This is a genomic window from Roseateles sp. AC306, from assembly GCF_979253795.1.
Map to the genome: position 1 here is coordinate 225,446 of NZ_CEEDEB010000006.1, position 56,526 is coordinate 281,971.

At 68.4% G+C, this 56,526-nt stretch carries 45 protein-coding genes (2 of these 45 only partly in view); 26 read left to right on the top strand and 19 right to left on the bottom strand.

Going from position 1 to position 56,526, the window contains the following annotated elements:
* Window positions 1–1,003, bottom strand: partial view of a M48 family metallopeptidase gene (locus tag AC0IZJ_RS14800; protein ID WP_471851035.1) — the 5' portion only. It extends 269 nt beyond the left edge of the window; 1,003 of the gene's 1,272 nt are visible here — the first part of the coding sequence; the start codon lies at window positions 1,001–1,003; the stop codon falls past the left edge of the window.
* A 52-nt stretch (window positions 1,004–1,055) separates the two neighbouring features.
* Between AC0IZJ_RS14800 and orn the strand changes: the two genes are divergently transcribed.
* The 3 genes from orn to AC0IZJ_RS14815 all read left to right on the top strand — a co-directional run bounded on the left by orn (window position 1,056) and on the right by AC0IZJ_RS14815 (window position 5,323).
* The gene (gene orn, locus AC0IZJ_RS14805) at window positions 1,056–1,616 is read left to right on the top strand and encodes an oligoribonuclease (RefSeq protein ID WP_471851037.1); all 561 of its coding nucleotides are present in this window, start codon (window positions 1,056–1,058) and stop codon (window positions 1,614–1,616) included.
* Window positions 1,617–1,632: 16 nt separating this feature from the next.
* A complete protein-coding gene (locus AC0IZJ_RS14810; RefSeq protein WP_471851040.1) occupies window positions 1,633–3,396 on the top strand; it encodes a chorismate-binding protein in 1,764 nt (587 codons plus the stop codon).
* A gap of 316 nt (window positions 3,397–3,712) precedes the next feature.
* A complete protein-coding gene (locus AC0IZJ_RS14815; RefSeq protein WP_471851042.1) occupies window positions 3,713–5,323 on the top strand; it encodes a DEAD/DEAH box helicase in 1,611 nt (536 codons plus the stop codon).
* Window positions 5,324–5,364: 41 nt separating this feature from the next.
* Here AC0IZJ_RS14815 and AC0IZJ_RS14820 read toward each other — a convergent pair whose 3' ends face one another.
* From AC0IZJ_RS14820 to AC0IZJ_RS14830, 3 genes are read right to left on the bottom strand one after another with little or no spacing between them, the layout of a single operon-like run.
* The gene (locus tag AC0IZJ_RS14820) at window positions 5,365–6,366 is read right to left on the bottom strand and encodes a glycoside hydrolase family 5 protein (protein ID WP_471851045.1); all 1,002 of its coding nucleotides are present in this window, start codon (window positions 6,364–6,366) and stop codon (window positions 5,365–5,367) included.
* Window positions 6,363–7,580, bottom strand: a complete 1,218-nt coding sequence (locus AC0IZJ_RS14825) for an AGE family epimerase/isomerase (RefSeq protein WP_471851047.1) — start codon at window positions 7,578–7,580, stop codon at window positions 6,363–6,365. The genes AC0IZJ_RS14820 and AC0IZJ_RS14825 overlap by 4 nt, the downstream gene beginning before the upstream one ends.
* Window positions 7,577–9,712, bottom strand: a complete 2,136-nt coding sequence (locus AC0IZJ_RS14830) for a GDSL-type esterase/lipase family protein (RefSeq protein ID WP_471851049.1) — start codon at window positions 9,710–9,712, stop codon at window positions 7,577–7,579. The genes AC0IZJ_RS14825 and AC0IZJ_RS14830 overlap by 4 nt, the downstream gene beginning before the upstream one ends.
* A 514-nt stretch (window positions 9,713–10,226) precedes the next feature.
* On the opposite strand from AC0IZJ_RS14830, the gene AC0IZJ_RS14835 reads away from it, so the two are divergent.
* The 4 genes from AC0IZJ_RS14835 to AC0IZJ_RS14850 all read left to right on the top strand — a co-directional run bounded on the left by AC0IZJ_RS14835 (window position 10,227) and on the right by AC0IZJ_RS14850 (window position 19,225).
* Window positions 10,227–12,752: a glycoside hydrolase family 2 protein gene (locus AC0IZJ_RS14835; protein WP_471851052.1), complete on the top strand. Its 2,526-nt coding sequence runs from the start codon at window positions 10,227–10,229 to the stop codon at window positions 12,750–12,752.
* A 140-nt stretch (window positions 12,753–12,892) separates the two neighbouring features.
* A complete protein-coding gene (locus AC0IZJ_RS14840) occupies window positions 12,893–16,042 on the top strand; it encodes a TonB-dependent receptor (RefSeq protein WP_471851054.1) in 3,150 nt (1,049 codons plus the stop codon).
* A gap of 112 nt (window positions 16,043–16,154) precedes the next feature.
* On the top strand, window positions 16,155–17,696 hold the full coding sequence (locus AC0IZJ_RS14845; protein ID WP_471851057.1) for a tryptophan halogenase family protein: 1,542 nt from the start codon (window positions 16,155–16,157) through the stop codon (window positions 17,694–17,696).
* A complete protein-coding gene (locus AC0IZJ_RS14850) occupies window positions 17,693–19,225 on the top strand; it encodes a tryptophan halogenase family protein (RefSeq protein ID WP_471851059.1) in 1,533 nt (510 codons plus the stop codon). The genes AC0IZJ_RS14845 and AC0IZJ_RS14850 overlap by 4 nt, the downstream gene beginning before the upstream one ends.
* A gap of 127 nt (window positions 19,226–19,352) precedes the next feature.
* Here AC0IZJ_RS14850 and AC0IZJ_RS14855 read toward each other — a convergent pair whose 3' ends face one another.
* Window positions 19,353–20,741: a GH1 family beta-glucosidase gene (locus AC0IZJ_RS14855; RefSeq protein WP_471851061.1), complete on the bottom strand. Its 1,389-nt coding sequence runs from the start codon at window positions 20,739–20,741 to the stop codon at window positions 19,353–19,355.
* 16 nt (window positions 20,742–20,757) lie between these two features.
* Window positions 20,758–21,681 carry a PfkB family carbohydrate kinase gene (locus tag AC0IZJ_RS14860; protein WP_471851063.1) on the bottom strand — a complete coding sequence of 308 codons (924 nt, stop codon included), beginning with the start codon at window positions 21,679–21,681 and terminating at the stop codon, window positions 20,758–20,760.
* Between the two features lie 195 nt (window positions 21,682–21,876).
* On the opposite strand from AC0IZJ_RS14860, the gene AC0IZJ_RS14865 reads away from it, so the two are divergent.
* The 3 genes from AC0IZJ_RS14865 to AC0IZJ_RS14875 all read left to right on the top strand — a co-directional run bounded on the left by AC0IZJ_RS14865 (window position 21,877) and on the right by AC0IZJ_RS14875 (window position 25,782).
* Window positions 21,877–22,938 carry a LacI family DNA-binding transcriptional regulator gene (locus AC0IZJ_RS14865; RefSeq protein WP_471851065.1) on the top strand — a complete coding sequence of 354 codons (1,062 nt, stop codon included), beginning with the start codon at window positions 21,877–21,879 and terminating at the stop codon, window positions 22,936–22,938.
* Between the two features lie 116 nt (window positions 22,939–23,054).
* A complete protein-coding gene (locus AC0IZJ_RS14870; protein WP_471851067.1) occupies window positions 23,055–24,533 on the top strand; it encodes an MFS transporter in 1,479 nt (492 codons plus the stop codon).
* Window positions 24,534–24,567: 34 nt separating this feature from the next.
* Complete coding sequence (locus AC0IZJ_RS14875) at window positions 24,568–25,782, top strand: glycoside hydrolase family 27 protein (protein WP_471851070.1); 1,215 nt, start codon at window positions 24,568–24,570, stop codon at window positions 25,780–25,782.
* 168 nt (window positions 25,783–25,950) lie between these two features.
* Here the strand turns inward: AC0IZJ_RS14875 and AC0IZJ_RS14880 are convergent, their stop codons facing one another.
* Window positions 25,951–26,592: an NAD(P)-dependent oxidoreductase gene (locus tag AC0IZJ_RS14880; RefSeq protein ID WP_471851073.1), complete on the bottom strand. Its 642-nt coding sequence runs from the start codon at window positions 26,590–26,592 to the stop codon at window positions 25,951–25,953.
* 99 nt (window positions 26,593–26,691) lie between these two features.
* Between AC0IZJ_RS14880 and AC0IZJ_RS14885 the strand changes: the two genes are divergently transcribed.
* Both AC0IZJ_RS14885 and AC0IZJ_RS14890 read left to right on the top strand, forming a co-directional pair.
* A complete protein-coding gene (locus AC0IZJ_RS14885) occupies window positions 26,692–27,570 on the top strand; it encodes a LysR family transcriptional regulator (RefSeq protein ID WP_471851076.1) in 879 nt (292 codons plus the stop codon).
* Window positions 27,567–28,160 (top strand): DUF1294 domain-containing protein, encoded by a 594-nt coding sequence (locus tag AC0IZJ_RS14890; RefSeq protein ID WP_471851078.1) that lies wholly within the window; start codon window positions 27,567–27,569, stop codon window positions 28,158–28,160. Before AC0IZJ_RS14885 ends, AC0IZJ_RS14890 begins: the two co-directional genes overlap by 4 nt.
* On the opposite strand, the gene AC0IZJ_RS14895 is transcribed toward AC0IZJ_RS14890, so the two are convergent.
* Window positions 28,150–28,809, bottom strand: coding sequence for a 2-keto-4-pentenoate hydratase (locus AC0IZJ_RS14895; RefSeq protein WP_471851080.1), 660 nt, complete (start codon window positions 28,807–28,809; stop codon window positions 28,150–28,152). The two genes, AC0IZJ_RS14890 and AC0IZJ_RS14895, sit on opposite strands and share 11 nt — an antisense overlap.
* 122 nt (window positions 28,810–28,931) lie before the next feature.
* On the opposite strand from AC0IZJ_RS14895, the gene AC0IZJ_RS14900 reads away from it, so the two are divergent.
* Window positions 28,932–29,861 carry a Gfo/Idh/MocA family protein gene (locus tag AC0IZJ_RS14900; protein WP_471851082.1) on the top strand — a complete coding sequence of 310 codons (930 nt, stop codon included), beginning with the start codon at window positions 28,932–28,934 and terminating at the stop codon, window positions 29,859–29,861.
* Here the strand turns inward: AC0IZJ_RS14900 and AC0IZJ_RS14905 are convergent.
* Genes AC0IZJ_RS14905 through AC0IZJ_RS14920 form a run of 4 tightly spaced genes read right to left on the bottom strand, consistent with a single transcriptional unit; the run spans window position 29,852 to window position 35,636 of the window.
* Complete coding sequence (locus AC0IZJ_RS14905; protein ID WP_471851085.1) at window positions 29,852–30,637, bottom strand: IclR family transcriptional regulator; 786 nt, start codon at window positions 30,635–30,637, stop codon at window positions 29,852–29,854. The two genes, AC0IZJ_RS14900 and AC0IZJ_RS14905, sit on opposite strands and share 10 nt — an antisense overlap.
* Window positions 30,618–31,388 carry a 2-dehydro-3-deoxy-D-gluconate 5-dehydrogenase KduD gene (kduD, locus tag AC0IZJ_RS14910; RefSeq protein ID WP_471851088.1) on the bottom strand — a complete coding sequence of 257 codons (771 nt, stop codon included), beginning with the start codon at window positions 31,386–31,388 and terminating at the stop codon, window positions 30,618–30,620. Before kduD ends, AC0IZJ_RS14905 begins: the two co-directional genes overlap by 20 nt.
* Window positions 31,389–31,390: 2 nt before the next feature.
* Window positions 31,391–33,793: a TonB-dependent receptor gene (locus tag AC0IZJ_RS14915; protein ID WP_471851090.1), complete on the bottom strand. Its 2,403-nt coding sequence runs from the start codon at window positions 33,791–33,793 to the stop codon at window positions 31,391–31,393.
* A 40-nt stretch (window positions 33,794–33,833) separates the two neighbouring features.
* Window positions 33,834–35,636, bottom strand: coding sequence for a hypothetical protein (locus AC0IZJ_RS14920; protein ID WP_471851092.1), 1,803 nt, complete (start codon window positions 35,634–35,636; stop codon window positions 33,834–33,836).
* Between the two features lie 67 nt (window positions 35,637–35,703).
* Between AC0IZJ_RS14920 and AC0IZJ_RS14925 the strand changes: the two genes are divergently transcribed.
* Complete coding sequence (locus AC0IZJ_RS14925) at window positions 35,704–36,699, top strand: LacI family DNA-binding transcriptional regulator (protein ID WP_471851095.1); 996 nt, start codon at window positions 35,704–35,706, stop codon at window positions 36,697–36,699.
* Between the two features lie 14 nt (window positions 36,700–36,713).
* Here AC0IZJ_RS14925 and AC0IZJ_RS14930 read toward each other — a convergent pair whose 3' ends face one another.
* Window positions 36,714–37,712 carry a LacI family DNA-binding transcriptional regulator gene (locus AC0IZJ_RS14930; protein ID WP_471851191.1) on the bottom strand — a complete coding sequence of 333 codons (999 nt, stop codon included), beginning with the start codon at window positions 37,710–37,712 and terminating at the stop codon, window positions 36,714–36,716.
* Window positions 37,713–37,847: 135 nt separating this feature from the next.
* Between AC0IZJ_RS14930 and AC0IZJ_RS14935 the strand changes: the two genes are divergently transcribed.
* The 5 genes from AC0IZJ_RS14935 to AC0IZJ_RS14955 are packed head-to-tail and all read left to right on the top strand — an operon-like array spanning window position 37,848 to window position 43,066.
* The gene (locus AC0IZJ_RS14935; RefSeq protein ID WP_471851097.1) at window positions 37,848–39,143 is read left to right on the top strand and encodes an ABC transporter substrate-binding protein; all 1,296 of its coding nucleotides are present in this window, start codon (window positions 37,848–37,850) and stop codon (window positions 39,141–39,143) included.
* Window positions 39,140–40,009 carry a carbohydrate ABC transporter permease gene (locus AC0IZJ_RS14940; RefSeq protein WP_471851099.1) on the top strand — a complete coding sequence of 290 codons (870 nt, stop codon included), beginning with the start codon at window positions 39,140–39,142 and terminating at the stop codon, window positions 40,007–40,009. Before AC0IZJ_RS14935 ends, AC0IZJ_RS14940 begins: the two co-directional genes overlap by 4 nt.
* Window positions 40,006–40,842: a carbohydrate ABC transporter permease gene (locus tag AC0IZJ_RS14945; protein WP_471851101.1), complete on the top strand. Its 837-nt coding sequence runs from the start codon at window positions 40,006–40,008 to the stop codon at window positions 40,840–40,842. Before AC0IZJ_RS14940 ends, AC0IZJ_RS14945 begins: the two co-directional genes overlap by 4 nt.
* A 5-nt stretch (window positions 40,843–40,847) precedes the next feature.
* Window positions 40,848–41,876 (top strand): ABC transporter ATP-binding protein, encoded by a 1,029-nt coding sequence (locus tag AC0IZJ_RS14950; RefSeq protein ID WP_471851104.1) that lies wholly within the window; start codon window positions 40,848–40,850, stop codon window positions 41,874–41,876.
* Entirely contained in the window at window positions 41,873–43,066 is a 1,194-nt protein-coding gene (locus tag AC0IZJ_RS14955; RefSeq protein ID WP_471851107.1) for an alginate lyase family protein, read from the top strand. Before AC0IZJ_RS14950 ends, AC0IZJ_RS14955 begins: the two co-directional genes overlap by 4 nt.
* On the opposite strand, the gene AC0IZJ_RS14960 is transcribed toward AC0IZJ_RS14955, so the two are convergent.
* The 3 genes from AC0IZJ_RS14960 to AC0IZJ_RS14970 form a co-directional block, all read right to left on the bottom strand.
* On the bottom strand, window positions 43,053–43,844 hold the full coding sequence (locus AC0IZJ_RS14960; protein WP_471851110.1) for a DODA-type extradiol aromatic ring-opening family dioxygenase: 792 nt from the start codon (window positions 43,842–43,844) through the stop codon (window positions 43,053–43,055). The two genes, AC0IZJ_RS14955 and AC0IZJ_RS14960, sit on opposite strands and share 14 nt — an antisense overlap.
* Window positions 43,845–43,933: 89 nt before the next feature.
* Complete coding sequence (locus tag AC0IZJ_RS14965) at window positions 43,934–44,332, bottom strand: hypothetical protein (RefSeq protein WP_471851113.1); 399 nt, start codon at window positions 44,330–44,332, stop codon at window positions 43,934–43,936.
* Window positions 44,329–46,029 carry an ankyrin repeat domain-containing protein gene (locus tag AC0IZJ_RS14970; protein ID WP_471851116.1) on the bottom strand — a complete coding sequence of 567 codons (1,701 nt, stop codon included), beginning with the start codon at window positions 46,027–46,029 and terminating at the stop codon, window positions 44,329–44,331. The genes AC0IZJ_RS14965 and AC0IZJ_RS14970 overlap by 4 nt, the downstream gene beginning before the upstream one ends.
* Before the next feature lie 114 nt (window positions 46,030–46,143).
* On the opposite strand from AC0IZJ_RS14970, the gene AC0IZJ_RS14975 reads away from it, so the two are divergent.
* Genes AC0IZJ_RS14975 through AC0IZJ_RS14990 form a run of 4 tightly spaced genes read left to right on the top strand, consistent with a single transcriptional unit; the run spans window position 46,144 to window position 51,386 of the window.
* Entirely contained in the window at window positions 46,144–47,454 is a 1,311-nt protein-coding gene (locus AC0IZJ_RS14975; protein WP_471851118.1) for a hypothetical protein, read from the top strand.
* Window positions 47,451–48,134, top strand: a complete 684-nt coding sequence (locus AC0IZJ_RS14980) for a hypothetical protein (protein ID WP_471851120.1) — start codon at window positions 47,451–47,453, stop codon at window positions 48,132–48,134. Before AC0IZJ_RS14975 ends, AC0IZJ_RS14980 begins: the two co-directional genes overlap by 4 nt.
* Window positions 48,134–50,950 (top strand): ATP-binding protein, encoded by a 2,817-nt coding sequence (locus AC0IZJ_RS14985; RefSeq protein WP_471851122.1) that lies wholly within the window; start codon window positions 48,134–48,136, stop codon window positions 50,948–50,950. Before AC0IZJ_RS14980 ends, AC0IZJ_RS14985 begins: the two co-directional genes overlap by 1 nt.
* Window positions 50,943–51,386, top strand: a complete 444-nt coding sequence (locus tag AC0IZJ_RS14990; protein WP_471851124.1) for an acyl-CoA thioesterase — start codon at window positions 50,943–50,945, stop codon at window positions 51,384–51,386. Before AC0IZJ_RS14985 ends, AC0IZJ_RS14990 begins: the two co-directional genes overlap by 8 nt.
* 3 nt (window positions 51,387–51,389) lie before the next feature.
* On the opposite strand, the gene AC0IZJ_RS14995 is transcribed toward AC0IZJ_RS14990, so the two are convergent.
* Window positions 51,390–52,304 (bottom strand): LysR family transcriptional regulator, encoded by a 915-nt coding sequence (locus tag AC0IZJ_RS14995; RefSeq protein WP_471851126.1) that lies wholly within the window; start codon window positions 52,302–52,304, stop codon window positions 51,390–51,392.
* A gap of 91 nt (window positions 52,305–52,395) precedes the next feature.
* Here AC0IZJ_RS14995 and AC0IZJ_RS15000 point away from each other — a divergent pair, with 91 nt between their 5' ends.
* From AC0IZJ_RS15000 to map, 3 genes are read left to right on the top strand one after another with little or no spacing between them, the layout of a single operon-like run.
* On the top strand, window positions 52,396–53,475 hold the full coding sequence (locus tag AC0IZJ_RS15000; protein ID WP_471851128.1) for a tartrate dehydrogenase: 1,080 nt from the start codon (window positions 52,396–52,398) through the stop codon (window positions 53,473–53,475).
* A gap of 54 nt (window positions 53,476–53,529) precedes the next feature.
* Entirely contained in the window at window positions 53,530–53,790 is a 261-nt protein-coding gene (locus AC0IZJ_RS15005) for a ParD-like family protein (protein WP_471851130.1), read from the top strand.
* Window positions 53,787–54,578, top strand: coding sequence for a type I methionyl aminopeptidase (gene map, locus AC0IZJ_RS15010; RefSeq protein ID WP_471851132.1), 792 nt, complete (start codon window positions 53,787–53,789; stop codon window positions 54,576–54,578). Before AC0IZJ_RS15005 ends, map begins: the two co-directional genes overlap by 4 nt.
* Here the strand turns inward: map and AC0IZJ_RS15015 are convergent.
* Entirely contained in the window at window positions 54,575–55,003 is a 429-nt protein-coding gene (locus AC0IZJ_RS15015) for a hypothetical protein (RefSeq protein WP_471851134.1), read from the bottom strand. The two genes, map and AC0IZJ_RS15015, sit on opposite strands and share 4 nt — an antisense overlap.
* Window positions 55,000–56,526, bottom strand: the 3' portion of a protein-coding gene (gene metE, locus AC0IZJ_RS15020; RefSeq protein WP_471851136.1) for a 5-methyltetrahydropteroyltriglutamate--homocysteine S-methyltransferase. Its footprint extends 843 nt past the window's final position; only the last 1,527 of its 2,370 coding nucleotides appear in the window; its start codon lies off the right edge, out of view; the stop codon is at window positions 55,000–55,002. Before metE ends, AC0IZJ_RS15015 begins: the two co-directional genes overlap by 4 nt.

Sequence of the window (56,526 nt, forward strand, 5' to 3'; positions counted from 1 at the left end):
GCGCGCTCAAGTTGGGCTGCACGCCCAGGCCCAGGTAGAAGGCCGGCTGTTGCGCCAACCAGCCCAGCAAGGCAAAGCCGGCCAGGCTCATCGCAAAGGCCAGCATGATGCGTTTGGTGATGTGCTTGTGCTTGAAGTGGCCCAGCTCGTGGGCCAGCACGGCCTCCACCTCGCCGCCGTTGAGCTTGGCCAACAGCGTGTCGAAGAAGACGACGCGCTTGGCCGGGCCGAAGCCGCTGAAGTAGGCATTGCCGTGCGCCGAGCGCTTGCTGCCGTCCATGACGAACAGGCCCTTGGCCGCGAAGCCGCAGCGGGCCATCAGGCGCTCCACGCGCTCTTTCAGCGCCACGTCGGCCAGCGGCTCGAACTTGTTGAACAGCGGCGCGATGACGGTCGGGTAGAGCACCATGACGAGCAACTGGAAGCCCATCCACACGGCCCAGGCCCACAGCCACCAGCGCGGGCCGGCGGCGCCCATCAGCCACAGGATCAAAGCCAGGATGGGCAGGCCCAGCAGCACGCCCACGGCCAGGCCCTTGAGCATGTCGGCCACGTACAGCCCCAGCGTCATGCGGTTGAAGCCGAAGGCCTGCTCGATGCGGAAGGTGGAGTACAGCTCCCACGGCAGGTCCAGCAGTGAGCCGATCAGCGCGAAGGCGGCGACCAGGCCGAGCTGGTAGCCCATGGTCTGCCAGCCCTCGGGCAGAGATTGGCTGGCTTGCAGCACCCAGCCATTCAGCACGTTCAGGCCGCCCAGCAGCGTCCAGCTCAGCAGCACGGCGGCATTGAAGGCCAGGGCGAGCAGGCCGAAGCGGGAGCGGGCGATGGTGTAGTCGGCCGCCTTCTGGTGGGCCGCCAGCGTCACGCTGCCGGCAAACGCCGCCGGCACGTGGTCGCGATGGGCGGCCACATGGCGGATCTGGCGCGAGGACAGCCAGAACTTGACAAGCAGGGAAGCGGCGAGTGCGACTGCGAACGCGAGAGACAACAGCGTGGGAGACATAGCTTGCGAGTTTAGGCTGCGAGAATTCCGCCTCACTCAGAGTGAGCCCACCATGTCCGACACCCTTGCCCTCAGCGAAAACAACCTGATCTGGATCGACCTCGAGATGACGGGGCTCTATCCCGACACCGACCGCATCATCGAGATCGCCGTCGTCGTCACCGATGCCAACCTCGAGCAACGCGTCCAGGGCCCCGTCTTCGCCGTGCACCAGAGCGACGAGACACTGGACGCGATGGACGCCTGGAACAAGGGCACGCACGGCCGCAGCGGCCTCATCGACCGCGTCAAGGCGTCCACCGTCTCCGAGGCCGATGCCGCCACGCAGACCATCGCCTTCCTGAAGCAATACGTGCCCAAGGGCAAGAGCCCCATGTGCGGCAACAGCATCTGCCAGGACCGCCGCTTCCTCGCCAACTACATGCCGGAGCTGGAGAGCTTCTTCCACTACCGCAACCTCGACGTGTCGACGCTGAAGGAACTGGCCAAGCGCTGGAAGCCATCGGCGCTGGAGGGCTTCAAGAAGGCCCAGGCGCACACGGCCCTGGCCGACATCCAGGAGTCCATCGAAGAGCTGGTGCACTACCGCACCCATTTCCTGAACCTGGCCTGACGAGGCCCGCGCGCGTTTGCTGCACGCCGCCTTCGACTTCCCCCGCCACCCGCTGGCCCGCGAGGACGGTGAACGGTTGCGCGGTTGCTGGACGGCCCCGCCGTCGAACTGGTTGCGGGCGACGCGGCTGGAGGACGTCCGGGCCGTCATCGCCGAGGCCGAAGCCGCCGCGCGAGCCGGCGCCTGGGTTCTGGGCGGCCTGCGCTACGAGGCTGCGGCGGTGTTCGACAAGGTGCTTGCAACCCATGCCGCCGCCGCGCCCCTGGCTGAATTCGCCGTCTACGACACGGCGCCGGAGCCTTGGGACGAGGTGCGGGCCGCGCACACCGGCCTTCTCGGCTGGCTTGATGTCGAACCGGACGCGACCGCCGCCATCGAACGCATCCGCGACTACATCCGGGCCGGCGACTGCTACCAGGTCAACCTGACGACGCGGCTGCGGGCGGCGGGCTGTGCGCTGGACCCGGAGCAGCTCTTCCTCGCGCTGCATGCCAGCCAGCCCGGCGGCTTCAGCCTGTTCCTGCGCGATGCAGGCGCAGCAAGCGTCTCGCCCGAGCTTTTCTTCGACTGGCGCCCCGTGCCTGGCGCCAAGGCGAGCTGGCTGCTGGCCGCGCAGCCGATGAAGGGCACTGCGCCGAGAGGCCGCGACCGTGTCGACGACGAGGCCGCCCAGCAGCACCTGCGCACCAGCGAGAAGGAGCGGGCCGAAAACCTGATGATCGTGGACCTGTTGCGCAACGACCTCAGCCGCGTCGCGCAACTGGGCACGGTGCGCGTGCCACGGCTGTTCGAGCTGCATGCGCTGCCCACCGTCTGGCAAATGACCTCCACCGTGACTGCCGTCAGCCGCGCCGGCCTCACGTTGCCAGACGCCTTCGCGGCGCTCTTCCCCTGCGGCTCGGTGACCGGTGCGCCCAAGGTCCGGGCGATGCAGGTCATCCGCGAGCTTGAAGCCCGCCCGCGAGGCTGGTACTGCGGCGCGCTGGGGCTGATCCAGCCGGGTGGCGTCGCGACCTTCAATGTGCCCATACGCACCGTCGAGTTCGGCGATGGCCAGCTCACCTGCGGCATCGGCAGCGCCATCACGCTGGACAGCGAGCCGGCCGCCGAGATCGCCGAGTGGCGGGCCAAATCGCGCTTCCTCGCCCGCGCCGAGGCTCCCGCCGAAGCGCTGGAGACGCTGCGGCTGGAAAGTGGCGTGGCGCTGCGCGGTGATGCCCACCTCGCGCGCATGCAGCGCACGGCACGCCACTTCGGCCTGCGTTTTTCGCTGGCCGAAGCGCGCGCCTATCTGAAAGCGATCGCTGAAACACGCGCCGAGGGCAACTGGCGCTTGCGCTTGACCTGCGACGCCGCGGGCAACCTCGCCCACACGCTCGCCGCATTCACGCCCACCGACGAGCCGGTGAAGCTGGCGCTGGCCGACGGCCCCATACCGACGCTCGGCCCCCGCGCCGAGTTTCTCGCGCACAAGACGACGCGCCGCGAGCTGTATGCCTTCGCCAAGCCGGCCGAGGCCTTCGACGTGATCCTGTGGAACGAAGCCGGCGAGCTGACCGAGTGCAGCTTCGGCAACCTCGCCCTGCAGCTCGAGGGCCAATGGCTGACACCGCCGCTGGCCGCCGGCCTGCTGCCTGGCGTGATGCGTGCCGAGCTGCTGGCGCAAGGGCGTATCAGGGAGGGGCTGCTGACCCGCGAAGACCTGTCCTGCGCGTCAGGACTGGCATTTTTCAACAGCCTGCGCGGCTGGCTCACTGCGGCACTTATCCAAAGTGCTTGAGTAAAAACCCTGAGCTGTGCTACAGTCGCGGCTTCGCCTGGAGGCCAACTCCAGGTGTTCCACGTCTCCTCTGACCTCGTTCGATCAGCGCATCAAGCCGGCATCGAACTCCGAACACGGATCGGTCGGCGGCGATGAAGCCGTCGCTTTGACTGACTGTTCCCCCGCGCCGCACCCGGGTTGCTGTAACAAGCCCGAGCCGCACGACGCGAGCTGATCTATCTCCCAGCGACTTGATGATGATTCCGAAGGGCACCTACTGCCCCTCGGCGCTGCGCTTTTGTTTGCGCGGCGTGAATGACCACGAAAGAACGAGATGAGTTTCGATACCCTGGGCCTGAACGAAGTTGTGCTGAAGGCCGTGAAAGATTCCGGCTACGAGAACGCCACCGACGTGCAGACGCTCGCCATCCCCGCTGCCATCGCCAACAAGGACCTGATGGTCTCGGCGCGCACCGGTTCGGGCAAGACCGCTGCCTTCATCCTGCCGGCGCTGGAAAAGATCCTGGCCGCACGTGCCGACGACAGCAAGAAGCGCGAAAAGGGCAAGATCTACGGCCCCAAGATCCTGGTGCTGGCCCCCACCCGTGAGCTGGCCATGCAGGTCGCCAAGGCCGCGCAAACCTACGGCCGCTTCATTCCGGGCCTGAAGGTCGCGACTGTGCTGGGCGGCATGCCCTACCCGCTGCAGATCCGCCAGCTGATGGGCCCGCTGGACATCCTGATCGCCACCCCCGGCCGCCTGATCGACCACATCAATTCCGGCAAGTGCGTGCTCGGCAATGTCGAGATGCTCGTGCTGGACGAAGCCGACCGCATGCTGGACATGGGCTTCATCGACGACATCACGATGATCGCCGGCAACACCCCGGCCGAGCGCCAGACGGTGATGTTCAGCGCCACGTTCGCGGGACACGTCGGCCGCCTGGCGCAGAACCTGCTAAAGGACCCGCAGCGCATCGAGGTGGCCAACCACACCGACACGCACGAGAACATCGAGCAGCGCCTGCACTGGGCCGACAACCCCCATCACAAGGACCAGTTGCTCGAATCCATCCTGGCGCTGCCGGAGATGGAGCAGGCCGTCGTTTTCACCAGCACCCAGCGTGACGCCGACTGGCTGGCCGAGCGCCTGGCCGAGATCGGCCACTCGGTCGCCCCGCTGCACGGTGCCATGCCCCAAGGCAAGCGCAACCGCGTGCTGCAGGCCCTGCGCAGCAAGCAGGTGCGCGTGCTGGTGGCGACCGACGTTGCAGCCCGCGGCATCGACGTGCCGACCATCAGCCACGTCATCAACTACGGCCTGCCGATGAAGGCCGAGGACTATGTCCACCGCATCGGCCGCACCGGCCGTGCCGGCCGCCAGGGCCTGGCGATCACGCTGGGCCTGCGTGACGACGTGTCCATGATCCGTCGCATCCAGCAGTTCACGACGCAGACCATCCCCGTGCAGCAGATCGCCGGCCTGGAACCCAAGACGCAAGAGCCGCGCATTTTCCCGCCGCGTCCGGCTGGCTCCTTCGACGACCGCGGCCCGCGTGGCCACTTCGGTGGCGGCGGTGGCCGTCCTGGCTTTGGCAACAAGCCTTTCCGTCGTGAAGATGGCCCGCGTGGCAACTTCAACGCGGGTGGCGGCCGGCCGTCGTTCGGTGGCGAGCCGCGTCGTGAAGGCTTTGCTCCGCGTGACGACCGTGGCTTCCAGCCGCAGGGCGACAACCGTGGCTTTGCACCCCGTGCCGAGCAAGGCTTCCAGCCGCGTGACGAGCGCAGCTTTGCGCCGCGTCAGGACGACCGTGGCTTCCAGCCCCGTGACGACCGTGGTTTCGCGCCGCGTGGTGACCGTCCCTTCACGCCCGGTGGCAAGCCCTCGTTCGGTGGCCCGAAGCCTGGCTTCGGCGGCCCGCGCAAGGGCGGCTTCGGTCGCTGAGCGACTGAGCAAATGAAGAAGCGGGCCTCGGCCCGCTTTTTTTATTTCAGGAAGGGTGTCAGCCAGCGCATCTGCGGCTTGTCTTTGCCGTCCGCACCCGGCTCCAGCGACAGGAAGTAGTCGCCCCAGGTCGGGCCGCCGGCCCACCACAGCCAGCCGGCCCAGACGTCGGCGTTGGCTGCCAAGTGCTTGAGCGCGCCGTTCACGGCCTGCTCGCAGACGGCATTGGCGCCGCCGCCGAGTTCGCCCAGGATGGCGCGCTTCTTGTTCGCCTTGAGCCAGGCGGTGAAGCGCTGCAGCCGCTCGACGCCGATCTGGGGGCTGACGCACTCGACGCTGGTACCTGAGCCGTCCTTGTCGAAGTACTGGTGGACCTCGTACATCATGTGGTCCAGCGGATCGCGGACTTTGCCCATGACGTCGGCATTGGGCGTGCCGTACCACTTGCTCTCGAACCAGCTCCAGGCGCCGGTGTAGCCGTTGCCGGGCAGCGTGATGAGGTTCTTTGCGCCGGTGGCGCGGATGGCGTCGACGGCGGCTTGCGCGGCGTCCGCCCATGTCTCGGTAGGCATGTTGCGCGGCTCGTTGACGAGGCCGAACTGCACCTTGGGATTGGCCTTGAACTGCAGGGCCAGCCGGCGCCAGAAATCGGCGAAGGCGGCGATGGGCACCTCAGGCTTGCCGACATGCACCTCCTTGTAGGCGGCGTAGTTGTGCGGATCCAGCAGCACGTACAGGCCGCGAGCGGTCGTGCCGTCGACGAACTCGCGCAGGCGGGCCAGCTCGGTCGCGTCGAGCTCGCCATTCAGCGTGGGCTGGAGGCGCTCCCAGCGGAAGGCGATGCGCATGACATTCATGCCCTTGGCCTGGTAGTAGGCCGTGCTGGCCACCGTCGGGTAGACGTATTCCTTGCCGTAGACGCCGGGGAAGGGCAGCTTCTCGCCCCACTCGGCGCTCGACAGGCTGATGCCGCGCCATTCCAGGGGTGCGGCAGCGGCCGCGGCCGAGACGGCGAGCAAAGCAGAGCACAGCAGATTTTTCATGCGGCCTCCTTGGCCGGTGGTTGGACACCGAGGGCGGCCAGCACGTCCTGGCACGCACCCATGGTGTGGTAATCGGTCTTGCCGGCGGGGCTCTTCTCATCGGTGACCTTGGCGTTGTCGGGCGCCAGGATGCGGTACCAGGCGCCATGCTCGTGGTCGACGAAGTGCTGCCAGGCGTAGGCCCAGATCCGGTCGTACCAAGTCCAGCAGGACTCATCGCCAGAGCGCACGGCCAGCCAGGCGGCGGCGGCCAGGCTTTCGGCCTGGACCCAGAAATACTTGTCTCCATCACACACCTCGCCACCGGGCGCAAAGCCGTAGACGAGACCGCCGTGGGTCTCGTCCCAGCCATGCTTCATCGCGGTGTCAAAGAAGTGGCGCGCGGTCGGGTAGAGCCAGGCCGGTGCGGCGTCACCGAGCCGGCGCTCCAGCATCAACAGCAGCTTGGCCCACTCGGTGAGGTGGCCGGTCTGGAAACCCCAGGGCCGGAAGATGTTGGTGTTGTCGTCGCGGTTGTAGTCCCAGTCGGGCGTCCAGTCGGCCTTGTAGTGCTCCCAGACCAGGCCGCCTGCGAGGGCCGCCTGGCGTTGCGCGATGGAAGTGGCCAGCGTCAACGCGCGATCGAGGTAGCGGGCCTCGCCCGTGGCGGCATGGGCGGCCAGCATGGCTTCGCAGGCGTGCATATTGGCGTTCTGGCCGCGATAGGTGCCTGTTTGCCAGTCGGGCGTTGACTCGTCGGCGTAGAGGCCGTGAGACGCTTCCCAGAAGCGCTGCTCCATCAGTTCGAAGGTGGCGGCGATGCCTTCGCGAGCGCCCGGCACGCCGGCTTCTGCGGCATGCGAGTTGGCCAGCAGCACGAAGGCCAGGCCGTAGCAGTGGTTGGTGCCATCGGTGACGGTGGCGCGGCCGTCCTGCCAGTCCAGCACCCAGGCGTAGCCGCCTTGCGGTTGCTGGTGGGCCTGGTTCACGAAGGCCAGCGCATGCGACACGTCGTCGACCGTCCCGCCGAACCAGCGCCAGGCCAGCGCGTGGTTGAAGACGAAGCGCGTGCTGCTCACCAGGTGGCGGGTGCGGCGGTCGTAGATGGTGCCGTCGTCCTTGAAGAACTGGAAGCAGCCGCCGGTGGCGTCCTTCACGCGCGGCGCGTAGAAGGCCAGCGTGTGGCGCATATGGGCCCACAGCGCCTCGGGCTTGCGCAGGTCGGGGATGTTCATTTGAGCACCTCTGTTTTCAGGAAGCGGGTCAGCTCGTCGGCCATCTGGGCGTGCACGTCGATGCGCGGATGGGCGTACGCAAACGCCTGAAAGGTGTGGGTCCAGACCTTGGCGTCGCCCTCGGCGCGCAGCGTAGCGACGGCCTGGTTCAGCGCGCGGGGGATGGCGGGCTGCTCCTTCCACGCGGTCATGCCGCCGGCAAGCAGCACGAGCGTCGCCTGCGGGTAGCGAGCGCGCAGCTCGCGCACGAAGGCCAGGTAGCGGGCACCGAAATCAGCCGCGATGGGCTGGCCTTTCGACGCCGGGAAGCCGTGGTCGTTCTGGCCCAGGTTGAGCAGCACGACATCGGGCGCGCGTGGGTCGGGTGGCGCGACCGCAGCGTCCAGGCGCGGGGCATAGCGGTTCCAGATCTGCGGCATCAGCAGCTGATCCCAGGTGGCCGTGATGCCGATGCCGCTGACGGAGATGCCAACGTAATCCGCACCCAGCCTGGCGGCCGTGACGGCGCCATAGGCACGCGTGCCGTCATGGGGGTAGAGATCGTCGTACTGGTCGTCGCCGACGTCGCCGTTGCAGGCGCCGGCGGTGATGGAGTCGCCGTAGAACTCCAGCTTCAGGGGGCGGGCTGGCGGCGGGTCGAGCAGCTTGCCGCCTTCGGCCAGGCGCATGCCGTGGAAGGAAGCTTCGGCCATGGAGGCCTCGGTGCGCTTGATCAGACGCAACGTGTGTTCACCGTCGGCCAGCGGCTCGCGCAAGCGCCACGCCGTCCAGCCCTGTCCAGGTACGGCCAGCGGGTGCACCTTTCCGTCGATCTCGACCGTGAAGTGGCTGGTGCCCCAGTGCGTGGATGAGAACTCCAGGCTCAGCTCGCGGCCGGTGAAGCGGGCGCGCAGCTCGCTGCCGCTCCAGGCCAGCAGCCTGGACGTGGGCAGTGGCCCGGGGCCGATGCGGCCGACCCAGCGCAGTTGGGGATCGTTGGCCGGGATCAGGCCGGCGCGGTTGGTGGGCGCCTCGCGCACGAAGTCGCTGCTGCGCAGCGCGGGCGGCAGGATGCCGGCGGACATCAGGGCCAGGAAGCTCGCCGGGCGGCCGCTGCCGGCCCATTCGTCGCGCTTCACGCGCACCGTCAGCAGGTGCGCAGTGGGTTCCAGGGTGCGGCCGACCACGGTGTAGTGCCAGCCGAGATAGCCCTTGCGCTCGGGCACATGGCCTTGCAGCGTCACCCAGGGGCCTTCGTCGACGCGGGCTTCGAGGTTGCGGTAGTGCTCGCTCTCGGCATGGAAGACGGCAACCTCGCTGCCGTAGACGAGGAAGCGGGCCTCGGCGTCGTCAGCCTTGGCCGCCCAGCCGGGCTGCTGGCCGGTCCACTCGGGGTGCACCTCGCCGCCGCGCTCGAAGCCGTCCACCTGGTAAGGCTTGAGCGTGTCGCCCATCAGCAGCCGCGTGAACTCGTGGGCACGGCCGAACAGCGGCTCGGGCAGGGGGCTGGCTGCGGCGGCGGTGCGCTGGGTGCGCAGCGTCTCGGCCAGCGCCTGCGCAATGCGCTGGTGGCCGGTGGCGTTGGGATGCACGGGTTCGTCATAGAGCGCGGCCCAGCGGTCCTGGCCGGCATCGACGCGAGCCTGCATCCAGCGGCCGAAGTCCAGCGCCACGAGGCCGTAGTGGGCCGCCAGCTTCAACTGGATGTCCACCGCGTCGCGCGCCTGGTTGCCTTGCTGCGTCAAGCCCAGCACGACGACGGCGGGCGGCTTCTTCGCACTGAGCAGGCGGCGCAGGATGGCTTCAAAACTGCTGCCGCGCACGGCGGGGTCCAGCCATTGGTCGTTGACGCCAAATTCGACGATGACGAGGTCGGGTGCGGCGTCCAGCACCTGGCTTTGCAGTCGCTGCACGCCGGCTGCCGAGTCCGTGCCACTGACACCGGCGTTGACCAGCTTGACCTTGGGGCCCAGCGATCTGGCCAGCAGCGCGGCCCACCCCTTCTCGCGCGGTGGCTGAGCGGCATAGCCGGTCGTGATGGAGCCACCGAGGGTCGCAAGGGTGATGGGCTCGCCGGCGTCCAGCCTTTGCATGACCGCTTGCAGCCGCGCATTGGCGTGGCCCAGCGCCGGCAGCATCAATGACAAAGACAACGCAAATCCTTTCAACCAGTTCATATCAACCTTTGGTGGTGCCCGCTTGCCGCCCCCCGGGAGACGGGCGAGACAGGCCGCAACGGCGGGCTGCAGGCGGCGGCTTGTCGTCGGCCACCGTTCAATTGACCAGGCACGCGGCTTCGGCCGGCGGCGCTGCGGTAGGGAACCGGCGCGCCTGGGCGCCCGGACGAGCGCAACTCTCATGGCAGGCGCAAAACCGTGGCCGTGTCGGTCACGTTGTCTCGTTGCTGTTTACTAAACGACGGCGATTATGGGCGCAAGTTTGCAGCCCGCGTGGGCTGTGTCATCAGGAAAACATCGGGACTATCCCCGAGTGCGGTCTCAAATATAGAGAAACAGAATGCGCAACAAAACAATGTTTAGCTTTGCCATCCGAGCGAAGCAGGAGACGGCCGCAACCACCCTGGAGCGGCACATGGGCTGACCACCTTGACCGGCCAGCCGGGTCTCCTGCCGCGGGCCGGCTGCGTGACTTGACGACTGACACGACGTGAAATCTCAACGACTGATTGACCTGCATGAAGGCTGGGCCGTGGCCGAGGTGCCCATGGGTACCGATGGCCTGGACGCTGCCGCATTGACAGCGTTGCCAGCCGATGTCTGGCTGCCCGCCGCCGTGCCCGGCACGGCGCATGGCGCGCTGCTCGCGGCCGGGCGCATTCCCGACCCCTTCTACGGCCGCAATGAGCTGGATGTGCGCTGGGTGGCCGAGCGCCGCTGGGCGTGGCGGCTGGCTTTCGAGGTGGGTGAGCTGGCCGAGCGCGAGGAACTGGTCTTCGAGGGCCTGGACACCTATTGCACCGTCTTCCTCAACGGCGAGCGCCTGCTGCAGTCCGACAACATGTTCGTGCCGCAGCGAGTGGACGTGCGCTCGCGCCTGAGGCCCGGCGGCAATGAGCTGCTGATGGTTTTCGAGCCGGCGCTGGCCGAGGCCCGCAAGGTGGAGGCCGTGCAAGGCAAGCGCGCGCTGTGGAACGGCGACAGCGCCCGGCTGCATGCCCGCAAGGCGCAGTACCACTTCGGCTGGGACTGGGGTCCTGAGCTGGTCACCTGCGGCCCGTGGCGGCCGGTGCGTCGGGACAGCGGCTCGGCGCGCATCGCCGACCTGCACTGCCGCAGCGAGGTTGATGCCGTGCGCCGCACCGCGACGCTGCAGGTTGCGGCGCAGCTGCGAGGCGCCGGCACGCGCTGCAGCTTTGAATTGCTGGATCCGCAGGGCCGCAGTGTGGCCTCGCGCGCGGTGCCGGCGGCCAAGGCGGTGGGCGCGACGCTGTCGGTCACCGACGCTCAGCTCTGGTGGCCGCTCGGTCTGGGCGCCCAGCCCCTCTACACGCTGGTCGCCCAGCTTCAGGACGACCACGGCCAGGTGCTCGCCGAGGACAGCCGGCGCATCGGTCTGCGCCATCTGCGTCTGGTGCAGGCGCCCGTCGACGGCGAGGCCGGACTCAGCTTTCACTTCGAGGTCAATGGACACGACCTGTTTGCCGGCGGCGCCAACTGGATTCCCGACGACAACCTGCTGGAGCGCATCACGCCGGCGCGCTACCGCGAGCGCGTGGCCCAGGCCGCGGCGGCCAATATGAACATGCTGCGCGTCTGGGGCGGCGGCATCTATGAGCACGAGGCCTTCTACGAGGCCTGTGATGAGTTCGGCATCCTGGTCTGGCAGGACTTCCTCTTCGCCTGCGGCATCTACCCGGCCAACGCCGAGTTTCAGGCCAGCGTGCGCGCCGAGGCCGAGGCCGCGGTCAAGCGGCTGCGCCATCACGCCTGCATGGCCCTGTGGTGCGGCAACAACGAGGACTACATGATTGCCGAGTCCCAGGGCCTGGCCGGCCCCGGCATCCCGGCGGAGCGCTTCGAGGCGCGGGTCATCTACGAGCAGTTGCTGCCCGAGGTCTGCGCCGCGCTGGACCCGGACCGCGCCTACTGGCCCGGCAGCCCCTTCACGCCAGGCGCCGATGTGAAGTCATCTGACATGACGGTGGGCGACCGCCACAGCTGGGAGGTCTGGCACCAGCAGATGCTGCCCTACCAGAACTATGGCGAGGTCCAGGCCCGCTTCGTCAGCGAGTTCGGCATGCAGTCCAACCCGTCGCTGGCGTTGTTCGAGTCGGTGCTGCCCGAGGCCGAGCGCTTCCCCGAAAGCCGCACGGTGCAGTGGCACAACAAGGCCGGCTCGGCGAGCGGGCCGGACGGGCACCGCCGCCTGGCGGTCTATCTGGCCGACAACCTGCGCGTCGGCCCGACGCTGGCCGACCACGTCTACGCCACGCAGTTCGTGCAGGCCGAGGCCATGCGCGTGGCCTACCAGGACTTCCGCCGCCGCTGGCAGCGGCCGGGTGCGCGTGCCGTCAGCGGCGCGCTGGTCTGGCAGCTCAATGACTGCTGGCCGGTCACGAGTTGGGCGCTGATCGACTCCTCCGGCACCGTCAAGCCGGCCTGGCACGCGGTGCGCCGTGCCCTGGCGCCACTGGCCGTCGCGGTGCGGCTGGAGGCCGGCCAGGTGCGTTTCGCCGTCATGAACGGCAGCCTGGAAGGCCGGGCGCTGGCGCTGCAATTGCGCGTTTTCGCCATGGACGGCCGCGAACTGGCCAGCGCCCGGGTTGCCCAGGATGTGCCGGCCGTCGCCTGCATTGAGACCATGCAAGCGCTGCCGAGCTTTGCCGAGCCGGTCGTTGCGGAGCTGTGCGCGCTGGACGCCGATGGCCTCGAACTGGCCCGCGACTGCGCCTGGACCGAGCCCTTCAAGTTCTACAGCCTGGCCGGCGCCCGCATCAACATCACCACGGACGGCCAGGCCCTGCTGTTGAGCAGTGACAGGCCGGTGAAGGGGTTGTGGCTCGCCGGCAACGGCTTGGCGCTCGCCGACAACTTCATCGACCTCGTTCCCGGCTCGCCGCGCCGAATTAACTCAGAGATAGCGCTACCAACATCGATTTATACCGCTTCGGTCGATCATGCGAGACACCAGATCGCATTGTTTGATAGGGGAGGCGCAACGCAGGTGGAATGAGTGAATCCCCTGTCCCTGATTGTCCCGATGCCGTTGGGCAGGACTGTTGTTAACGTTACCAAATCGCTGCGGTTGTTCCAGCAACTGCGGCACTGGCCCTTCGGGGCCGAATGTTTCCCACCAAAGAGGAGCAAACGAGGATGAGACATTTCAAGCATTCAACGCTGTCGCTAGCGGCAGCTCAGGCCCTGATGGTCCTGGCCATGCCAGCGATGGCACAGCAGGCGCCCGCTGCGGCGGCCTCTGCCCCGGGCAAAGCCCAGCAGCTTGAGACGGTGATCGTCTCGGGCCAGCGCGCTGCGCTGCAATCGGCGCAGAAGCTCAAGCAGGACTCCGACGAGATCGTCGACTCCATCGTTGCGGACGACATCGGCAAACTGCCCGACCGTTCCGTCAGCGAGGTGCTGCAGCGCATCGTCGGCGTGACGATGGATCGCGTCATGGCGCGTGGCGACCCGGCTCGCTTCTCCGTCGAGGGTTCGGGCGTGCTGATCCGAGGGCTGACCTATGTGTCGTCCCAGTTGAACAGTCGTGAGAGCTTTTCCGCGAACGGCGGCCGTGGTCTGAGTTTCGAGGACGTGCCGCCCGAGCTGATGGCTGGCGTTGACGTCTACAAGAACCCGTCCGCCGAACAGATCGAGGGCGCCATCGGCGGCCTCGTGAACCTGCGCACGGCTCTGCCGTTCGACTACAACGGCTTCAAGGCGGGCCTGGGTGTGTCGGTCACGAGGAACGTGCTGCGCGACGACCAGAAGCCGACCGTCTCGGGCCTGTTGTCCAACACCTGGAACACCGACATCGGCAAGGTCGGCCTGCTGATCCACGTGGCCAACTCCAAGAGCTCGACCCGCACCGACGGCATGTCCGCGGACCCGTACTTCCGGGAAGTCGTTCGCGTGAACAAGCCGAGCGATACCAACAACGCGTACTACCAACCTACCGCTGAAAACCATTGGTTCCCCAAGGCGCTCGGTTATCAGACGCTGGCTTTTGACCGCACGCGCAAAGGCACCTACGTGGCGGCGCAGTGGAAGAAGGACACGCTGCAGGCGGCACTGACGCATTTCCGTTCCAAGTACGACTTCTACTGGGATGAAAGCTCCATCGCCAGCCAGGCGGATCCGTATTCGTCGACCGTGTCGGATGCGACGTGGGGCAGCAACGGCGCGCTGCTGAAAGGCACCCTCCGCGATCCCTCGAAGGGCGGCATTCCGTTCAATGCGAACACGCGCTTTTCCACGAGCGCTTCGGACACGAAGGAAACGACCTTCAATCTGGTTTGGACGCCGGCGTCCAATTGGCGGATTGCCAACGACTTCCAGTTCATCGAGTCCAAAACCGGCACGTTCGATTCGACCGTGGCGACCGCCATCAACATGCCCAAGGAAACCTTGGACTTGACCGGCGACCTTCCGCGCCTGGTATTGGATGCGTCGGACCGGGCTTACCTGGCCGACCCGTCCAAGTACTACTGGGGCTTCACCATGGAGCGGCTGTCGCAGAGCAAAGCGACGCAGAAGGCATGGAAGGGTGACATCCGGTACAACTTTGACCACCCCGTGCTCCAGGACCTGCGCGTCGGCCTGCGTATCACCGACCGCGACGTGAGCAATCAGTCGCCCCGCTGGTACAACTGGCAGGCCGTGACGCAAACTTGGCAGTCTGCCGAGTTCGACCAGGGCGCCATTGGCCAGAATTGGGACTGGCACCCGATCAAGAGCCTGGCCTACCTGTCTCGCTTCGGCGGTGAAACGCAGGTCAAGCCGTTCAACAACTTCATGAACGGCAAGAACCAGGTGGCAGCACTGGTGTTGCCCAAGATGTCCGTGGCGGCGAACTACCCGCAGTCGTACCAGACGCTGCACAGCTACTACACCACGCTGTGCGAGGAGTACAAGGCCGAGAAGATCGCAAAGGGCGGCACTCCCGGCAACAGTTGTGCCCCTGCGTTCACCCCGGTCGCTCCCGGTACGGTCTCGTCGCGCGACAACGAGCAGCACGAAGTCACCAAGGCTGCGTATGCCCAGCTGCGTTTCGGATTCGACGAATGGAACTTGCCAATCGACGGCAACGTCGGTCTTCGTATCGTCAACACCAAGTACAACTCGACGGGCTACCAGGCACTGACCTATGACGATACCGATGCCGTGACCGGCACGTTGACCGGCGGTCCGATTCCCGTGTTCACCAACTACCGCCGGGCAATCGAGGGTAATAACAGCTACACCGACGTTCTGCCCAGCCTGAATCTGCGTTGGAAGTTCAACGACAAGATGCAGCTGCGGTTCGCGTACGCGAAGGCGGTCTCACGTCCCGACCTGAGCGCTTTGCAGCCCAACGTGATCCTGGATGCCGGCAGTGCCACCATCCGTACGACGGTGAACACGACGGTGACGCCGGAGGTGCGCGAAAACGTTGTGACCGATCTCCGCAACCGCGGCCAGGCCTTGGGTAACCCGCAGTTGAAACCGGTCAAGTCCGATCAGTTCGACTTGTCGGCCGAGTGGTACATCGACAAGGCGAGCTCGGTCACGATGGCGGTGTTCAACAAGCGCCTGTCGAACGTGATCGTCAATCAGGTGGGCATCCTGACGGAGGCTGACAACACCGGCAAGCCGTATGAGTTCGCCTACTCGACGCAAGTGAACGGTGCGAAGGGTTGGGCGCGCGGCGTGGAACTGGCAGTGCAGCACTACTTCAACGGGCTGCCGGGTCTGCTTGCCGGCCTCGGCGTGCAAGCCAACGTGACCTATGTGGACAGCAAGCAGAAGCGCGACAACGCGGTCAGTGGCAACCTTTGGTGCAGCAGCGCCGCTGACGGCCGGAATCTGAACCTGTTCGTCAACGGTTGCGACACCAACGCCCAGTCCTACGGTGACCACCCGCTGCCCAACCTGTCGCGCAAGGCCGCCAACCTGGCGATCCTGTACGACCACGGCCCGTTCTCGGCGCGCATTGCTTATGCCTGGCGCGGCAAGTTCCACAACGGCGTGGCCTTCCCGGACAACACCGGCCCGAACCAGACCAACGGCCTGGATGACAACCCGCAGAGCCCGCAGAGGGGACGCAACAACATGCCGCTGGGCCTGCCGATCTGGACGGATGACTTCGGCCAGCTCGACCTCGGCGTGCAGTACAGGTTCAACAACAACCTGACGTTCGCGTTCGAAGGCCAGAACCTGACGGACGCGGTCTACAAGCAGATGATGCAGCAGCACATCGGCTTCACGGGCCGGAGCTGGTTCGTTTCGGGCCCGCGCTACACGGTGTCGGCACGTCTGAACTTCTGAACGAAGCCGGGTTTGTCCCGGTTCCACACAGGCCTGGCGCTGCGGCGCCGGGCCTTTTTTTTGGGTTACTGTCTCATTGACAACGAGAGGGCGTCGGATGGAGAAACAACGCATGCCTGACGGCGGACCGGTGCGCCGCATCGTCATCGTCGGTGGCGGCACCGCAGGCTGGATGACCGCTGCGCCGCTGAGCCAGCTGCTGTGCGGCGGGGACCACGCCGCAAGTTGCGAGATCGTGCTCGTCGAATCCCCCGAGATCGGCACCGTCGGCGTCGGCGAGGCCACGCTGCCCACCATCCGCTACTACAACAACTCGCTCAAGCTCGACAACGCGGAGTTCATGCGCAAGACGCAGGCGAGCTTCAAGCTCGGCATCGAGTTCAAGGACTGGGGCCACCTCGGCAACCGCTTCTTCCACGGCTTCGGCGAGTTCGGGCCGGCCATCCTGAATCGCTCCTCCGTGTCCCACTGGCTGCGTGTGCATGGCCAGGCTGGCGGGATGGGCTACGAAGACCTGTCCACCGCCACCGTGATGGCGATGCGCAACCGGTTCGTGCAGCCTGACGGTGACGTGGCGTCGGCCGCCAACGCCTACTCCTTCGCCTTTCATTTCGACGCCGGCCTGTACGCCAATTTCCTGCGCGAGTACTCGATGGCGCGCGGCGTCAAGCGCGAGGAGGGCACCATCGTCGACGTGTCGCTGCGGCCCGGCGACGGCTTCGTCACCGCCGTAACGCTGGCGGACGGCCGGCGCATCGAGGGCGACCTCTTCATCGACTGCTCGGGTTTCCGCGCCCTGCTGATCGAAGGCGTGTGCAAGGCCGGCTACGACGACTGGACCCACTGGCTGCCCTGCGACAGCGCCCAGGCCGTGCCCTGCGCGCGTGTCGAGCCGCTGACGCCCTACACCACGTCCACGGCCCGCAGCGCCGGCTGGCAGTGGCGCATCCCGCTACAGCACCGCACCGGCAATGGCCATGTCTATTGCAGCGGCTACATGAGCGACGAAGCCGCCGGCCAGGTGCTGATGCAGAACCTGGACGGCGCAGCGCAAGGCGACCCGCGCCAGCTGCGCTTCAAGACCGGCATGCGCAAGAAGGCCTGGGACAGGAACGTCGTCGCCATCGGTCTGTCGTCGGGCTTCCTGGAGCCGCTGGAGTCCACCAGCATTCAGCTCATCATGGACGGCGTCGGCCGCCTCATCGAGCTCTTCCCCGACCGCCGCTGCGACCGCCACCTCGCCGACGAATACAACCGCCGCATGACGCGGCAATACGAGTCCATCCGCGACTTCATCGTGCTGCACTACAAGCTGACGAAGCGCGACGACAGTGAGTTCTGGCGCCACTGCGCGGCCATGCCCATCCCCGACACCCTGCACCACCAGATCGAGCTCTTCCGCCGCAGCGGCCGCGTCGCCATCCTGGACCAGGACAGCTTTGCCGAGCCCTCCTGGGTCTCGCTTTTCCTGGGCCTGGGCGTCTGGCCCGAGCGCGACGATCCGCTGCTGAAGCAAGTGGACGAGCAGGCTTTGCGCGCGCACTTCCAGCGCCTGCGCACCGCCATCGCGAAGACCGTGGACGACATGCCCGACCACGGCGCCTTCATCGAAAGACACGTCCGCGCCGCACCCATGGAGATGGCCAAGCCATGAACGACACGCCCATTCGCCGCATCGTCATCGTCGGTGGCGGGTCCGCCGGCTGGATGACCGCCGCGCCGCTGAGCCAGATGTTCGGCACGCAGCCGGGCGGGCCGGCCAACCCGGTCGGCTGCGAGATCGTGCTGATCGAGTCGCCGGACATCGGCACCGTCGGCGTCGGCGAGGCCACGCTGCCCAGCATCCGCTACTACAACGACGCACTGGAGCTGGACAACGCCGAGTTCATGCGCAAGACCCAGGCGAGCTTCAAGCTGGGCATCGAGTTCAAGGACTGGGGCCACGTCGGCAACCGCTTCTTCCACGGCTTCGGCGGCTTCGGGCCGCCCGTCGTCAACCGCTCGTCGGTGGCGCACTGGATGCGGTTGAATCGCCAGGGCGGCATGCCCAGCTACGAGGAATGGTCCACCGCCACCGTGATGGCCCGCAGCAACCGCTTCGTGCCGCCCGAGGGCGGTCCGCCGTCGGCAGCCAACTCCTATTCCTACGCCTTCCACTTCGACGCCGGCCTGTACGCCAACTTCCTGCGCGACTACGCGATCGCGCGCGGCGTCAAGCGCGAGGAGGGCACCATCGTCGACGTGTCGCTGCGGCCCGGCGACGGCTTCGTCACGGCGGTGACGCTGGCCGACGGCCGGCGCATCGAGGGCGACCTGTTCATCGACTGCTCGGGCTTTCGCGCCCTGCTGATCGAAGGCGTGATGAAGGCCGGCTATGACGACTGGACCCACTGGCTGCCCTGCGACAGCGCCCAGGCCGTGCCCTGCGACAAGGTCCTGCCGTTGACGCCCTACACCACGTCCACGGCACGCAGTGCCGGCTGGCAGTGGCGCATTCCGCTGCAGCACCGCACGGGCAATGGCCATGTCTACTGCAGCGCCTACACCAGTGACGAGCAGGCCGGCCAGGTACTGATGCAGAGCCTGGACGGCGCACCGCAAGGCGAGCCGCGCCAGTTGCGCTTCAAGACCGGCATGCGCAAGCGCATCTGGGAGAAGAACGTGGTGTCCATCGGCCTGTCGTCCGGCTTCCTGGAGCCGCTGGAGTCGACCAGCCTGTCGCTCGTCATTCACGGGGTCAGCGCGTTGGTGGAACTCTTCCCCGACAAGCACTGCGAGTCCCATCTGGTGGACGAATACAACCGCCGGATGACGCGGCAGTACGAGTCCATCCGCGACTTCATCATCCTGCACTACAAGCAGACGGCGCGCGACGACAGCGAGTTCTGGCGCTACTGCGCGGGCATGTCCATCCCGGACACGCTGGCGCATCAGATGGACAACTTCCGCCGCAACGGCCGCGTCGTCATCCTGGACCGCGACAGCTTCGGCGAAGACTCCTGGTACTCGCTCTATCTTGGCTTGGGCATGACGCCGGAGGGCCTGGACCCGCTGCTGGCGCAGGTGGACGAGCAGCCGCTGCGCGAGCATTTCCAGCGCCTGCGCGCCGCCATCTCGAAGACGGTGGACGGCATGCCCGACCATGCGACTTATCTGAATCGCCTGGTCGGCAGTCGCACCTGAAACTTGCGGGCCGAGCGCCTAGCCGCTCCCAGGCCGGCCCGCCCTTGGCGGATGTGCTTGCCGGTCAATCCGGCAAGCATCGCCGGCCCCTCGGGGGACCGGCCAAGGTCCACCTTGGACGAGGGGCTCAGCGGGTAGCGCGTTCCTTCAGGAAGTCCGCATAGGCCAGCGCGCTGCGCTTGAGCGTGCGCTTTTGCGTCTCGAAGTCCACATGCACGAGGCCGAAACGGCGCTCGTAGCCGAAGGCCCATTCGAAGTTGTCCATCAGCGACCAGACGAAATAGCCGCGCATGTCCACGCCGTTGGCCATGGCACGCGAGCAGGCCGCGAAATGGCTTTTCAGATAGGCCTGGCGCTGCAGGTCGTTCACCTCACCGCCTTCGACCGTGTCGTGGCTCGACATGCCGTTCTCGGTGATGTAGAGCGGCGGCAGGTTGGGGTAGTCGCGCTTGAAGGCTTCGAGCAGGTCCTGCAGGCCCTGAGGGTAGACCTCCCAGTCCATCGTCGTGCGCTCCACCTCGGGGTGGCGCACCCAGTCGATGGTGTCCGGGCCCTTGGAGGCCAGCACGGCGCGGCTGTAGTAGTTGATGCCGAGGTAGTCGATCGGGCGCTTGATGATGTCCATGTCGCCGTCCAGCACCAGCGGCTCGCAGCCCTTCCACAGGCGCCACAGGTCCGCCGGGTACTCGCCCTTGAGCAGCGGGTCCAGCACCCAGCGGTTCTGGTAGGTCTCGAAGAGTGACGCGGCGTCGCGGTCCTCGGCGGTGTCCTTGTCGGCATAGCCCGGCGCGCAGTTGACGACGATGCCGTGCAGGGCCTGCGGGGCGTTGGCGCGCAGGATCGGCAGGGCCAGGCCATGGCCCAGCAGCAGGTGGTGCATGGCCTGGGCGGCCCAGCGGTTGTTCTTGAGGCCAGGCGCGTGATGGCCGTCGCCATAGCCGAGGTAGGCGGAACACCAGGGCTCGTTGTGCGTCGTCCAGGCGGCCACATTGCCATGGCCCGCCAGTTCGCGACTCATCAGGTCGGCGTACTCGGCAAAGCGGTAGGCCGTCTCGCGGTTCAGCCAGCCCCCCTTGTCTTCCAGGTGCTGGGGCAGGTCCCAGTGGTAGAGGGTGACGAAGGCCTTGATGCCGCGCTGGCCCAGGCCGTCGAGCAGGCGCTTGTAGAAATCAATACCCTTGGCGTTAGGCTTGCCGGCTTCGTTCATCACGCGCGGCCAGGCGATGGAGAAGCGGTAGGCGTCGACCCCCAGGCGGGCCAGGATGTCCAGGTCTTCGTCCAGGCGGTTGTAGTGGTCGCAGGCCACGTCGCCGTTCTCGCCGCGCAGCACCTTGCCGGGCGTGGCGCAGAAGCGGTCCCAGATGGATTCGAGCCTGCCGTCCGTGTGGGCCGCGCCTTCGATCTGGTAGGACGAGGTGCCGGCGCCGAAGATGAAGTCGGGGCGGCGCATCAGAGAGTCCGCCGGCGGGGCGATGAGGTCGGCGAACGAGGCGAGGGCGGGCTGGGTCAGGTCCATGTCGTGCAAGGCTGGGTCAGGAAGAGGACGGCAGCGCCTGCAGGGCGTCGTGCCACGGGGTCAGGGCTTGCGAGTGGGCCGGCAGTGGCCCGCGAAAGCCGCAGATGAAGGCCGCGTAGCGGTTGGCCAGGGCCAGCGTTGTGGGCAGGTCGCGTTCGAGCGCCAGGCCGGCCAGCAGCAGGGCGGTAAAGGCGTCGCCCGCGCCGACCGTGTCGACGACATTCGGCTGCGGCTCGCCCGGGCCTTGCGCCAGCAGTGCGCCTCCGCGTGCGTAGAAGCGCCAGCCGTCGGCGCCGCAGGTCAGCACGATGCGCTGCAGCGCGAAGCGGTCCATCAGCGAGGCCACTTGGGTCGCTTCAGCGCCAGGCGCGCCAAACCAGTGGGCCAGTCGAGTCAGCTCCTCGTCGTTGACCTTGACCCAGTCGGCCAGCATCAGCGACTCGGCGGCGAACTGGGCGTTGTCGGTGCCAGGGCGCAGGTTCAGGTCCAGGAAGCGCAGGCCGGTGCAGGACTTGGCCAGGGCGCGGACGGTGGCGCGCGATGTCGGGTGGCGCTGGGCCAGGCTGCCGAAGTAGAGGATGGCGGCTTGCGCGCCAGCCAGCGCGGCGCGCGCAGACTCAAGGTCGAGGTGATCCCAGGCGGCGTCGGCATGGATCTCGAAGCTGTGGCCGCCACCCGCGCGCTCGTGCACGCTGACACGGCCGGTCGCGCGCGCCGGGTCGCGCTGCACGCCGGCGTCGCCCAGCCCATAGCGGCCGGCGCTCTGCAGCACGAGTCGGCCGTTGTCGTCATCAGCGCCGATGCGGCTGATGAACAGGGCAGAGGCGCCCAGCTTGGCGAGCGAGCGCGCCACGTTGAAGGGCGCGCCGCCGGCCACGGGGCCGTCATGGAATTCGTCCACCAGGGCTTCGCCCAGGACGGCAATGGAGCAGGGAGGCATCGGCAGCGGGAAGGGAAAGAAATATTCTAGGCAACAATAATTGTTTAGTGAACAATCGGCAACGCGGGCGATCCCGCATCACCCACCCAAACCCGGTGGGTGGCCGGTGAAACGGGCGTTGCGGGGCGTCGCCCGGGCGGCAATGCCACAATCGCGGCGCTTTTCGAGGCACTAAACAACAGCGGAGTTCGCGGCATGGCCGACAAACGGGGGGTGACGATTCGGGAATTGGCCCAGGCGGCGGGGGTGTCCATCGGCACCGTGTCGCGCGCGCTGAAGGGCCAGCCGGGTCTGTCGGAGCAGACGCGCACGCAGGTGCTCGAAGTGGCTCAGCAACTGGGCTACGACGTCGGCAAGCTGCGCACCGGCAAGCCCCGCCGCATGCTGTTCATCTACAGCCGCCACCTCGGTTCGCTGGCCATCAACCCCTTTTATTCCTATGTGCTGCACGGCGCCGAGACGGCTTGCCGCGAGGCCGGCGTGCCGCTGAGCATCATGTCGGTCGTGGCGGGCGACGACATCGCCGGCCAGGTGCGCCGCCACGAGGCCGACGCGCTGCTGGGTGCCGGCTACTTCGACCCCGAGGCCATGGAGGCCGTGCGCCGCTGCGAACTGCCGCTGGTGCTCGTCGACCACTTCTATCCTGGTGTGCGCTGCATCAACGACGACAACCAGCTGGGCGCCTGGCTGGCCACGCGCCATCTGCTGGACGAAGGCTCCCAGCGCGTCGCCGCCATCTTCGGCCCGCCCACGCACTACTCGGTGTCCCTGCGTGCCAAGGGCTTCCGCCGTGCGCTCTACGAGGCCGGCCGGCTCTACGACCCGGATTACGAAGTCACCCTCGATCCGGTGATGGACTACCGTGAGTCCGGGCGTGACGCGATGCGCCGCCTGCTCGCACTGCCCCAGCCGCCCGACGCCGTGTTCGCTTACAACGACTCGACGGCCATGTACGCCATCGAGCTGTGCCAGGAGCGCGGCCTGCGCGTGCCGGAGGACGTGCGATTCATCGGCTATGACGACATCGAGGCGGCGGCGCATTGCAAGCCGCCGCTGTCGACCGTGAAGATGGACAAGGAAGCGCTGGGCACCATGGCGGCCCGGGCCCTGATCGAGGGCGACGTGGAGCCCAGCGAGGCGTCGCTGCCGGTGGAACTGGTGGTGCGCGAAAGTTCGCGCGTTGCCGTGTCCGCGGCCGTTGCGGCAGCGCCCGCGCGCAAGGCCAAACGCCAGCCGGCCGTCGCTGAGCAGCGCTGAGATCGGCGGTTGCCGTTCAGCCCTAGGTCTTACCCGCTTTTCATTGGTCCAGCTGTCGAACGAAAATATCTCTGTTTACTAAAACGTGCCGCTCAGCGGCCGAGGAGACAGAGAACGTGATTGCCGACAGTGATGGGGGCGCCGTGCCCCTGACGCAGCGCCCGAGCGCGCCCGCAGCCTCCAGCACCAAGACGTCGGACTCCGACCGCGTGCCGACGTCGCAAAAGGTCGGCTTCGGCCTCGGCTCCTTCCACGACATGTGGGGCCACTGGCTCTACCAGTCCCTGGTCTTCCACGTCTTCAACATCGGCCTGGGCGTGGCGCCGCAGCTGATCTCGATGGCCATGGGCATCAAGATCTTTGCGGACGCGGTGTCCGACGCGATGTTCGGCTGGATTTCCGACAACACCCGCAGCCGCTGGGGGCGCCGGCGCCCCTTCATCCTCGTTGGCGGCATTCTGACGGGCATCGGCCTGCCGCTGCTGTTCGCCGTCGGGCGGGGCTGGAGCGATACCGAATACTTCATCTTCCTGCTCGTCTCGACCTGCCTGTACGCGCCGGTCATGAGCTGCTTCGCGATGCCCTGGAACAGCCTGGGCGCCGAGCTGACGCCGGGCTACCACGAGCGCACGCGCGTGATGTCCATCAAGAACGCGATCCAGAAGATCCCTGAGCTGGGCATGTTCGTCGCCGCGCAGTTCACGACGCTGTACTTCTTCCACGACGCCAGCGGCAAGCCCGACATCCTGCTGGGTGCCCAGGTCTACACCGCCATCCTCGGGGGCATCCTGGTGGTGCTGGCCATCGTCATCTTCTCGCTGACGCGCGAGCGCTATTACGAGAGCTTCGTCGCCCAGAGCCGCCAGCGTGTGCCGTTCAAGGACACGCTGTACCGCACGCTGAAGAACAAGCCCTTCCGGCTGATGCTGGGCACCATGCTGACCTACAACATGGCCACGGCCATGGTCGGCCTCCTGGGCTATTACGCGACCGTCTACTACGTCTGCGGCGGCAACGTCGTGGAAGCCACGAAGTGGAACTCGCTGATGGGCGTGGCCGGCCTCGTCAGCGGCCTCGTCGGCATCGCCTTCGCGGGCTGGGTGGCCAAGCGTTGGGGCAAGCGCAATGCACTGATGACCGTGCTGTGGCTGGGCATCGTCGCCTTCATCGGCGACTGGTTCTTCTACAACCCCAGCCTGCCCTGGCTGCAACTGTTCGCCAGCGGCGGCGTGGCCTTCATCGGCGCTGGCTTCTGGACGATCTACGGCTCGGCCATGGCCGACGTCATCGACCACGACGAACTCTCCAGCGGCCAGCGCCGCGAGGGCTCGTTCGCGGCCTGCGGCTCGTGGATCAGCAAGGTCGGCCTGGCGCTGGGCAACAGCGCCTCGGGCTGGGTACTGGCCTTCACGGGCTTCAACGCCAAGCTGCCCGTTCAGGGCGAAGAGGCCATCTTCCTGATCCGTGTCTGCCTGTCCGGCATCCCCATCGTCGGCCTGCTGATCGCGCTGGTCGTCGTGTCGCGCTACTTCCTGACCGAGCAGCGCATGCACGAGATCCGCACCGAGCTCGAGGCCCGCCGCGGCACCGTCTGAGCTTTTCCTCTCCAACCCCCCAACGGAGTTCCTCATGACCTCAACCTGGCTGCGCCGCGTGCTGTTGGCCGTGTCGGCCTGCCTCGCGTCGGCTGGCGCGCTGGCCGCCCCGCATGAAACCCTCAAGCTCGACGCTCCCAAGCCCAACCTGGCGCCCACGCCGCCGATGGGCTGGAATTCGTGGAACAAGTTCAAGTGCGACGTCAGCGAAAAGCTGATCCGCGAGCAAGCCGATGCGATGGTCGCCTCCGGCATGAAGGCCGCCGGCTACACCTACATCGTCATCGACGACTGCTGGCAGAAGAGCCGCGATGCCGACGGCAATATCCAGGCCGACCCGGAGCGTTTCCCGTCGGGCATCAAGGCGCTGGCCGACTATGTGCACAGCAAGGGCCTGAAGTTCGGCCTCTACTCCGACGCCGGCGCGCTGACCTGCGGCGGCCGCCCGGGCAGCGCCGGCCACGAGTTCCAGGACGCCCGCCAGTACGCCAAGTGGGGCGTGGACTGGTTGAAGTACGACTGGTGCTACACCGGCCCGCGCAATGCCGAGGCCGCTTACACCATCATGGCCAAGGCCCTGCGCGAATCGGGCCGCGACATCGTGCTGTCCATCTGCGAATGGGGCACCGCCCAGCCCGGCCGCTGGGGTCCTGCGGTCGGCCACCTGTGGCGCACCACCGGCGACATTTGGGACGCCTGGAAAGGCAAGAAGGAGTGGTCGCACGGCCTGCTCGACATCATCGACATGAATGCCGACCTGTGGAGCGAATCCGCCCCCAACGGCTGGAACGACCCCGACATGCTGGAGGTCGGCAACGGCGGCATGACGACGACGGAGTACGAGAGCCACTTCTCCATCTGGGCCATGCTCGCCGCGCCGCTGATCGCCGGCAACGACATGAGCAAGATGAACGCCGACACCAAGCGCATCCTGACCAACGCCGAGATCATCAAGGTTGACCAGGACCCGCTCGGCCGCCAGGGCCGCCGCATCTGGCGCCAGGGCGATCTGGAGATCTGGGTGCGCACGCTGGCGGGCGGTGACCGCGCCGCCGTGCTGTTCAACCGCAGCGAGAAACCGGCCGAGATGACCGTGGCCTGGGAGCAGCTCGACCTGCCAGCCAAGCTCAAGGCCAATGTGCATGACCTGTGGTCGGGCAAGAAGACCCAGGGCGTCGCCGGCCGCCACGGCGGCACGGTGGCGCCGCATGGCGTGCTGATGTTCCGTGTGTCGCCTGTCATCCAATGACGTGGCTTCCGCTGAGATCGAAGTGTTCCGGGCCGAGCGCCGGGCCGCTCCCAAGCCGGCCCGCGATGGCGATGTGCACTCGGCTCAATGCCGAGCGCATCGCCGTCCCCTTGGGGGACCGACCAGGCGCGCCCGCGTTCAGCGGCGCGGGACTGGACGAGGGGCTGGTCAGTAGCCAGCCGTGAAGCGCGCGCGGCGGTGCTGCGGCGCTTCCAGCTCGTTGACGATGGCCACGGCCAGGTCGGCCACGCTGAGGTGGCTTTCGCCCTTGGCGTCGAACACCGGCTCTTCTCCGCCGAGGCGGAACTGACCCGTGCGTGCGCCAGGCGCCAGGTGCATGGCGGGCGACACGAAGGTCCAGTCCAGCTCGCTCTTGTCGGCGCGCAGGCGGGTCAGCACCTCGCGGGCGGCCAGCGCGCCTTGCTTCCATTCGGCCGGGAAGGCAGGCGAATCGACGAGCTGCTGGCCCGACGCGATGAACAAGCTGCCCGCGCCGCCGACGACGATGAGGCGGACGCCGGCCTGGCGGGCGGCATCGGCAATGGCATCGCTGCCGCGCAGGAAGTCGTCGTGCAGGTTCGGGTTGGCCCAGCCGGCGTTGAAGGCGCTGACGATGGCGTCCACGCCGGTCAGTTCGGCCGCGAGCTTGTCGTTGGCGAGCACGTCGACCGAGCGCACGTCCAGCCCCGGGCGAGCCGGCAGCTTGGCGGCGTCGCGCTGCAGCGCGCGCACCTGGTGGCCCCGGTCCAGCAGTTCTTCCAGCAAAGCGCTGCCGACAAAGCCGGTGGCGCCGATCAGAGCGATGTTCATGAGTTTTCCAAGCCAAGGGTTTGCGATGGACTGATTGTTTCGGCTTCACAATCCGCCGATAAGCCGGCCCCGATCGCCAGCACTGTTTAGAAAATCTTCATGCTCGATCAGCTCAAACGCATGGCCGTGCTCGCCTCCGTGGTGCGCCACGGCAGTTTTGCCGCCGCCGCGCGGCAATTGCGCACCAGCACCTCGGCCGTCAGCCAGCAGGTGAGGGCGCTGGAGAAGGACATGGGCGTCACGCTGCTGCACCGTTCCACGCGCAAGCTCAGTCTCACGCCGGCCGGCGAGCGCTTCCACGTGGGTTGCGCGGCGATGGTGGTGGCCGCCGAACAGGCCCAGGCCCAGCTTCAGCAACTGCGCGACGCGCCCGAGGGCGAACTGCGCATCGCGATGACGGTCGGCTTCGGCCGCATCATTGGCCCCGCGCTGGCGCCGCTGCTCGCCATGCACCCGGCGCTGCAGCTGCACCTGCAGGTCGAGGACGGCCTCACCGACCTTGTCGCCCACCGCATCGACCTCGCCATCCGCTTCGGTCGCCTGCCCGACAGCCAGTGGGTGGCGCAACGCATCGGCACCGTGCACACCAGCCTCTATGCCGCGCCCAGCTACCTTGCCCAGCGCGGCGTGCCGGCCACGCCCGAGGCGTTGCAGGCGGCCGACTGGCTGATGCTGCAGAGCGGCACCGACCACGCCCGCCGCCTGCCCGGCAGCGAGCTCAGCGTGCAGCCGCGCTACACCAGCAACAACCAGCTGACGCTGCAGCAGCTCTGCGAGGCGGGTCTCGGCATCGCTGTGCTGGGCAACGAAGACGTGGCCGAAGCCGTGGCCGCCGGCCGGCTGCTGCGGCTGGACGCGGCGCTCGCGCTGCCCGAGCTGCCCGTGTGGGCGATGACGCCGCAACGCGATGCGCAGCCGGCCAAGGTGCGCCATGCCATTGCGGCGCTGAAGTCGCATTTGGCGGAGGCGGCGCCATGAAGGGCGTGCTGACGCAATGGGACGACGCCAAGGGCTACGGCTTCATCACGCCCGACGGTGGCGGCGCCAAGGTCTTTGTCCACGTCAAGGCGTTTGGGTTGAGGCCGCACCGCCCCTTCGTCGGCGAGCGCCTGAGCTACCGGGAAGGCCATGATGCCCAAGGCAAGCGCCGCGCCGTCGACGTGCAGAGCCTGGAACCGCGCGCCGCACCGCCAGCGCCAGCGCCGCGCGACAGTGGCCGTGTGCTGCTGCTGATCCCCGCCTTTGCCGGCTTCGTGCTCACCTGCCACCTGATGTGGGGCATGCCGCACTGGTTCTGGGGCGCCTACTCCGCCATGAGCATGGCGACCTTCATCGTCTATTGGCTGGACAAGCGCGCCGCCACGCGCGGCGAGTGGCGCGTGGCCGAGGGCACGCTGCATGCGCTGTCCCTGGCCTGCGGCTGGCCGGGTGCGTTGCTGGCCCAGCAGGTGCTGCGGCACAAGAGCGCCAAGGCCTCTTTCCGGCGCCTCTACTGGTTGACGGTCATCGCCAACATCGCCGCCTTCGTCGCCGTCTTCACGCCTTTGCTGAGAAACCTCAAAAGCTGAACTCGCCCAGGCCCGCGATGCTCAGTCTGCCGTGGGCTTCGTGCGCAGCGTGCAGCCCGCCCCAGGCACCCGTCGTCACGACGGTGCCGGCCTGCAGCGCGCGGCCATGGCATGTGACGTGCTTCAGCCACGCGGGCAGCACGCCGGCGGGGTCGGCCAGCGAATGCCCGCCCGTACGGACGATGTCCGGCTGGCCCGGCAGCGCGAGGCGCCATTCGAGCTGAGCCCAGTCGAGCGGCTTGAACGGCTGCCAGTCGCCCAGCAGCAGGCCGGCGTTGCTCTGGAAATCGGCCATGCGCAGCAGGGCCGGCGCGTCCATGCCCTCGGCCCAGCGCGAGGCGACCAGTTCGACCGCGATGCACATGGCCTCGGGCGAACCATCCGCGCCGACGCGCAGCGCGACCTCGGCTTCCACGCCCAGCAGCGCCGTGCCGGCCACCGGGTTCACCGGCGAATGGCTGAACGGCCCTTGAGCGCTGGCGCCGCCGGACTTCCAGCGGTCCAGCGGCCAGCCCAGGGCGGCGGCCACGCCGTCCTGCACGGCATAGGCGTCGGCCTCGTCGCGCACGGCGCCGGCCCAGTCGGCGGCGGGCAGTCGGCTGCCGTTGCGGTGGCAGGCGGCGAGGGCTTGGATCAGGGCTTCGGTCATGAGTGTGAGTGGGTGGTCAGGCAGGCGGACCTTAAGATGAAAACTGCGTCGGGCTCTGGGGCCCGCGAGCAACGACAACATGTCGCGCATCGATAGTCGCGAACTCATTTTCCGGGAACAGCATGGCACTGAAGTTGGGCTTGGTGGGCATAGGCAAGATCGCCCGCGATCAACACATTCCGGCGCTCGCCGCCGACCCGCGCTTCGAGCTGATGGCCACGGCCAGCCGCAACGCCAGCGTGGACGGCGTGGCCAGCTTCACCAGCGTCGAAGCCATGCTGGCCCAGGTGCAGGAGCTGGACGCCATCTCCATCTGCACGCCGCCCAACGCGCACTTCGACGCGGCGCTGGCCGCGCTGCGCGCCGGCAAGCACGTCATGCTGGAAAAGCCGCCCGCCGCGACGACGCGGCAGATCGACTTGCTGCGCGCCGAGGCGGCGCGGCATGGCCGCACGCTGTTCCAGACCTGGCACTCGCGCTTCGCCGCAGGCGTGGACGCTGCGCGTGACTGGCTGCGCGGCCGCACCCTCACCGGCGGCACCATCACCTGGAAGGAAGACGTGCACCACTGGCACCCCGGCCAGCAGTGGATCTTCGACGCGGGCGGCCTGGGCGTGTTCGACCCTGGCATCAATGCCTTGTCGGTGCTGACCGAGGTGCTGTCCGAGGAGGCCTTCGTGCACAAGGCCGTGCTCGAGTTCCCGGCCAACCAGCAGGCACCCATCGCGGCCCACCTGGACCTGCGCACCGAGGCTGGCGTCACGGTGAACGCGGAGTTCGACTTCCGCCAGAAGGGCGAGCAGACCTGGGACATCGAGCTGGTCACGACGACCGGCCGCCTGCGCTTGTCCCATGGTGGCGGCGCGCTCCAGATCGACGGCCGGCCGGTGGCAGGCGACGAAGCGCTGGCGGGCGAATACCCCCGGCTGTACGCGCGCTTCGCCGAACTGTGCGCGGCGGGCCAGTCGGAGGTCGACTGGCGGCCGTTCCAGCTGGTGGCCGATGCCTTCCTGATCGGCGAGCGGCGGACGGTGGCGGCGCATCAGGTCTGAGTCAGGGCCCCAGGGGCTCCGATCTGGTTCATCGACAGCCGAATGCCGCAGCCCAGCCCCGCGGAGATGGCATTCACGGCCTCTTGCAGCCGTGGAACGAGCATGGCGAGGCCATCGCCCTGCAACCGGCCGGGCGGCACATGCAGTGCCAGGCCGGCAATGGCTTCGTCGTGCTGGTTGAAGACGGGCATGGCGATGCTGCACAGGTGCGGCAGTCGCTGCAGGCTGTAGCCGCGTTCGCGCAGCGCCTCCAGCTCGACATCCGGGCCGGGCGTGCCGTCCCAGGCCAGCACGGCCAGGCCGAGGGCGCTCTGGCGTAGGGGCGCGCGATGCCCGACCGGCATCGACAGGCCCAGCGCGCCCCGGGACTCGGCGCGGTGCAGGTGCACGATGTCAGCGCCGTCGCGCATGCCGAGCTGCACCAGCTCGCCCGTGGTCTCGGCCAACGCGCGCATCGCGGGCCGGGCAACGGTGAGCAGGTCAGGGCTGCGCAGCGCCCGCGTGCCGAGTTCGAAGACGCGTGTCGTCAGCGTCCACGCGTCGTCGTCCGCGTGCAGGTAGCCCAGGCTGGCGGCCGTGCGCAGCACGCGCTCGGCCACGCGGGGTGTCAGCTCGGCCTGCGCGGCCAGCTGCCAGGTGGGTGCGCCACTGCGCTCGGCCACGGCGTTGAGCAGTGCGAAGACCTGGTGCGCAGCGGCGACGGTGGTCTTGTCGGCCCCGCCGCTCCAGCGCGGCCCCGGTGCCGGCAGCTCGCGGTCAACGCGCCAGCCAGCCACCGTCGACCGCCAGCGTGTGGCCGTGCACGTAGTCGGATGCGCGCGAGGCCAGGAAAACAATGGCGCCGGCCAGGTCGGCCGGCGCGCCCCAGCGGGCGGCCGGGATGCGCGCCAGGATGGCATCGTTGCGATCTGCGTCGGCGCGCAGCTCGGCCGTGTTTTGGGTGCTCATATAGCCCGGCGCGATGGCGTTGACGTTGATGCCCAGCGGTGCCCACTCGTTGGCCAGCGCGCGCGTGAGGCCCAGCACGCCGCTCTTGCTGGCCGTGTACGACGGCACGCGGATACCGCCCTGGAAGGACAGCATCGAGGCCACGTTGACGATCTTGCCGCCGTCGCCCTGGGCCACGAAGCGCCGCGCCGCCACCTGCGAGAGCTTGAAGACGGCGCCGAGGTTGACCGCCATCACGTCGTCCCAGTCGCTTTCGCTGAAGTCGATGGCGGCCTGGCGGCGGATGATGCCGGCGTTGTTGACGAGGATGTCGATGCGGCCGTTCAGGCCGGCGGCCTCGTCGATCAAGCCTTGAGCATCACGAAGTTCGCTCAGGTCGGCGCGCAGGTCGAGGTAGCGCCGGCCGAGCGCCGCCACCTCGTCGCCCAGGCCCGCAGAGTCGGAGCGGTTGATGCCGACGATGTCCGCACCGCCCTGGGCCAGGCCCAGGGCCATCGCGCGGCCCAGGCCGGTGTTGCAGCCGGTGACCACGGCCGTACGGCCGCAAAGGCTGAAGAGGTCAAAGACGCCGGCGCTCATGGTCAGAACTTCACGTCCAGTCGCAGGGCCTTGTAGCTGAAGGCGTCGCGGGCCGGCGTCCATGTCGTGTGCGCATAGGAGGAGCCGCTGTTGACGGGGTTCACGCGCCAGGTGCCCAGGCCGGGGTAGCCGGTGTTGGCGTAGTGGCGGTCGAACAGGTTGTTGACGTAGAAGCCCAGCTGGTACTTGCCGCCCTTGTCCTTGAAGCCGAAGCCCACGTTGACGATGGTGAAGGCGGGCGACGCCAGCGTCGGGTCCTGGTTGATGTTGGTCAGCACCTCGGTGCGGCGGCGCAGGTTGCCGCTGAAGAACAGGTTGAAGGGCCCGTCGGGCAGCACGAAGTCGTAGCGGCCGGACACGCCCAGCTTCAGCTTCGGCGCATTGGGCATGACGCCGCCCGTCACGTCCTGGGTGTTCTGGCCGCCGTAGGCCGGGTTGGCGCGGACGCACTCCAGGTTGAAGCCGCCGTTGGGCGAGCCCGCCACGTTGTAGCAGGGCGCGTTGGGCCAGTCGGACACGGTGGCCTTGGTGTAGGCGATGTCGGCGTTGACGATGAAGTTGGGCGTGACGAGGGCCGCCATGTCCAGCTCCACGCCGCGCGTCTGCACGCCGCCGATGCTGCTCAGCCGCGTCACGTAGGTCGACGTGCCGGGCAGGTAGCCGCCGCTGTTCTGCTGGTAGTCCTTGAACTTGGTGTTGAAGACGGCGAGGTTGACCGTCAGGCGGTTGCCGAAGAAGTTGCCCTTGGCGCCCAGCTCCCAGTGGCGGGCCGATTCGGACGCCACGGGCTGCTGTGCGGCGGTCGCGGCGGTGAGGCCGCTGGTGATGTCGTAGGCCTTGCCCTTGTAGCCGGTGGAGGCCATCACATAGCCCATCAGGCCGGGCGTGAACTGCTTTTGCAGGCTGAGCTTGCCGGTCGTCGAGTCTTCCTTGTTGTCGCGGCTGGTGTAGGTGGCCGTGGGCGTGAAGACGGACGGCGGCGGGTTGCCCAGCGTCAGCGAGTAGCCAGAGACCTGGCGGTTATGGCGCAGGCCGGCCACCACCGTATAACTGGGCATGAATTCCCAGGTCGCCTGGCCGAAGATGGCGGTGTTGCGGTTGGAGGTGTCGCCGAAGTAGGCGATGGGCGTGGACAGCGCGATGCCGTCGAAGCCGCGCACGAAGGTGCGGTCGATGGCGTTGCTGGCCCACCAGAGGCCGGCCACGTAGCGGAAGTTGCCTTCGTCGGCCGACGTGAGGCGCAGCTCCTGCGTCTTGGAGTCGATCAAATAGGTGCCGTATTGCACATAGCCCGAGTCGCGGCCCGTGGTGGGCTTGCCGGCGGTGATGGGGTAGGACAGCAGCGTGGGGACGTCGGTGAAATCCTGGTCGCGATAGTCGTTGGCGGTGTAGCGCTGGGCGGACGTGATGGAGGTCAGCGTCATGCCGTTGGGCATGACCCAGTTGATGCGCAGAGCGGCGCCCTTGATCTCGGACTCGATGCCGGTCGGCGAGTCCATGCGGATGTCGCGGTTGTAGGGGCCGGGCTTGATGCCGGCCAGCAGCGTGGTGGCCGGCAGCGCTGCGACGCCGTTCTGGTAGCCGGCCAGCTGGTTGTTGGTGCCGAAGCTGGTCAGCGCATAGGTGCAGCAGTCGTTGCGGGTCTTGTTGTAGGTGGGCGTGAACTCGACGTCGATGTCCTCCGTCGGGTGCCAGGCCAGCTTCATCATCAGGCTGCGGTCTCGGCTCCCGTTGACCTTCTTGCCGGTGCTGAGGTTGTTCAGGTTGCCGTCGAACTCGCTGGCAGCGGCGGCGATGCGCAGGCCGAGCTTCGGCGCGATCTCGCCGCCCACCGAGAAGCGCAGCCGCTGCTCGCCGTCGTCGGTGATCAAGGCGCTTGCATCGCCGCGAATGGCGCTGCCGATGGGCTTGGTGGTGATGAGCATGGCGCCGGCGATGGCGCTCTTGCCGAACAGCGTGCTCTGCGGGCCCTTCAGCACCTCGACGCGCTGCACGTCGGCCAGGTCCTTGAAGGCCATGAACTGCGCGCCCATGGGGACGTCGTCGATGATGACCGACACGTCGGACTCGACACCGATGCCGATGGACGAAGTGCCGATGCCGCGCATGTTCAGGCCGTTGTTGGCCGGCGTGGAGCCGTAGGTGACGCTCAGTGCCGGCGTCAGCTCGATGACGTCTTCCAGCGAGCGCACGTTGCTGCGCTCCAGCCGCTCGGCGGTGAATACCGAGATGGCCAGCGGCACGTTCTCCAGCTTCTCCACGCGCTTGTTGGCCGTGACCTCGACGCGTTCGAGCTGGGTCTTGTTCTCGGCCTTGGCGGCCTCCTGCGCCTGCGTGGCCGGTGCCATCAGCGCGAGCAGTGCGGCGGCGACGGGGGTCAGGGGGCTGGCGTTGATCCTGTGCATGTTTTTGTCTCCGTTTTATTGATTGATTGGCGTGGGTGGTCTACCGGTAGCTCAGCGTCCACCGGAGGGAAAGCGGGGCTGCCATCAGGGTGGCCGTGCCCGAGAAATGAAGATGGGTTCGCGACGGGCCGCTGGTCAGTGCGCGCAGCGCGTCGGCGGCGGGCTCCTTGACGTCCAGGCGCTGCAAACCCTCGGCCTCGAAGCGCGCGACGCCGCCGGCGTCGAAGTCGACGGCCGAGCCAGTGGCGCGAGCGCCCGACGAGAAGCAGGCGAACTCCAGGCTCAGCGACGCGACCTGCACGGCCGCTGTCGGCGTGAGCACGTCGCTGCGGCTCATGCGGCCGGGGCCGAAGCGGTACTCGGTGACCAGCGTCACGCGCGTGTCCAGCCGGGGCTGCTTGGCGCCGACGAGGTTGAGGCCGGGCTGGCGATAGCTGACGACCTGTTCGTCGCCGTCCTGCCAGGTGCGCAGGTCCTGGATGAAGGACGTCGGCAGCAGCACGCTGCCATCGGCCAGCACGAGCTTGAACAAGAGCTGCGGGTGGGCCGCGCCGCTCTCGGCCCGGCCTTCGATGAGGCGCGGCGAGAAGGGGATGGGGTAGTAGGGCGCGTTGTCGTGCTGGCCCGCGCCGCCGTTGATGAGCGGCAGCGTGAAGACCCGGCCGCGGTCGCGCCGCACGGCGAGCGCGCGGTCGTAGCTGCCGCGGGCGAACCAGTTCAGCGTGAAGCCCGGCTGCGTGCGCGCCAGCCAGTCGCCCAGGTCCGGTGGCGGCGGCGTGTCGGCCAGGCCGGCTTGGGTCAGCAGCTCGGCTGTAGAGATCAGCTGGTGAATGATGGAAAAGTTTTCACCCAGCATGCGGTGCGGGCCGCGATAGCCGTCGGTGCTGCGGCCGCCCTTCCAGAGATTGACCGAGTGCAGCACCGGGTCGAACCAGAAGTCCACGTACTTGGCCGCGGCGCGCACGCAGTGGGCGTAGGCGTAGCGCCGTTCCTCGTCGCCCAGCACGCCCAGGCAGGCGGCGGTGGCCAGGATCTCGACGATGGCCGTGTCGCCATAGGGCCCGATGCTGCGGCCGAAGCCGAAGCCGTCGCCCGCCGTGTTGGCGCATTGCAGCGCCAGCCGGGCGGACAGCGCGAGCAACTCCTTCAGGCGCGGCGTGACGGGCAGCTCGGTCTCGATGAAACGCTCGCAGAACTCGGCCGCGAGCAGGATGCTGTAGCGGTCGAAGCGGCCCTCGCCCTCGGTCTCGTCGGAGAAGCCGAACTCGCCCGAGTAGCGCTCGTAGTGGTCCAGCGTCCTGGCCAGCAGCGCCTCGCTGGCGCTGGCGTCTTCCCAGCCCAGCAGCATGCGCAGCCGCGCGATGCCGAAGGCGACGCCGTAGTAGTTGGTCGGCAGGGCCTTGAGGCGCAGCGTCTTCTCGTCGACGAAGACGCGCCAGTCCAGCCGCTCACGCAGCCGTGCCAGGCTGGCGGCATCGACGGCTTCACTCAGCAGCCCGGCCTTGCGCAGCCGGTTCAACGCCATCACGGCGTAGTAGATGCCCCAGCTCTCGATGGGCATGTGGCTGATGAGGGCCATCAGGCGCCGGCTGCCGGCCAGATAGCCCGCAAAGGCCGCGTCGTCGCGCGGCGTCAGCGTCAGCAGGTGGGCCAGCGCAATGGCCACCTTGCCGGGCAGGAACACATCGCCCTGGCCGAACACCGGCGCGCCGTTGAAGCGCGTGTCCAGGCCATCGGCGTCGAGCAGCTTGAAGTAGTGGGCCAGTTGCGGCAGCAACTGCTCGCGCACCAGCGCGTTCAACGGCATCGCCTTGAGCGGCGGTTCGTAGCGATCAGCTTGCATCGTGGCTCCGGTCGCTGTGGCCTTGATAGAGAATCCGCGCCAATCCAGCGCTGCCCACAAGCCCATCGTGTCCTCCAGCAAATCCCCAGCCACCCTGCGCGATGTCGCCGAGCTGGCCGGGGTGTCGACGGCAGCGGTCTCCAAGTACGTCAATGGCAAGCAGCGCTTCACGGCGGCCGTCGAGACCCGCATCGCGGCGGCCATCGAGCAGGTGGGCTACCGCTCCAACCTGGCGGCACGCAGCATGGTCACGGGCCGCTCGGGCGCCATCGCGGCGCTGGTCTACGGCGTGGAGAACCCCTACACCGCGGCCGTCATCAAGGGCGCGAGCCGTGCAGCGACGGCGCTGGGCTATGACCTGCTGTTCGTCGACCTGCTGCAGAGCGAGTCGCCCGAGCGAGAGCTGGCCCGCGTGACCGGCATGCAGGTGGACGGCATCGTGCTGGCTGCGGCGTTGCCGGTCGCCGCGCGCAAGCTGCTGGCCAGCTACGGCCGGCCGTTTGTCGACCTGGGCCGCGCAAGCGAGCCTGCCGAGGCGCCGAGCGGCGACGAGCAGGCCGCTGCCATGCTGGGCCGCTATCTGCTGAGCCTGGGCCACCGCGAGATCGCCTACATCGCCTGCGACGCGCAACCCGGCAATGCCGAGCGGCTGCTGGGCATGAGGCGTTCGCTGCAGGCTGCGGGCATCGAACTGGCCGTACATCAGGTGCTGAGCCCGACGGCCGAGGACGGCGCGCGGCTGGCGTCCAGCCTGCTGCTGGGCCAGAAGCGCCCGCAGGCCATCGCGACCTGCAACGACCTCATCGCCATGGGCCTGATCTCCGAGGCCCGGCACCTGGGCCTGACGGTGCCTCAGGACGTGTCGGTCGCCGGCATCGAGAACATGCCCTTCGGCCGCTTCCTGAGCCCGCCGCTCACCAGCGTCGAGCTGCATGCCGACCTGCTCGGCGAGTGGGCGATGCGCCATCTCGTGGCCACCATCGACGGCGAGGAAACGCCCGCCAGGGCGCACGACCTGACACCGCGACTCGTCGTGCGGGGCTCGACCAAAGCCGCCGCCTGATTTGAATCGAGCGGTCATGCTGCGCGCCTGCAGGTGGATTCGCGCACGACCAGGCGCGGCGCCAGGACTTCGTCGAACGGGTGCTCCAGCTCGTCGTTGATGAGCTGCAGCAGTCGCTGCATGGCTACCTCGCCCATCTGCTCGCTGTTCATCGCCACCGACGTCAGCGAGGGGCTGGTGTAGCGGCCGTAGGCGATGTCGTCGAAGCTGGCGATGGACACGTCGCGCGGGATGTCGACACCCAGCGCGCGCGCCTCGGTCATCAGGCCGAGTGCAATCAGGTCGTTGTAGGTGACGATGGCGTCCGGCCGCTCGCCGCCCAGCAGCAGGCGGGAGGCCGCGGCCTCGCCGGCCTCGGGGGAAGGCGCGTCCACATCCAGCATCTCCAGCGTGCGGCCGGCCTCGGCCAGCGCGTCGCTCAGCCCGCGGATGCGCTCGGCGTTCCAGCGCGAGGACGGGAAGCCCACGTAGGCCACGCGGCGGTGCTGCAGCGTCATCAGGTGGCGGCCGATCATCAGCCCGGCCAGGTAGCCGTCGGCACCCACGCTGTGCACGCCCGGGTGCCCGTAGCGGCCGAAGAAGACGACCGGCTTGCCCAGCGCGTTCAGCCACTCGATGGATTCATCGGCCAGCCGCGAGCTGACGACCAGGCCGTCGACGCGCCTTGAGAGCGCCTCCACCAGGTGGCGCTCGGGCGCCTTGCTCTCGGCGGTGTCGACGAAGGCCATGCTGTAGTCGTTGGCCTGGGCCACGCGGCTGGCGCCCTTGACGATGCCCGTGAAGTGCGGGTTGCCGAGGTCCAGCACCACCAGGCCGACCGCGCCACTGCGGCCCGTCGCGATGGAGCGCGCCATGTGGTTGGTGCGGTAGCCGAGGGTGTCGATGGCGGCCTGGATGCTGGCCTCCACGGCCGGCGAAAAGCGCTGGCCGCCACTGCAGAACTTGGAGACGGTGGCGACGGAGACGCCTGCGGCGGCAGCCACGTCGCGGAGGGTGGGGAGTCGTTGTTTGATCATTTTGGTGAAGCGTTTAACTGGATGATAGTGATGCGCTTTGAAAAAGGAAGTCCATTCCTCGCCTTTGTTGCCAGGGTTTTCGCTAGACGCTTGGTTGTTTACAGGGTCGATGGCTGAGGCAACAATGATCGGATGGTTAACCGCTTCACCTTGATTGCGTTGTCATTGGCGCTGCTGCCTGCAGTGGCGCAGTCCGCCGCGCCCGACGAGCCCTTGCGTGTGTGGACGCGTTCGTCCAAGGACGGCCGCAAGACCTACGACGCCATCGCCGCCGCCTTCACGAAGAAGACCGGCATCCGCGTCGAGTTCTTCAATGCGCTGAACGATTTCGAGCAGCGCCTGGCACGCGCCGCCGTGGGTGGCCGCATGCCCGATGTCATCGTCAACGAGCTGGGCACGGCGGGGCAGCTCGTCAACATGGGCGTAGCCGCCGAGATCGACCGCCGCCGCATCGCCGGTGCCGACGACCTGCTGGACAGCGCCTGGCGCGCCGCCACGCTGCCCGACGGCAAGATCTACGGCGTGCCGATTTCGGTGCAGACGCATGTGCTCTTCATCCGCCGTGACTGGCGCGAGAAGCTGGGCCTGCCCGTGCCGCGCACCTGGGAAGAACTGGCCCAGTTGTCGCTCGCCTTCACCGAGCGCGACCCCGATGGCAACGGCCGCCGCGACACCTATGGCCTGGCCTTCCCGGGCGGCACGGCGCGTGGCTATGCGGCCTGGTACCTGAGTTCCTTCCTGTTCCAGGCCGGCGGCGAGTTCCTGCGCCCCGGCGCGGGCGGCAAGCTGCGCGGCGCGCTGGAAGAGCCCGCTGCCGTGGCGACGCTGGGCCTGTTCCGCCGCCTCGTCTGCGAGGACCGCAGCGTGCAGCCCAATGCCATCAACGCGACGACGCAGGACACCAACAAGGTCTTCAGCTCGGGCCAGGCGGGGCTCTATCTGTCGGGCCCGTATCACATCGCGCTGTTCGACAAGGAGCCGGGCAGGGACCGATACGAGGTCGTGCCCGTGCCCGCCGGGCCGACGGGTCAGCGCGCCAGCGTGGCTGCCGGCGAGCTGGCCTTCATCGCCAGCAACACCCGCCAGCCCGAGCGCGCCAGGCAGTTCATCGAGTTCCTGATCTCGCCCGAAGGCCAGACGCTGGGCACGCAGCCGCCCAGCGGTGGCCTGCCCGTGGTGCGCCTGCCCGTCAACCGCAAGGTGGATGCCGCCCAGGCCCATGGCGACGCACGCTGGGCCATGGTCGCGCAGGAGTACCAGCAGCACGGCCACCCGCTGCCGCAGGTGCGCAACTGGTCACGGCTGCAGCAGCTGGCGGCCGATGGCTTCAACGCCACGCTGGCCCATTGCAGCAAGGACATCCCCGGTGATCTGCGCGCGTTGAACGCCCGCGTCAATGCCGAGCTCGCCCGCCAGGAGGCGCAATGACGCCGCGGCGCAATTGGTCTCGCCTGACGCCCTGGCTCTTCCTCGCACCGGCGCTGCTGGTCTTCACCTGGTTCAAGTTCATCCCCATGGCCAAGGGTCTGGTGATGAGTTTCCACAAGGTCGGCTTCGGTGGCTCGGACACGTTCGTCGGCTGGCATAACTTCGAGCGCGCGCTGACCGATGCGGCGCTGCGCGACGCCGCCGGCCGCACGCTGCTCTATGTGTTCGTCACCGTGTTGCTGTCGGCCTCCATCGCGCTGCTGCTGGCCCAGGCGTTGCAGGGCACGGCGCGGCACATGCGCTTCATACGCACGGCGATGTTCCTGCCCGCGGTGACCAGCGCTGCCGTGGCGGCCGAGGTCTGGCGCATCCTCTACGCGCCCACGCCGGACGGCGTCATCAATGCGATGCTGGGGCTGTTCGGCATAGCCCCGCAGGGCTTCTGGGCCGACCCGTCGCAGGCGCTGGCGGCGCTGATAGGCATGCATGTCTGGAAGCACGTGCCCTATGACACCGTCATCTTCGTCGCCGGCCTGGCCGGCATCAACAGTGAGCTCTACGACGCGGCGGCGGTCGACGGCGCCAACGCCTGGCAGCGCTTCACGGCGGTGACGCTGCCCGGCCTGGCGCCGGCCATCACCGTCATCTGCACGCTGGGCTTCATCCGCGGCTTTCGCGTCTTCACCGAGGTCTACGCGACCACCGGCGGCGGCCCGGCCGGCAGCACCGAGGTCGTCATGACGCAGATTTACAAGCAGGGTTTCCAGGAGCTGGACTACGGCTTCGCCGCCGCCGCGTCGACGCTGCTCTTCCTCTTCACTGCGGCCCTCACCGCCGTCTACCTCGCCTGGCGCCGCCGCCGATGAAACATCCCCTGCTGTCCCTCGCAGCGCGCGTGCTGCTCTACGGCCTGGTGCTGGTCGTCTTCGCCGGGCCGTTCTGGGCCTTTCTGATGACGGCCTTCTCCGGCGTCACCATCGCGCCGGGCCGGCTGCTGTGGTGGCCCGAACAACCCACGCTGGAGAACTTCCGCTATGCCTGGGTCGAGGCCAAGGTCTGGCGCTACCTGCTGAACTCCCTCGTCGTCGTGCTGTTCGGCACCGTGCTGCAGCTGTCGGTCAGCGCTTTCGCGGCCTATGCGCTGGCGCGCAAGCGCTTCCGTGGCCTGGCGGCGGTCAGCTTCCTGATCCTGTCGACCATGATGCTGCCCGACGAGGTCATCGCCATCCCGCTGTTCATCGTGCTCGGCAAGCTGCCACTCATCGGCGCCAGCCTGCACGACACCCACCTCGGCATGATCCTGCCGGTGGTCGGCTGGGGCTTCTCCATCTTCATGCTGAGCGAGTTCATGCGTGCCATTCCGGCTGACCTGGAGGAAGCGGCGCGTGTCGACGGCGCCAGCGACTGGCAGATCTTCTGGCACGTCATCCTGCCGTTGTGCAAGCCGGCGCTTGGCAGCGCTGCGGTGTTCGGCTTCATCATGATCTGGGACCAGTACCTGCTGCCCCTGCTCGTCACCAACGACGAAGCCCTCTACACGCTGCCCGTCGCGCTTGCCACCGTGCGCGCCGACGAGACGATGAAGCCCGCCGTCTTCATCGCCATCAGCGTCATCGCCATGCTGCCCAGCATCCTCGTCTACCTGGGCCTGCAGAAATCGTTCAACCGCGGCCTGCTGGCCGGTGCCGTGAAAGGCTGAGTTACATGGCTGCCATTGAATTGAAGGGCGTCGGCAAACGCTTCGCCCAGACCGACGTCATCCGGGACGTGTCCCTGTCCATCGCCGACGGCGAGTTCTGCGTGCTCGTCGGCCCCAGTGGCTCGGGCAAGTCCACGCTGCTGCGCATGATCGCGGGGCTGGAAGAGGTGACCAGCGGCCAACTGCACATCGGCGGCCGCGACGTGACGCACGAGCCACCCAAGGCGCGCGACATCGCCATGGTCTTCCAGAGTTATGCGCTGTATCCGCAGATGACGGTGCGCGAGAACATGGGCTTCGGGTTGAAGCTGATGAAGCGGCCGGCGGCCGAGATCCGCCGCCGTGTCGACGAGGTCGCGCGCATGCTGAGCCTGGAGCCGCTGATGGAGCGCAGGCCCGCTGCGCTGTCGGGCGGCCAGCGCCAGCGCGTGGCCATGGGCCGGGCCATGGTGCGTGAGCCGGCTGCCTTCCTGTTCGACGAGCCTCTGTCCAACCTCGATGCCGCGCTGCGCAGCGCCGTGCGCCAGGAGATCCGCGCGCTGCATGCGCGGCTGCGCACCACGTCGGTCTACGTCACCCACGACCAGGTCGAGGCCATGACCATGGGCGACACCATCGTCGTGCTGCGCGACGGTCGCGTTGAGCAGGCCGGCAGCCCGGCCGAGCTGTACGACCGGCCGGCCAACCGCTTCGTGGCCGGCTTCATCGGTTCGCCGGCGATGAACTTCTGCGCGCTGCCGACGGGGCTGGCGCCGTCGCTCGATGCGACGCGCCTGCAGCTCGGCGTTCGCCCCGAGCACCTGCAGCTCGGCCGTGCGCCGGATGCAGCCGCCGTTTTCGACTGCACCGTGGCGTCCATCGAGTTCATGGGTGCGCAGTCGCAGCTCAACCTGCAGAGCGTGACGGGGCCTATCGTCATCAACGTCGCCGACCGGCCGGCGCTGCGCACCGGCGACCACGTCAGCGTGTCCGCCATGCGCGACCGACTGCATTTCTTCGACACGCAGAGCGGCCTGCGCCAGGAGGCCGCATGAAGCGCCGCACTCTGTTGCTCGGGCTGCTCGCCAGCCAGGCGCGCGCCGCGCCCGGCCAGGCCCCGCTGTTGACGCTGGACCTCGCCGCGCTTGACGAAACGCGCCGCCGCCTCGCCGCCGGCGACCCGCGGCTCGCGTCCGCCCACGCCGCCTTGCTCGCCCGCGCGGCCAAGGCGCTGAAGGCGCCGCTGCGCAGCGTCGTCGACAAGACCATGACGCCGCCTTCGGGCTCGCGCAACGACTACATGAGCATGGGCCCCTACTGGTGGCCCAACCCGGCCACGCCCAACGGCCTGCCTTATGTGCGCCGCGACGGCCAGCGCAACCCCGAGGTGGCCGGCGACGCGCTGGACGCCGACCGCATGCAGGCCTTCGGCCGCGACGTGCTGGACCTGACGCTGGCCCACCATTTCGGCGCGCCGGACAGCCACGCCGAGAAGGCCGTGGCCGCGCTGAAGCACTGGTTCCTCGCACCGGCCACGCGCATGCGGCCGCACCTTCGCTTTGCGCAGGGCATTCCCGGCATCGTCGACGGGCGGGCCGAAGGCCTCATCGACACGCGCAACCTGTGGATGCTCGTCGACGCCGCGCTACTGCTGCACGCACGCGGCGCGCTGGCCGATGCGGACATGACCGCGCTGCGCCAGTGGTTCACCGAGTTCACGCAATGGATGCAGACCAGCCCCATTGCCATCGAGGAAGACGCGGCCAAGAACAACCATGGCATGTTCTTCGACTCGCAGCTGGTGAACTACCTGCTCTTCGTCGGCGATACCGAACGCGCTCGCGCCCGGCTGGCCACGGTGGTGGCGCGGCGCCTCGCGCCCCAGATCGATGCCGACGGCCGCATGCCGCACGAGCTGGGCCGCACGCGCCCCTTCCACTACACGGCCTTCAACCTGGAGGCGGCCACGCGCCTCGCGCAGTACGGCCGTGCGCAAGGCACCGACCTCTGGCGCGACCGGCACCTGCTGCAGTCCATCGCCTTCATCCAAAAGGCGGCGCTGGCTCCCGACGCCTGGACCTACGCCACGCCCACCGAGCCCCGGCCCGAGATCGAGAAACTGCTGCCCGTGCTGACGATGGCGCGCTGGAGGACGAAGGCCGAACAGCCGTTGCTGAAACCGCTGTCGGAGGCAAAGCCGGCAGAGCTGGACTGGCTGCTCTGGCCGGAGGTCAGCCGAACCTGAAGCTCGACGCCGTCACGCCGCCCATGAACTCAGTCTCGTGATAGTTGCAGCTTGCGGTGTCGCCCTCGGCCGCCCCGGCGGCCACCATCAGCGGCAGCAGGTGCTCCTCGCGCGGGTGGGCGATGCGGGCGGCGGGGGCCAGCGCCCAGGCTTGCAGGCGGTCATCGCGGCCTGCAGGCGAGGGCAGGGCGGATTGCAGCCAACCGTCGAACGCCGCTGACGGCTCCCGCCCTGACAGGCCGTAGAGCCGCAGGTTGTGAAAGCTGAAGCCGCTGCCGAGGATGAGCACGCCTTCATCGCGCAGCGGCGCCAGTGCCCGTCCCAGCGCCAGGTGATCCGCCGGGTCCAGGCCGCGCTTGAGCGACAACTGCACCACCGGCACGTCCGCGTCGGGATACATGGGCACCAGCGTGCAGAAGGCGCCGTGGTCGTAACCGCGTTTGGCATCCCGCGCGGCGGGCAGCCCTGCGGCCTCGATCAGCGCGACGACGCGCTCGGACAGCACCGGGTCGCCCGGCGCCGGGTAGGTCACCTCGTAGGTGTGCGCCGGGAAGCCGCCGTAGTCATAGAGCATGCCGGGCGCGGCCGAGGTCATGACCGTGAAGGCGGTCTCCTCCCAGTGCGCTGAGATCATCAGGATGGCCTTGGGTTTCTCCACCAGCGTGGCCGGCAGCGCCTGCAAAGACGCCTCAAGTTGGGCATGCGCACGGCGGTAGTCGCCGTCCATGAACGGCCAGGGGCCGCCGCCGTGGGAGAGGAAGAAGGTGGGCTGTTTCATGGCTTCAGCTTAGGCAGCCAGCGGCGCGGCAGGGTTCAAGCCACGTGGCGGCAGCGCTCAAAGCCACTGAACGGCGCCTCGGCCCGCGCTCAGGGCTTCAACGCCTTCTGCAGCTCGCGCCGGTAGTCGAGGATCTGTCGCGCCTTGACGGACTCGCTGACGGACTTGTCGTCGCGCAGCGCGCTGCAGTAGGCCGAGAACATCATCTGCTCCAGGTAGAGCTTGTCCGCGTTCGGCAGCTTGACGAGCAGGTCCTGGGTGACGTTCTTGACCTTGGCCTCCAGTTCGGCGCCCCGCACCGGGCCGATGCGGCCGACCTCCGTGCGCACGACGGTGTCCCAGTCGCGCTGCTGCTGCTTGGGCGGGTCGGGGCAGTCCATCGCCTGGACGGCCGGGGCGCCCAGTGCCAGCAGCCAGCAGAGCGCGTGCAGCGCGAGCTGGCGTTTCGGGGCGTCGCGGTGTTGCCGGTGGAGGGGTTGAGGGTTCATGGTCGATCTCCCGTTTTGAGGGCCGCAAGCATGCGGGCTTTGAGATTGCCTTGCAGGGCCTGGGCGTGAGCCTGGGCGTCGAGGCCGTCCTCGTCAAGCGCTTCCAGCCGCGCGCCGCGTTCCCGCAGCCACCGCGCGGCCTGCGCCTGTTCGGAGATGACGGCCACCATCAGCGGCGTGCGGCCGCGCAGCGAGCGCGCATTCAGATCCGCGCCCGCCCGGGCCAGCACCTCCATCGTCTCCAGCCCACCGTCGGCCGCCGCGTCCATCAGCGGCGTGCCGCCTCGTCCGTCGCGCGGGTCAACCTCGGCACCGGCCGCGAGCAGCATCCGCACCAGCCCGGGCGATGAAGCGCCAGCCTGCGCCGCCAGCCCCAGCGCCGTTTGGCCTTCGGTGTCGCGGTCGCTCGCCTGGGCCCCGGCCTTCAGCAAGGCTTCGATGAGCTCCGGGACCGGCCGCTTCAGCGCGATCAGCAAAGGCGTGCGCCCGGCGTTGCTGCGCGAACGCGGGTCGGCCCCGGCGTCGAGGAGCGTACGCAGCAACTCGGGCGATGGCGGGTCGTTTTGCAGCAGCGCGACGCCCAGCGCCGCAAAGCCGCCCTCCATGTAGCCGCTGCAACTGCAACGGCGGTTGGGGTCGGCGCCGGCCTCAAGCGCAAAGCGCGCCAGCTCGTGGCGTTGATTCGCCAGAGCCTGCAGCAGCAGTGTCCAGCCGTCGTCGTCGGCGGTGTCGATCGGCACGCCGAGCTCGACGAGGCGCCGTGCCGCAGCGACCTTGTCGGGCTCCTTGTCCAGCCAGATGGCGGTTTCCAGCAGTGCCCGCCCGCCGATGCGTTTCAGGTCTGCGCCCTGGGCGAGCAGCAGGTCCAGCGTGCGCGGGCGGCCGATGCCTGCGGCCATGATGAACGCACCATCCAGCGCCTCGCGCGCGGGCCGCGTGGCCAGCATCAGGCGCAGCGCATCATCCTGCCCGCCGCCAGCCGTCCAGCTCAGCGGCGAGAACTGGCGCCCCGAGCGGCTGGGAATAGGCTGATCGGCCTTCGCACCGGCTTTCAGCAGGGCGCGAACCATGGGCAGGTCACCGTGCGAACCGGCGTAGGCCAGCGCCGGAACGCCGTCGGTGTCGACCGCGTTCACGTCGATGCCCGCGGCGATGAAGAGGTCCACCACCTTGGCGTTTCTGTTGTTGGCGGCAGCGACGAAAGCCGCAGGGGTGTAGGGCAGCGGCAGCCGGGCCAGCTCGGCGCGCGCGGCGTCGCGCCGGTCGACTGTTGCCGGCGCCGGCTGGCGCGCCGTGGCCAGCGCGGCGCGCAGCTCGCGCGCATAGGCCTTCACGCGGCTCTCGCGCTCGGTATCGCTGAGGGCGGCGTCGCCGCGCACGGCGGAGCAGTAGCTGGCAAACATCATCTGTTCGAGGTAGACGCGGTCCGCCTGGGGAAGGCGGCCGAGCAGGTCACTGCTGAGCTGGCGGGTCCGGGTCGTCAACTCGGTGCCCTGGGCGCCACCCAGGCCACGCACGCCGACGCGGACCTCGACCTCCGCGTCGCGCGACACCTGTTGCGGCATGGCCGGGCAGTCCAGGGCCGCCGCCGCAGGGCTGAGCAGGCAGCTCAGCACCGTCACGCCCAGGCCCAGCCAAAGCCGTGCCGCGCTACCGTTGCGGCGGGGCGTGGCTGGATGGGGGTTGGAGCTGGGCATGGGCGGGGAGGGTGCGCGCGCAGGGTAGCCGCAGCGCCGTCTGCGGCAAACCCCAAAGGATGGAAAGCAGGCTGGCCGGAGCCGCCAGCCGCCTGAACAGATAATCCGCGCCCCATGTCCCAACCCATGCCGCTGCCCACTTCCCTGCCCGAGAGCGACGACGCCCTGCGCGTGGAGGACTACTTCCGCGACGGCACGGCGCCGGCAGAGGCGCTGCTGTGGTGGCAGCTGGAGCGCCAGGACGCCATGCAGGCCGCGTTGCGGGCGCTGTTCCAGGGCTCGGCGGCGCTGACACGGCTGCGGCTGTGGGTGTTCTTCGAGCTGATGGCGCTGCGCGAGTCGCGCCTCACGCGGGAAGCGCTGAATCAGGCCTTCCATGTGCTGCGCGATGAAGCGCTGGACGGCGTGCTCAAGCGCTTCCGCGAGGCCGAGCTGCTCGCGTGGGACGCGACCGCGCAGACCTATGCCGTCACGCCGCTGGCCCAACAGGTCGTGGGCCTGCTGCAACCCCTGACGCAGGAGCAGGCGCCCGACGGCGACCTGGCCTCGCTGCTGGCCGGCGTGGCCGGTGCCCACCAGTTGGGCACCTTGCAGCCGGCGCAGCTTCAGCATTTGCTGGCCCAGCTGTCGCGGCTTTATGACGAGTTCGCCGACGCCATCGCCAGCGGCAGCGAGTTCGCGCTGCGCCGCGCGCGCACCCGTTTCGAGAAGGCGCTGACGCTGGTGGACCGGGCCGGCGAGGCGCTGGGCGCCATCATTGCGCAGGCCGAAGCGGCCGGCGACGCCCGGCTGGAGCGCCTGGCCCGCGAGCTGGGCCTGGCGCAGGCGCGGCTGCTGGCGATGGCCAGCCAGTTCAACCGTGCGCTTCAGCAGGCCGACCGCCAGCGCGTGACGCTGGGCTCCACCGGCATCACGACGACCGACGTGCGCCGCTGGCTGCAAAGCCAGGGCGACCTGGCCGCGCTCATCAAGGGCGCCTGGGAGCGGCCGGTGCACCCGGTGCTGGTGGCGCAGCGCGATCTCGTCGACACGGCCGAGGCCGAGTTCGAGCGCGACCGACCCAAGCCGGCCGAGATCGCTGCATTGCCGCAAGGCCAGGCCGCGCCGACCGGCGAGCTGGCCGTCATGCAGCTGCCGCCCGACATGGACCAGATGCAGGCGCTGCTGACCGCCTGGGCCGGCGAGCCGGCTGAGCGCGACCTGGCGCCCGCCATCCTCGGCGACAGCTACGCCCGCGCCGCCTACCGTGCGCAGCTGCTGCCGCTGCTGGGCGACGCGCAGGCGCGTCACCTGAAGGGCGCCACCGGCGACATGGCCCGCCAGCCGTGGTCGGTGCGCTGGTCCGCCGAGCAAGGCCCCGTGGACGATGAGTTCGTCAAATGGATGAGCCGCGGCGTGTTGACTCCTGAATCTTCTTCCCAATGAGCCCACTCGACGACGCCCAGCAACTCGCCGCGCAACTGCTGGCCCGCCGCTGGCTGCCGCGCAGCCACCCCCTCGTGAAGCGCGCGCTGATCGATACCGAGCTGTGGAATCAGCTCGGCGCCCGGCTGGCCGGCGTGGGCCTGCAGCTGGTGGACAACGTGCATGCCGACCACATCGCGGTGGCGCTGCTGCGCCCGGCCGAAAGCGCGGTGTTCGGCGAGACGGGCCTGGCCGCCAACAACAACCTCGACCTGCCGCGCGATGGTGTCGCCTTGCTGGTGGTGCTGTGGTCGCTCATCGTCTTGCCCAAGCGCCAGCGCCAGGTGGCCCGCAGCGATGCCATCCACGCCGGCCAGGGCGAGTTCTTCGCCACCGACAAGCCCATGCCGCAGGCCGCCAGCGTCGCGCCGCTGATCAGCTACCGCAGCCTGCTGGCCGATTTCGGCGACCAGCTCGGCAAGAAGCTGCGGCTGGACACCAACCTGAAGCTGCTGGAGCGCCACGGCTTCGTCACGCGCCGTGGCGAGGACATTGCCGAGGGGCCGCTGCTCGACCTGCTGATCGACTACGACCTGCTGGCGCCGCGCATCCTCGACGGCGCTTTGGGCGACGTGCTGGCCCGCGCCGGCCACCCGGTGTCGCGCCCTGAAGAAGTAGAACAACAACATATCGACGACTGATGTTCCACCTGCAATCGCTCGAACTGCTGCACTGGGACTACTGCCAGCGCGTCACGCTGCCGCTGGACGGCGCCATCATCACCATCGCCGGCCCCAACGGCTCGGGCAAGACCACGCTGCTGGACGCGATGCGCACACTGCTCGGCCTGGAGTGCTCGGGCGGCCGCACGTACAAGACCTACGCCCGCCATGCCAACGCCGAGACGGCCTGGCTGCGCGCGCTGGTGGACAACCGCCCGCGTTCGCGTCAGAACAGCAGCCGGCCGTTCGCCTCGTCGCTGCTGTATGCCGACCAGGTGACGCTGGCTTGCCGCATCGAGCGCCATGGCGGCGACTGGGTGCGCCGCTACACCATCCTGGACGGCGCACACGAGATCGAGCAGCTCGCCGAGAAGGGCGACCGCGACTGGCTGGGCATCGAGGCATGGAAGAAGCGGCTGGAAGCCGCCGGCCTCACGCGCGCCATCGGCCGCGTCTTGGCGCTGGAACAGGGCCAGACCGACCGGCTCTGCGAGCTGAGCGCCAAGGAGTTGCTGCGCCTCGTCTTCGAGGTATTCGGCGACCAGGAGGTGTTGGACCGCTACGAGCAGGCGCGCAGCCACCAGCAGCACCTGGGCAAGGAAGTGGAGCAGGCCGGTGCCGAGCTGGCGCACACGCAGGCGCAGCTCAGCGACCTGGCCAACCGCGTCAACAGTCATCGCCAGTACCAGCTGAAGGTGCAGGAGCGCGAGCGCCTGGCGACCGAGGTGCTGCCCGTGCTGCGCTGGAGCGAGGCGCGCGAGCGCATCACCCGCGACGCGCGCGAGCTGCACCGCCAGCGCCTGTTCGCCTCGGGCGACGTGAAGGCGCTGAGTGAGAAGCGGGCGGCCTTGCACAGCCTGTTCACGGCGCAGGAAGCGGCCAAGGAGCGATTGAAGGCGCTGGACGGCGAACGCCGAGAGGCCCGCGCGGCATTCGACGCGGCGCGTGAAGCCGAGCGGCCCGCCGAGGCGCTGGTCAAGCGCGAGGACGAGCTGAAGGCGCTGGCCGACGTGGAGGCCGACGCCGCCGCGCTGACCGCACGCATGCAGGAGCTGGCTTCTGAGCGCGAGCGCCTGCGCGCCGACTACACCCGCGCCAGCGACAAGGCGTCGCGCGCTCAAACCCAGCTCGGCGAGCTGAGTGGCAAGCGCCTGCCGCCGCCGCCGCCCGAGGTCGCGCCGATGAAGCGCGCGCTCGACGATGCCGGCATCGCCCACCACCTCGTCGCCGACAGCGTCGAGATCGCCGACGAGACCTGGCGCGCCGCCGCCGAGGGCCTGCTGCGCCCGTCGCGCTGGGTCGTCGTGTTGAAGCATCGCAGCGACGAGGGCCGCGCCTTCGACATCGCCGCCAAGCAGCGCTATCGCCACTACGTCGTCGCCGACACGCAGGCCGCAGGCCAGGCGCCGGCCGGCTCGCTGCTGGCCGCGCTGAACGTGAGCGCGCCGCTGCCGACCTGGCTGGTGCGCCAGCTGGGCGGCATCCGCTGCGTCACGTCGACGGAAGAGGGCGCCAAGGCCGGCGGCGAATGGATCACCACCGACGCCTACTACCGCGACGGCCGCGGCGGCCGCAGCGTCTTCGTCGAGCCGCGTGACCATCAGTTCGGCGCGTCTGCCGTGGACTCACGCCGTGCTGCGCTGGAGGCCGAGCTGTCGCGCTGGGACGGCGAGCTGAGCCGCATCGCCAAGGCGCAGGCCGAGGTCGAGCGCCAATTCAAGGACGTGCAGCGCGCGGCCGTGGGCCACAAGGCGGCGCTGGAGCTGTCAGAGCGCTCGGACGAATTCGCCGAAGCCCGCGCGCGCCTGCCGGTGCTGCGCCAGGCGCGCGCCGAGGCGTCCACGCGCATGAGCACGCTGGACAGCGAGCACGACCGCGTGCTGCGCGACTCCACGCGTAGCGAGCAGGCCTATGAAGGCGCGCAGATCGCGCTGAAGGATGGCGAGGGTTCGGCCGCCGGTCGCCTGCGCGAACACGAGGCCAGGCGCGACGCGCTGCGCAAGGCGTCGCAGGAGTCGCGCAAGCAGAAAACCCAATTCCCCAAGTCCTGGGTCACGCCCATCGCGCTGGCCGCTCTGCGTGATGAATTCGAGAACGCCCGCCAGGCCGAGATCCGCGCCCATCACGTCGACCAGGAGCTGCAGGGCGGCCACTGGGAGGTGGACGCCAGCGTCGTTGACCGCCACGCCCGCATGGCCGCCCAGGTGCATGAGCAGGACACCCAGCTGAGCGACCGCCGTGCGAGCAACGAGTTGGCACGCATTGCCGCCTTCAATGCCCGCGAGCGTTACATCGACGTGATGCGCGCCACCGTTCGCCGCTACAAGAAGAACGTCGCTGAGCTGGGCGAACTGGCCGGCGTGACCGCCGAGGCCGTGCTGCCGCACCTGGACAACGACGACACCGTGCTCGCGCAGGCCGGCTTGCAGGTCAAGTTCAACTTCGACGGCAAGGGCGAGGTGGGCCTGAACGACGGCGAGGCCTCGGGCGGCCAGCAAGTCTTGAAGAGCCTGATCCTGCTGGTTGGACTGATGAAGGACGACGAGACGCCCGGCGGCTTCGTCTTCATCGACGAGCCCTTCGCCCATTTGGACGTGCGCAACATCCAGCTCGTCGGTCACTTCCTGCGCAGCACCCGCGCGCAGTACCTGCTGACGACGCCGATCACGCACAACGTGGAGGTCTTCGAGCCCAGCGAGATCACGCTGGTGACCAGCAAGAAGCCGCGTGGCGAACGCTGGGCACCGCCCATTGCCGTGCTGGCACGCCGGCCCGAAACCTCGGTCTATGACTGACTGGGACTACCCGTCGCCATTCACGCTGGCGCTGTGGCCGGCGGCTGCGGACATCGACGGGCTGGGCCACACCAATAACGCCGTCTATGTGCAGTGGTGCGAACAGGCCGGCTGGGCGCACTCCGAGGCGCTGGGCTTGTCACTCGACGACTACCGCCGCCTGGACCGCGCAATGGCCATTCGCGAGGGGCATTACGAGTACCTGCTGCCCTCCTTCGAAGGCGAGGCGCTGGTGCTGGGCACCTGGCTGACGGGCAGTGACGGCAAGCTGACGATGGAACGGCGCTTTCAGCTGAAGCGCGCCAGCGACGGCGTCACGCTCGTGCGTGGGCGCTGGGCGTTGGTCTGCATCGAGATCAGCAGCGGCAAGCCGCGCCGCATGCCGGCGGAGTTCCTGCAGGTCTACGACGCGGCCGTCGTGAAGCCCGCCGCCTGAGCCTCAATCGCCCAGCCCCGACCGGCTGAACCAGTCCTCCAGGAACTCGACGCACACGCGCACCTTGGCCGACGCCGACAGCCGCGACGGGCACACGGCCCACACGTCGGCCGGCTGGTGGTGGCCGGGTAGCACCTGCACGAGCCGCCCGGCGGCGATGTCCTCGCGCACGTCCCAGGTCGAGCGCAGGATGACGCCGTGGCCGTCCAGCGCCCACTGCCGCACCACGCCGCCCTGGTTGGCCGACAGCGGCCCCGACACGCGCACTGACGCCGCGCCGTCGGGCCCGACCAGCTCCCAGCGGGCGAAGTCCTGGTCACGCTCGCGGATGGGAATGCAGCGATGCATGCGCAGTTCGTCCAGCGTGCCCGGCGCGCCGTGGCGCGCCAGGTAGTCCGGCGACGCGCACAGCACACGGCGGTTGCTCGCCACGCGCCGCGCCGTGACGTGGCTTTCGTGCACATGGCCAACGCGAATGTCGAGCAGGAAGCCTTCGTCCACCAGGTCCACCGGCCGGTCCAGCAGCTCCAGCTGGATCTCCAGCTGCGGATGCTGCGCAGCCAGCGCAGACAGCGCCGGCGCCAGGTGCCGGCCCCCGAAGCCCGTGCTGCTGCACAGGCGCAGCTGGCCGGCTGGCGCGGCGCGCTCCTGAGAGATGGCCTCGCCCATCAGATCCACGTCCTCCACGATGCGGCGCGCCCACTGCAGCACCAGCTCGCCCTGCGCCGTCAGCGTCACGCTGCGCGTGGTGCGGTGGAACAGGCGCACCTGCAAGGCAGCCTCCAGCAGGGCGATTCGCTTGCTGATCAATGCCTTGGACACGCCCAGCGTGCGCGCCGCCATCGCGAAGCTGCCATGCCGCGCCACGCCGCACAGCAGGCGCAGGTCTTCCAGTTGGGGCGCCGTTGGCGTGTTCACACTTCGTAGTCGCGGAGTCAATGAATCGGGTGATTGTCTTGGCTATCGTTGTCGATAAGCTCACGTCACACCACACACCCGGAGCAGACAGATGACACACCGCATTGCCGTGATTGCCGGCGACGGCATCGGCCAGGAGGTCATGCCCGAAGGCCTGCGCGTGCTGGAAGCGGCCTCGCGCCGCTTCGGGCTGGGCCTGCAGTTCACGCACTTCGACTGGGCCCACTGCGACTACTACCTGCAGCACGGCAAGATGATGCCGGACGACTGGTTCGAGCAGCTGCGCAGCTTCGACGCCATCTACTTCGGCGCCGTGGGCTGGCCCGACAAGGTGCCCGACCACATCTCGCTGTGGGGCTCGCTGCTCAAGTTCCGCCGCCAGTTCGACCAGTACGCCAACGTGCGCCCCGTGCGGCTGATGCCCGGCGTGCCCTGCCCGCTGGCCGGCAAGAAGCTCGGCGACATCGACTTCATGGTCATCCGCGAGAACACCGAGGGCGAGTACTCGTCGGTCGGCGGTCGGATGTTCGAGGGCACCGACCGCGAGACGGTGCTGCAGGAATCTGTCTTCACTCGCCACGGCACGGACCGTATCCTCAAGTACGCGTTCGACCTGGCCCAGTCTCGCCCCAAGAAGCACCTGACCTCGGCCACCAAGTCCAACGGCATCGCCATCAGCATGCCGTACTGGGACGAGCGCGTGGAAGCGATGGCGCCCGACTACCCGGACGTTCGCTGGGACAAGTACCACATCGACATCCTGACCGCGCGCTTTGTGCTCAGCCCGGAGCGCTTCGACGTGGTGGTCGCGTCCAACCTGTTCGGCGACATCCTGTCCGACCTGGGGCCCGCCTGCACCGGCACCATCGGCATCGCGCCGTCGGCCAACCTCAACCCGGACCGCACCTACCCGTCGCTGTTCGAGCCCGTGCACGGCTCGGCGCCGGACATCGCCGGCCAGGGCATCGCCAACCCCGTCGCGATGATCTGGTCGGGCGCGATGATGCTGGAGTTCCTGGGGCAGGGCGCTGCCAACTTCGAGGCGGCTCACGCGGCCATCATGAGCGCCATCGAGGCCGTGCTGCGGGACGGCCCGCGCACGCCCGACATGGGCGGCGATGCGCGCACCGACGTGGTGGGCGCTGCGGTGGCGAGCGGCCTCGCGGGCTGATCTCTTGCGGTTGATGTATATACGTTTCGTATACGAACCGTATATGATGGCGACATGGGAATCGTCAAAATCTCCGATCCGATGCATGAGAGCCTGCGCGTTGCGAGCCAGGCCTTGTCGCGCTCCATCAACGCCCAGGCCGAGCACTGGATGCGCATTGGCATGCTGGCCGAACTGCATCCGCAGCTGAGCCACAGCGAGATCTGCCAACTGCTGATCCGCGCCGAGCAGGAGGGCGGGCTGGACCTGGCCCGCCTGGCCGGCTGGGCTCAAGCTCCGAAAGCCAAGCGCAACGTCAAGGAAGGGCGGGCATGAAGAGCCTCAAGCTGCGCACACCTGCCGAGGTGGCCAAGGCCCGCGAGGCCGGGCACCTCATCGCCGAGGTGCTGGCCATGCTCAAGCCCCACGTCGTGCCCGGCGTGACGACCGAGCAGCTGGACGACATCTGCCGCGAGTACATCGTGGGCACGCTGAAGTGCATCCCGTCCAACGTCGGCTATCACGGCTACCCGAAGACGGCTTGCATCTCGCCCAACCACGTCGTCTGCCATGGCATCCCGAGCAAGGACAAGACGCTGAAGAAGGGCGACATCGTCAACGTGGACGTGACGCTGACCAAGGACGGCTGGTTCGGTGACAGCAGCCGCATGTTCATCGTCGGCGAAGCCAACGTGCTGGCGCGCCGGCTCGTCAACACGACCTATGAGGCCTTGCGCGCCGGCATCCGCCAGGTGCGCCCGGGTGCGACGTTAGGCGACGTGGGCCATGCCATCCAGAAGGTCGCGCATGCGGCCGGCTTCAGTGTCGTGCGCGAGTACGGCGGCCACGGCATCGGCGACGTCTATCACGACGAGCCGCACGTCAACCACTTCGGCCGGCCAGGCGAAGGCCTGAAGCTGCAGGAGGGCATGATCTTCACGATCGAGCCCATGATCAACGCGGGCGGCGCCGCCATCCGCGAGCTGAACGACGGCTGGACGGTGGTGACGCGCGACAAGTCGCTGTCGGCGCAGTGGGAGCACATGGTGACCGTGACGGCCGACGGCTTCGAGATCCTGACGCCGTGGCCGGATGGGCTGGGCGACTATCCGGCGATTGATTAGGGCTTCCACAGCTGCCACCACTTCCCGGGTTCTGAGATCTCTGCGGAAGCTGACTCATTTGCAAGGGACGGCTCGGTGACGATGCCATCTCCGCCGATTGAGTAGTCACAGCAGTCGGTTCGTCTCAAGCGGGCGAGGATTTTTGGGTCTTGCCCTCCGTACCGGAGCGCATCAACGCAACACACCTCAAGCGCGCGACAGGCCTGCTCGATCTCCTCTTCCGTTTCCGGCTGACTGACGAAGTAGGTGTCGAAGCCTGTCTCAGTCAGTGGCGCGAGCAGCGTGGGGGCTTCGTTTTCGGGCACGCCACATGAAAGGCATTGCCCGCACCAAGTGCCATCGGAGGTGGCGTCGCCCAAGGTGTAGAAAGCCCCGGGAGCATTCTTCGGAAAACGGCTTCTGTGCTGAAAGTAGTCCTTGGTCATGGCTGGTCCAGTTGTCTCGTGCAAAGCTTTTCGCGCGCCGCCGCCTGCGGGACTTCTCGCCGCAATTCCCGCGCCGCCTCCACCATCCTCGCCAGCGCCGCCTCCGTCTCCGCCCACCCCCGCGTCTTCAGCCCGCAGTCGGGGTTGACCCAGAGCAGGTCGGCCGGGATGACCTCGGCGGCCTTGCGCAGCAGACGCAGCATCTCGGCCGCATCAGGCACGCGCGGCGAGTGGATGTCGTAGACGCCGGGGCCGATCTCGTTGGGGTACTTGAACTGCCCGAAGCCGCGCAGCAACTCCATGTCGGAGCGACTGGTCTCGATGGTGATGACGTCGGCGTCCATCGCGGCGATCTCGGGCAGGATGTCGTTGAACTCGGCGTAGCACATGTGGGTGTGGATCTGCGTGTCGTCGCTCATCGGGCTGGCGGCCACGCGAAAGGCGCGGGTGGCCCAGGTGAGGTAGGCGCTCCAGGCGTCGCGCCGCAAGGGCAGGCCTTCGCGGATGGCGGGCTCGTCGATCTGGATGATGGCGATGCCGGCGGCTTCCAGGTCGGCCACTTCGTCGCGGATGGCCAGCGCGATCTGCAAGGCCGTGGTGGCGCGCGGCTGGTCGTCGCGCACGAAGGACCATTGCAGGATGGTGATGGGGCCGGTCAGCATGCCCTTCATGGGCTTGGCCGTCATGCTCTGCGCGAAGACGGTCCAGTCCACCGTCATAGGCTTCGAGCGCGACACGTCGCCGAACAGCACCGGTGGTTTCACGCAGCGCGAGCCGTAGCTCTGCACCCAGCCGTTGGCGGTGAAGGCGAAGCCGGCGAGCTGCTCGCCGAAGTACTCGACCATGTCGTTGCGCTCGGCCTCGCCGTGCACCAGCACGTCCAGGCCTAACGTCTCCTGCCTGCTGACCGCGAGCTCGACCTCGCGCTGCATGGCTTCTCGGTAGGCAGCATCGGACAGGGCGCCGCGCTTGAACGCGGCGCGGGCGGCGCGGATCTCCGCCGTCTGCGGGAAGGAGCCGATGGTCGTCGTCGGGAAGGCCGGCAGGCGCAGGCGCGCACGTTGCGCGGCCTGGCGGGTCGGGAAGGGCGAGCGGCGCTGGTCGACATCGGCCGGCAGCGCCTTGAGTCGGGCCGCGACGGTGCCGTTGCGCACACGCGGGCTGACGGCGCGCGCCGCGCGGGCGACGCGGGACTCGGCCAGCTCGCGGGCCACGCTGGCGTCGTCGCCCCAGAGTGCGCGCTTGAGCACGCGCAGCTCGTCCAGCTTTTCGACGGCGCCGGCGAGCCAGCCTTGCAGCTCGGTGTCCAGCGCGGCGTCGTGGCGCAAGCTGAAGGGCACGTGCAGCAGAGAGCAGGACGGCGCCACCCACAACCGGCCGCCGCGCAGTTCGCGGGCTTGGTTCAGTTGCGACAGCGCCTGGTCCAGGTCGCTGCGCCAGATGTTGCGGCCGTCGACGATGCCGACCGACAACTCGCGGTCCAGCGGCAGGCGCAAGGCGACGGGCAGCAGGTCCTGGGGCGC

Excerpts from the sequence above, each read along its gene's own strand:
- AC0IZJ_RS14915 (WP_471851090.1), bottom strand. The coding sequence starts at position 33,793 with ATGCACAGGATCAACGCCAGCCCCCTGACCCCCGTCGCCGCCGCACTG.
- AC0IZJ_RS14965 (WP_471851113.1), bottom strand. The coding sequence starts at position 44,332 with ATGAACCCTCAACCCCTCCACCGGCAACACCGCGACGCCCCGAAACGC.
- AC0IZJ_RS15005 (WP_471851130.1), top strand. The coding sequence starts at position 53,530 with ATGGGAATCGTCAAAATCTCCGATCCGATGCATGAGAGCCTGCGCGTT.
- AC0IZJ_RS14935 (WP_471851097.1), top strand. The coding sequence starts at position 37,848 with ATGGTTAACCGCTTCACCTTGATTGCGTTGTCATTGGCGCTGCTGCCT.
- AC0IZJ_RS14900 (WP_471851082.1), top strand. The coding sequence starts at position 28,932 with ATGGCACTGAAGTTGGGCTTGGTGGGCATAGGCAAGATCGCCCGCGAT.
- AC0IZJ_RS14865 (WP_471851065.1), top strand. The coding sequence starts at position 21,877 with ATGGCCGACAAACGGGGGGTGACGATTCGGGAATTGGCCCAGGCGGCG.
- AC0IZJ_RS14850 (WP_471851059.1), top strand. The coding sequence starts at position 17,693 with ATGAACGACACGCCCATTCGCCGCATCGTCATCGTCGGTGGCGGGTCC.
- AC0IZJ_RS15015 (WP_471851134.1), bottom strand. The coding sequence starts at position 55,003 with ATGACCAAGGACTACTTTCAGCACAGAAGCCGTTTTCCGAAGAATGCT.
- AC0IZJ_RS14875 (WP_471851070.1), top strand. The coding sequence starts at position 24,568 with ATGACCTCAACCTGGCTGCGCCGCGTGCTGTTGGCCGTGTCGGCCTGC.
- AC0IZJ_RS14825 (WP_471851047.1), bottom strand. The coding sequence starts at position 7,580 with ATGAACATCCCCGACCTGCGCAAGCCCGAGGCGCTGTGGGCCCATATG.
- AC0IZJ_RS14890 (WP_471851078.1), top strand. The coding sequence starts at position 27,567 with ATGAAGGGCGTGCTGACGCAATGGGACGACGCCAAGGGCTACGGCTTC.
- AC0IZJ_RS14950 (WP_471851104.1), top strand. The coding sequence starts at position 40,848 with ATGGCTGCCATTGAATTGAAGGGCGTCGGCAAACGCTTCGCCCAGACC.
- AC0IZJ_RS14885 (WP_471851076.1), top strand. The coding sequence starts at position 26,692 with ATGCTCGATCAGCTCAAACGCATGGCCGTGCTCGCCTCCGTGGTGCGC.
- orn (WP_471851037.1), top strand. The coding sequence starts at position 1,056 with ATGTCCGACACCCTTGCCCTCAGCGAAAACAACCTGATCTGGATCGAC.
- AC0IZJ_RS14940 (WP_471851099.1), top strand. The coding sequence starts at position 39,140 with ATGACGCCGCGGCGCAATTGGTCTCGCCTGACGCCCTGGCTCTTCCTC.
- map (WP_471851132.1), top strand. The coding sequence starts at position 53,787 with ATGAAGAGCCTCAAGCTGCGCACACCTGCCGAGGTGGCCAAGGCCCGC.
- AC0IZJ_RS14815 (WP_471851042.1), top strand. The coding sequence starts at position 3,713 with ATGAGTTTCGATACCCTGGGCCTGAACGAAGTTGTGCTGAAGGCCGTG.
- AC0IZJ_RS14880 (WP_471851073.1), bottom strand. The coding sequence starts at position 26,592 with ATGAACATCGCTCTGATCGGCGCCACCGGCTTTGTCGGCAGCGCTTTG.
- AC0IZJ_RS14985 (WP_471851122.1), top strand. The coding sequence starts at position 48,134 with ATGTTCCACCTGCAATCGCTCGAACTGCTGCACTGGGACTACTGCCAG.
- AC0IZJ_RS14955 (WP_471851107.1), top strand. The coding sequence starts at position 41,873 with ATGAAGCGCCGCACTCTGTTGCTCGGGCTGCTCGCCAGCCAGGCGCGC.
- AC0IZJ_RS14855 (WP_471851061.1), bottom strand. The coding sequence starts at position 20,741 with ATGGACCTGACCCAGCCCGCCCTCGCCTCGTTCGCCGACCTCATCGCC.
- AC0IZJ_RS14945 (WP_471851101.1), top strand. The coding sequence starts at position 40,006 with ATGAAACATCCCCTGCTGTCCCTCGCAGCGCGCGTGCTGCTCTACGGC.
- AC0IZJ_RS14860 (WP_471851063.1), bottom strand. The coding sequence starts at position 21,681 with ATGCCTCCCTGCTCCATTGCCGTCCTGGGCGAAGCCCTGGTGGACGAA.
- AC0IZJ_RS14840 (WP_471851054.1), top strand. The coding sequence starts at position 12,893 with ATGAGACATTTCAAGCATTCAACGCTGTCGCTAGCGGCAGCTCAGGCC.
- AC0IZJ_RS14960 (WP_471851110.1), bottom strand. The coding sequence starts at position 43,844 with ATGAAACAGCCCACCTTCTTCCTCTCCCACGGCGGCGGCCCCTGGCCG.
- AC0IZJ_RS14920 (WP_471851092.1), bottom strand. The coding sequence starts at position 35,636 with ATGCAAGCTGATCGCTACGAACCGCCGCTCAAGGCGATGCCGTTGAAC.
- AC0IZJ_RS14845 (WP_471851057.1), top strand. The coding sequence starts at position 16,155 with ATGCCTGACGGCGGACCGGTGCGCCGCATCGTCATCGTCGGTGGCGGC.
- AC0IZJ_RS14970 (WP_471851116.1), bottom strand. The coding sequence starts at position 46,029 with ATGCCCAGCTCCAACCCCCATCCAGCCACGCCCCGCCGCAACGGTAGC.
- AC0IZJ_RS14820 (WP_471851045.1), bottom strand. The coding sequence starts at position 6,366 with ATGAAAAATCTGCTGTGCTCTGCTTTGCTCGCCGTCTCGGCCGCGGCC.
- kduD (WP_471851088.1), bottom strand. The coding sequence starts at position 31,388 with ATGAGCGCCGGCGTCTTTGACCTCTTCAGCCTTTGCGGCCGTACGGCC.
- AC0IZJ_RS14975 (WP_471851118.1), top strand. The coding sequence starts at position 46,144 with ATGTCCCAACCCATGCCGCTGCCCACTTCCCTGCCCGAGAGCGACGAC.
- AC0IZJ_RS14990 (WP_471851124.1), top strand. The coding sequence starts at position 50,943 with ATGACTGACTGGGACTACCCGTCGCCATTCACGCTGGCGCTGTGGCCG.
- AC0IZJ_RS14980 (WP_471851120.1), top strand. The coding sequence starts at position 47,451 with ATGAGCCCACTCGACGACGCCCAGCAACTCGCCGCGCAACTGCTGGCC.
- AC0IZJ_RS14895 (WP_471851080.1), bottom strand. The coding sequence starts at position 28,809 with ATGACCGAAGCCCTGATCCAAGCCCTCGCCGCCTGCCACCGCAACGGC.
- AC0IZJ_RS15000 (WP_471851128.1), top strand. The coding sequence starts at position 52,396 with ATGACACACCGCATTGCCGTGATTGCCGGCGACGGCATCGGCCAGGAG.